We start from the raw sequence: 57,671 nt of genomic DNA on the forward strand, positions 1-57,671 counted from the left end.
TGCCAGATCGAGCGCACCACGTACCAGGACACCAGGCCCAGCGCGGCGATCACCAGCACGGCCACCGCAACGGAAGTGCTCAGCACATGGCGCACGCTGGCGCCGCTGGCGGCCACGCCGCCGTCGAAGCGGCGCTGCGCCAGCCGGCGCGTCTGCGCCAGGTCGGCCTGCAGCACCTGCAACTGCTGCTGCATGGCGACGATGGCCTGGTCCGCGTCACCCGTCTCCACTTCCAGCAGGATACGCGCCACCTGCATGGCGGGCGCGTAGTAGGCGTCGAATTCGCGCCGCAGGCGGGCCGCCAGCGGCTGCTGGCCAGGCAACGTGCCGAGCACCTGCAACTGGCCCTGGATTACCCTGGACTGCTCGGCCAGCGCGCCCAGGCGCCGGCTGTCGCCCTCGGTCACGGCATCCTTGAAGCCGCCGCTCAGGCCATCCATCTGCTGGCCCAGCTCCTTGACCTGCTCCAGCAAGGGATAGTCGGCATGGGCCGTGGCGTCGATCGACGCGATCGCGCCCGTGATGAAGTACACCGTCACCGCCAGCCCGAGGCCAAACAGGACGGCGGCGATCACCGGTACCGCCCAGATTCTATGCTTGATGCTCATCACATGCTCTCCATCCCGGCGCCCACAACAGCGGGCCCGCGCTCAGTGCAGACTAAAAACGACCTTGACGCTGGCGTCGACCGCGGCGCGCTCGACATAGCCGATGGCCGAACCGCTGTCGGCCACCAGCTTGCGCACCGCGGCGCTGTCGCCGGCCTCCTTGGGTGGCCGGCCCTTGCCGGTGAAGATCAGCTTGGACCAATGGGCCTTCACCTGCGCCGCCGACTTGCCCAGGACCTTGCCGTAGAACTCCTCGCGCACCGGGCTGCCGTCGCTCTGGTCGACCGGCACCGCCGTCGCGCCGGCCGGGAAGCTGGCGCTGTTGCCGAGAAAGATGTCGCCCACCTGGGCCGTGCTCAGCGTGCCGCAGGCATTCTTGGCCGAGACGATCACCACCACCTCCGCGCTGGCGGCCTGCGTTGCCAGCGCCAGCGCCACGGCCAGCAGCGCGCGGCCCGATTGATATCTGATACGCATATGCCGCCCCTTAGAACACGAAGTCCATGGCCACGCTCACGACGTGGAAACGGTGGCCGGGCTGCAGGCCCGGCTGTGGATTGACCAGGGTGCCGATCGAGCCGTCATTGGGCTGATTGCGGTCATATTGCAGCTTGAGATCGGTGCCGGGCCGGAAGTCCCAGCGCACGCCGGCGCTGACGCCGCGCTGGCCGATGGCCACGCTCTGCTGCGCCAGGTCCGCCTGACGAATCTGCACCGACATCTGATTGCGCCGGTTGTAATTCAGGTAGGGCGTGAATTCGCCGATGCGGTAGCCGCCGCCCACGTACCAGCTAGGCACCCCGGCGCCATGGCCGGAAATCCTGGCCCACTCAGCCATCAGGAACCAGGCGCCCGGATCGTAGCTGCCGCCCACCGCGTTGACTGTGTAGGGCAGGTCCGCCAGTGCCAACTCGTCGGACGACAAGCGCGCCTCGAAGTGCGACAGCAGCACCGTCGCCGCGCCATAGGTCACCGTGTTGGCCACCCCGCGCATGCGGCGGGCCCGTTCGTGGTAGCCCTCGCCGTTGCCGAACGGGTAGGTCGAATTATTGCGACCGGCATACACCACCACCGTATCGCGGGCGCCGGCGGCCTGGAAGGTATAGCTGACGTCGGCGCCATCGCTGTTGGTCATGGCCAGCGCGCCATAGACCGTATTGGGCACGCGCACCCATGGCATGGTGTAGCCGACCTTGCGCGAATTGGAGGCCAGGAAGGTGGGCAGCGCAATGCGGCCGGCGCGGATGCTCAGATCCGGGCTCACCTCGTACTTGACGTTGGCCCATTCCAGCTGCGGGTGCCAGGAGCCGTCCCAGCGCTGCTCGGTCACAACCTGCACCACGGCCGACCATTGCCGATTGAATTCGGCCGTCACCTGCCCGCCTAGCCGGCTGTCGACGTCCGGCGACCAGTTGCGCGTGTAACCGGCGCCGCTGGGCTGGAAGTTGGTGGCGGTGACGTCGGCCCTGTCCTCGCTGGAGTGGACCACGCCCAGCGTGCCGTAGCCGCTGAAGGAGATCGCCGGCGCGGCACTTTCGGCGGCGCCGGCGGTGGCGGCCTGCAGCGCAAGCGCGGACAACAGAGCGGCACGGGTGGTTGACGACATTTCTTATCCTTTTACGAAAACGCTGGGCGCCAGGCGGACATCGCTGCGCTCCAAATCACATAATGATGATACCGTCATAATGACGCTAGCGTCAATTACTATTTGCGGCACCGCGGCAAAAACCTGCCATGCCGCCTCCCCCACCAGGCGGAAGTACGGGCGCCACGCGCATGCGGATCAAACCCGGCCCATGGCGCGCGGAATTTTTATAATGACATATGCGTCATTATGATATGATGCGGCGGTTTTCAGCCCTGACCACGTCGCAGCCCACATGCATACCCCCGTCCCTCCCAGCCGCCTGAACGCACCTTCCATCATCAGCGCCAGCTGCATCCTCGGCCTGCTGTACGCTGGCCGTCCCATGCTGCAACCGATCGTGCTGGCGGCGGTCCTGAGCCTGCTCGTCGCACCGCTGGTGCGCACCCTGAGCCAGTACGGCATACGGCGCGTGCCGGCCACGCTGACGGCGCTGCTGCTGGCCGGCGCCGCCGCTGCCGGCACCGGCGCCATCCTGGCCGCCCAGCTGGTCAGCGTCACGTCGGAACTGCCGCAGTACCAGGCCGCTCTGCTGCGCAAGGCCGAGCAGCTGCGCACGCGCGCCGAACGGCCGCTGGCCTGGCTGGAGGCGGGCCTGAACCACGGCGCCGAGCTGGCGCCGGACACCGGCTCCGAGCAGCCGCTGCAGCCGGCCGGCGCTCACCAGCCCGTGCCGGTTGAAATCCGCCCGCCCCACCCCTCCACCGGCGATACGCTGGCGCGCCTGTTCTCGCTCGTGTGGGGCCCCATCGGCGAAGCCGGCCTGGTGCTGGTGCTGCTGCTGTTCATCCTGCTCGAACATGAATCGCTGCGGGACCGCCTGATCCGCCTGGCCGGACAAACGCAGACCAGCCGCACCGTGCGCGCGCTGGCCGATGCCGCCCATGGCGTGTCGCGTTTCTTCTTTTCCCAGTTCGTTGTCAACGCCGCCTTCGGGGTGGCCATCGGCCTGGCGCTGTGGGCCTTCGGTGTGCCCCACGCCATACTGTGGGGCGCGCTCAGTGCCCTGCTGCGCTTCGTTCCCTATCTGGGTGCGCTGGGCAGCGGCGCCATCATCACGGCATTCACCGCCGCCATCGACCCCGGCTGGACCCTGACGCTCAGCTGCGCCGGCCTGTTCGCCATCGTCGAGCTGGTGGTCGCCAACCTGGTCGAGCCCAAGGTGTACGGCCACAGCACCGGCATTTCGCCGCTGGCGGTGGTGATATCGGCGCTGTTCTGGGGCACGCTGTGGGGGCCGGTCGGCCTGCTCATCTCCACCCCACTCACGGTCTGCCTGGTGGTCGCCGGCCGTCACGTGCGCGCGCTGGAACCACTTTCCATCCTGCTGGGAGAAGCGCCCAGCGTGACGGGCGCGCAGCGTTTCTTCCAGCGCGCCCTGTCCGGCGAAACGGGCGCCATCCTGCACGACGCGGCCGCCTACCTGCGGCGCGCCAGCTTCGCCCGCTATTGCGACCACATCCTGCTGCCCGGCCTGGCCCTGGCGGTGGCCGACCTGCGCACCGGCCAGATCGACACATTGCAGCAAGAACACATCCGCAGCACCATCGCCGACGTGGCCGAAAGCCTGGCGCCGTCGACCGCCACTGCCGGGCGCGCACGGCGCAGGCGCCACGTCTCGCTGCTCGACGCCAACGTCGGAGCCCACCTGCGCCAGCTGCGCGAAGCGCGTCTGGGGCGTTGGCAAGGCTCGCTGGACGTGCCGCAGCGCTCGATCGTGCTGTGCGCCGGCCTGGCGCTGGAACGCGACGACCTGGTCAGCGAGCTGCTGGCGCGGGCGCTGCGCGAAGCCGGTGTGGATGCCCGCAGCATCGCCCTGCCGCTACCCCACGAGGAACACGGGCCGGACAAGGCCAAGCTGGTCTCCACCGTCTTCATCCCCTACCCGCTCGGCGACGTACTCGAGGCGTGGACCGAGGCCATGGCCAGGCTGCGCATGCTGCTGCCGCACGCGATCCTGGTCACGATCCGCGCGCCGCAAGACGAGATGGCGGCGCCGGACCAGGCGGTGCAACCCCACGTGGACATGGTGTTGCGGTCGTTCGAGGAAGGGCTGGCCTTTGTCGCGCCGCAGCACCCGGCCAGCGCCTGATTGATCAGAACCCGGCCGGCACATACTCCTTGCGCAGCAGCGAGGCCACGCCTCGCCCCAGCTGGCCAAGGCGGCCGGCCAACGTCTGTCCTTCGAAATGGTGGCCCCAGGTGCTGATGCGGGTCCAGACCGCCGGGTCCCAGCTTGCCTCGTCCACTTCCAGCGGATTCCAGCCGAACTCGATGTCGAAACCGGATGGCGTGGCGACGTAGAAGGAAATGGCCTTGTCGTTCGCATGCTGGCCCACGCTCATGGCGATCGTCAGTCCCAGCGCGCGGCAGCGCTCCCAGGCCGCGCCCAGGTCGTCGAGCGTGGCCGCCTGCACCTCCAGGTGCTGGATGCGGGTGCGGATCGGGTCCAGCCTGATCTTCGGCGTGTAGACGAAGGCGATCGAATGGTGGCGCGGATTGAAGCGCATGAACTCGAACAGCATCGGCACGCCGCTGATGGTGTAGTGCACGTCGTCGGTATGGCGGATATCGAAGATCTCGCGCCAGAACTGCTTCATCTGGTCGGGCCGGCGGGTGGACATGGCCACGTGGCCGAAACCCTTGTCGCCGGTGATGAAGCCGCTGGTGGCCATGCGCGGCGGCGCGCCGACCAGGCGTGGCTGGTGATACAGTTCTATCGTCAGCCCCTTGGGACCGGTGAAATGCCAGAAGCGGTGCACGCCGCGCTGCTGCGCCGCCGCCGTGGTCGATTCCTTGACGTCGATGCCGCGCTTGGCCAGGCGTTTCAGCACGACCGCCAGCGCCTGCTCGTCGGCCAGTTCCATCCCCAGCGCCTGCAGATCCTCCGACGGGCCGGGCACCACGATCAGCCGGCGCACATGGTCGTCCATCCGGGCCGACAGCGACTGGTCGGACTGGATCTCGGCCTGCATGCCGAGCGCCTCGCCCAGCAACAGCCGCCAGGCGTCGGTCTTGCGCGATTCGATCACCGCATAGCCCATCCTGACGCGGTTGAACACGCTGTCCCGCGCGGCCGCCATCACCTGCGCCTCCCCCATCTCTTGCAATTTGCACTCCATGCCCGTCTCCCTCTCAGTGGTTGTTGTCTTGCGCCACATTGGCGCCCAGTTCTGTTGCTCCATCATCCGGAGCTTCCCAACGATTGAATCCTCTGTCATACTGACTCATGCGTCAATATGAATACATGACTCAAATCAACTAAGACGGAAACCCGCACACCCTGCGAGCAGATGCAAAGCTGCCGTGTGCCGGGCGCGTTCGATGACAAACAAACATTTTGGAGACAAGATGAAAAAACTCACCCTCAGGGTCATCCTCTATTCCCTGGCCCACGTGCTGCGCCTGACCGCCGCCCGCCATGCGGACATGGCGACGTTCATGCGCCGCCGCAATTGCGTGGCCCAGATCCAGCTGCGCGACGGCAGCATCGTGCGGCACTACATCTTCAAGGGCGGCAGAATCACGTCGCGCGCCGGCCTGCACCCCAAGCCGGATGTGACGATGACGTTCCGCGACCTGGCCACGGCGCTCATGTTCATGGTGCCGCCCGTGCGCCAGGCCGACGTCGTCCATGCGGCCAAGACCTTCAAGGTGGTGGTCGATGGCCGCGACGAACTGGTGGTCTGGTTCATGCAGCTGCTGAACATGATCCAGAGCGCCGGCCTGCAGTCGGGCCGCAAGATGGCCGACGGCACCACGCGCTTTACCACCAACACCAACGGCGGCCCGCTGTTCGTGTTCGTCAAGGACGGCCGCATCGTGCGCACCACGCCGATCGACCTCGACGCCGACGACGCGCCCAGCTGGACGCTGCGGGCGCGCGGGCGCAGCTTCACGCCGCGCCGCCAGGCCACCGTCAGCGCCCACGCGCTGAGCCTGAAGTCGCTGGTGTATTCCGAGCGGCGCCTGCTCTATCCGATGAAACGGGTCGACTTCGACGTCAACGGCGAGCGCAACATCGCCAACCGCGGCATCTCGGACTATGTGCGCATCAGCTGGGACGAGGCGCTCGACATCGTGTCGGCCGAGATCAAGCGCATGAAGCGCCAGTACGGCCCCGGCGCCATGGCCATCTACCAGAGCTCGCACCATTCCTGGGGCAACGTCGGCTACTACCTGAGCGCGATGCTGCGCTTTGGCAACCTGCTCGGCTTCACGCGGGTCCACCCCAATCCCGACTCATGGGAAGGCTGGTACTGGGGCGCCATGCACCACTTCGGCAACAGCCTGCGGGTGGGTAGCCCCGGCCCCTACGGCATAGCGGAAGACTGCCTCAAGCACGCCGAACTGCTGGTCTACTGGTCGAGCGATCCCGAGAAGACCAGCGGCGCCTATGCCGGTTCCGAGGGCACGGAACGGCGCCTGTGGACCCGCGATCTCGGCATCCCGACGGTACACATCGACCCCGTGTTCAATGCCACCGCCCAGCTGTTGGGCGGCAAGTGGATCGCGCCGCGCCCCGCCACCGATCCGGCGCTGGCGCAGGCCATCATGTACGTGTGGGTGCAGGAAGACCTGTACGACAAGGAATACGTGCGCACCCGCACCACCGGCTTCGACGAGTGGCGCGATTACCTGCTGGGCACAGAGGACGGCATTGCCAAGACGCCGGAATGGCAGGAGCCCGAGACGGGCGTGCCGGCCGCCACGGTGCGGGCGCTGGCGCGCCTATGGGGCACGCGCAAGACCCACCTGATGCCGGGCGGCGCGGGCCTGGGCGGCGCCGGCCGCAACGCCACCGGCGGCCAGTGGGCGCGCTGCATGATCATGATGATGGCAATGCAGGGCTGGGGCAAGCCGGGCAGCAATCTCGGCGGCATGCAGATCGGCACGCCGCTCGACTTTTCCTTCTACTTCCCGGGCTATGCGGATGGCGGCATTTCGGGCGAATTGAACTGGACCGCCTCGGCGCTCTACAACTACACGCGCATGCCGCACGTGCTGACGGCCAATCCGGTCAAGCAGATGATCCCGCGCCAGCGCTTCCCGGAAGCCATCGTCAACGGCCATTGCGAAGGCCACCTGTGGGACGGCATGACGCTGGAGGCGCAATTTGCGCCGTACAGCTATCCGATGGCGGGCTACTCTAAGGTGCACATGCTGTACCGCTATGGCGGCTCGTCGTTCGGCACCATCGCCCGCTCCGGGCGCTTCGTGGAAGCCTACCGCCATCCGTCGCTGGAGTTCGTCGTCAACCAGTCGATCTGGTTCGAAGGCGAGGCCAAGTTCGCCGACGTGATCCTGCCGGCCTGCACCTCGCTGGAACGCTGGGACATCGGCGAATGGGCCGGCGCCGGCGGCTACGCCCACGACTCGCAAGCGCAGCTCAACCACCGCATGCTGGTGATGCAGCACAAGTGCATCGAGCCGCTGGGCGAATCGAAGTCCGACTACCAGATCTTCCTCGACATCCTCAGCCGCATGGGGCTGGGCGCCGTGTTCTCGGAAGGATGCAGCGATTTCGACTGGTGCAAGCGGGTGTTCGACTCGTCCGACCTGCCGAAGAAAATCTCATGGAAGAAGTTCCTGGAGAAAGGCTACTACGTGGTGCCGCCGCCCGAATCGGAAGCGCTGCATGCGCCAACCTACTTCCGCTGGTACGCCGAAGGGCGCAAGAAGGACGCGCCCGAGCCGAGTCCCCTGCCGTCGCAGTATGCCGAGGAGTTCGGCATGGGCCTGCAAACCCAGTCCGGCAAGATCGAATTCGTGCCCGAGAGCCTGAAACGCAACTGTCCCGACAGCGAGGAGCGGCCGCCGCTGAACCGCTACATCCCGTCATGGGAAGGCTTGCAGACCAAGGAACTGGTGGCGCGCTTCCCGCTGCAGATGGTGTCGTCGCACTCGCGCTACAGCTTCCACACCCACCACGACGGCAAGGACGGCTTCCTCAATGCCGTGGCCGAACACCGGGTGCGCGTGAACGGCTATCCCTACTGGGTCATCAACCTGAACCCGGAGGACGCCCGCCGGCGCGGCATCAGCCAGCACGACCTGGTGCGCATCTACAACGACCGGGGCGCCGTCATCTGCGTGGCGGACCTGCTGCCGGCCGTGCGGCCCGGCGTGATCAAGGGCTACGAGTCGAGCGCCGAAGTGGAGTTCATCCAGACTTCCAAGGGCATGGTGGACCGCGGCGGCTGCCTGAACCTGCTGACGTCGGACCGCCGCATGATGAAAGGCACGGAAGCCATGGCGACGTCGTGCCTGGTCGAAGTGGAACGCTGGGATGAGGCGGGCTTTGCCGCCGCGTGATAAGGAGAACGATGATGGAAAAATGGAATCTGGTGGTCGACGTGGCCCAATGCAACAACTGCGCCAACTGCACCCTGGCGTCGCTGGACGAGCACGTCGGCAACGACTTCCCCGGCTACGCGGCGGCCCAGAGCAAGGACGCCAAGCCGCTGATCGACATCCGCCGCAACGTGCGGGGAACGGACGAGCATATGGACATCTCCTACATGCCGACCATGTGCAACCACTGCGACCGTCCGCGCTGCGCGGAAGGGGCGGACGGCGCGGTTGTCAAGCGCGCGGATGGCATCGTGCTGATCGATCCGTACAAGGCCAAGGGGCGCCGCGACCTGGTCGGCAAATGCCCGCACGGTGCGATCCAGTGGAATGAAGAACAGCAGCTGCCGCAGATCTGGATCTTCGACGCCCACCTGCTCGACGCGGGCTGGCAGGAGCCGCGCTGCCAGCAAGCTTGCCCGACCGGTGCGTTCCGGGCGCTGAAGGTCAGCGATGAGCATATGCAGGCGCTGGTACGTGAGGAAAAGCTGGAAGTTTCCCGGGCCGACCTCGGCACCGCGCCGCGCGTCTATTACAAGAACCTGCAGCGCATGAACCGGCGCTTCATCGCTGGCAGCGTGGTCACGATGAATGGCGGCACGCAGGACTGCCTGCCAGGATGCACCGTGACGCTGCTGCTGAACGGTGCGCAAGTGGCGCGAACGCTGACCGACTGGTTCGGCGATTTCAAAATCGACGGGCTACCCGACCAATCGCTGTCCTACACGCTCGTACTTGAGCATGCAGAGCATGCGTCGGTACAGATGACGGTGCAGACGGATACTGGCGGCACAAGCATTGATATTGTGGCGCTCATTCCAGCTGCGATTCAGGCGGCAGCCTGAGCGAACCGCGCTGGACATCAGAACGACTTTTGGTTCGAGCCGAACCGAAGTGGCCTGCCCCGGCAAGCAGTCCGTTTCATGGGGTGGTTAACCACACCAATTTGTGTGGTTAACCAGCCGGGTGACGCAGCAAAAAATGCGCTAAGCACTTGATTAGGCCATCTTGTTTGTAGTGGCTTATGATTCTGTTTTCTTGCTCCGATTTGCTGGGTCCCCAGGGCCGCCACCACCAAGCCCCGGGCCGCGCTAGACGCGATGGTCGTAGACGAATTGCCGAACGCGTTCGGTCGTGATCAAGGCCGCGTCGGGATGGGCCGGATTGATCAGCACATTGTCTTCTTCGTTGATGATCACCGACGGCACCACCAGCAGCGCAGAAGCACGTCCCGCCAACCAGGCCGAGCCAATCGAACGCGAGATCATGCCTTCGGGAACCACATTCCAGCCGACCGGCAACGGACGGAGGGTGACCACGCGCGCCGCCCACACCGCGTCCGGCACGTCGATGCGCACCAGGGTACGGTTCCACGGCAGCAGCATCCCTTTGCCGAAGTGGGCGCGGGTTTCCCAGGCCGCCAGCGAAATCGATGTAGCAGCGTAGGTCACATGCTCGCCCGCGTTGTTCCATCGCGACCCGCCGCTGGCGGCTCCCTTGCCGGCCATGTCTTCCGCTGTATAGCTGGTGGTGTCCGAGGCGATGCGCCACAGGCTGACTGTCATGCTGCCAGCCCGCCGCGCATGCGCTCCAGTACCTGCTCAACCGCGCGTTGCCCTTCCGGATTGCGTAACATGGCGGCCGGCGTCTTGTTCCCCAGTTCAGGCAGCTTTTCATGGACCCAGCGCGCAAACCAGCCTTCCAGGTCAAAGGTTTTCATCTGCTCCGGGTCACCGCTCTCGTCGAGCATCCTGCGCAAGGTGGCCAGCAGGCGCAGGTAGGCCATGATGCGATGTCCCGCAACGTCAGGCAGCGGCTTGTTGGCGGCTTCGTTGCGCACAAAGGTAGTCTGCGACACCCCAGCCAGGCCCATGATCACGGAAGCCGGTTCGCCGGTTGCCTTGGCGATCAGCTTGACAATGTCGGTTGGCACCCCGGCTTCCACCGCGTCGTACAGCTGAACGCCTGGCGCCTCGCGCACCCGCTCCACCAGCGCCCTGAGCTGGTGGAGCGGGGTTTTCCCGACACTGCCGGCCTGGCCCATTTGTTTGGCCCACAGAGAATGTATCTTGCGTGCAGCGGGTTGCGTGCGCTCCGCTACGCCCTTGGCTGCCAGTTTCCCCACTGCTCGCCGGCTCCGGTGCGGCACATTCATTTCACTCGCTGCGGCCATACCATCACCCATTTGGTTAGATTGCGACAGTCAAATGGTAATCCACGATACGGCAAGACTCAATAACTAATCGCCGGGGCGCCTCCCGCCGGGCATCAGGCATCCTGGCGGCTCGTGCCCACCGCAAGGAGATTTCCGCTCTATGCAGCTTTTACCCAGCACACGCGCTTGTACTACAGCATGTTCTCAATATTTTCCGTCCGGAAATTGACGTTAATGGAAAATTTCCCATACATCACAAAATCCACCAAGATCTGCCAACGCGCTCACATTGCAAATCAATTCAATTCAATTTACATGACCCAAAAGTCATTAATTTTACAATTCGATACATTTATTACGGGAGGATTACTTGCATTACAGAAATTCACTGCTATCTTCCGTCCCATCGCGATTCAACGGGAATCGCGAAACAGTGAAATAGACATGAAGGAAATGCCATGAAAAAAGTCATTCTTACCCTGATCGCCAGCGCAGCCACCGCCGGTGCAGCCCAGGCCCAGACCGGCGCCGCCGGCCATCCGTACATCGGCGTCGGCGTCGCCTCGGCAGACCATAACTATGCGGCGGGCGGCATGGGTGGTACCAATCTCATCAGTGACGGCTGGAAGGCTTCGGCAAAGATATTCGGCGGCTATGACTTCAACCGCAACCTGGGCGTCGAGGTGGGCTACACCGACCTGCGCAGCTCGGACTTCAGCTATACCCGCGATGGCAAGGGGATCAACGGCTATTCGAATGGTTACGGCGCTTACGTGGCCGGGAAATACACGATGCCCGTCAACGAGCAATTCTCCGCCTACGGCAAGCTGGGCCTGGCCTACAGCAAACGCAAAGTCGAGACGAACGACGGCCAGCGCCTCAACGACCACGATACGGGCGCCTATGCCGCCCTGGGCGCGGAGTTCAAACTGAACCAGAATGTGTCGTTCGTCGCCGAATACGAGCGCTATGGCAAGACCAAGGACTACGGCGCCAAGCCGAATGTGGTTTCTGTCGGGGTGAAATACAGCTTCTGATCGCGCCTCCCTGGCGTTAGAAATATCGCCAGCGCTTCCCTGGCCCGGTTGCGCGGCGATGCGCCCGCGCGCGCTGCCGGCCGGGCCGTCGCATCTGTATCAAAGCCGGACGAGTCGCCCCGTCCGGCCCGTCGCCCTCCCCCTCGCCCGCCCAGGACAGTTCCCCTTCCCGGCCAGGCCCGGCATAGGATTTGTCAGCCGCCTCCCTTGAGCAATCGAATCGGACGCCAGCGTGCGCGCACGGCGCGCCTCAAAACAATTGACACGAGTGTCACTCTGACTGTATTGTCACCCTAAACCGAGCAAACACCACATGACCGCGCCATACCTGGCGGCACCCCCTGCTTTCAGACAGACCCGGCCCCACGGATGCATGGCCGAACCAAGATGCGACGCATGAAAATTTTCCCAAATCTGGTGGTATGCGAACACTGCGACAGCGTGTACCGGCGGCCCACCCTCGCGCCGCGCGAAGCGGCACATTGCACCCGTTGCGATGCTGTCCTGTACCGGGCCAGCCACCTGGATCTCGATCGCTGGCTGGCGCTGACCGTGGCCACGGCCATCGTGTTCGCGATCGCCAATCTCTGTCCGGTCATCCGCATCAGCATGCAAGGGCTGCACAACGAAGCGACCCTCTGGCAATCGGCCGCGGCGCTGGCGCATGGACCGGCCGCGCCCATTGCCCTGCCGGCTGCGCTGGCGATCATCGTGGCGCCCCTGCTTCAGATCAGCCTGCTGGCCTGGATACTGGTGCACGCCCGCGCCGCCCGCCGTGCGCCGGGCTTCGCGCGCGCGATGCGGATGCTGGTGGCCATGCGGCCGTGGAGCATGGTCGAGGTAGGCATGCTGAGCATCCTGGTGGCCGTCATCAAGCTCGCCGGCATTGTTCAGGTGACGCCCGGCGCCGGCATCTGGGCCACGGCCGGGCTGATGGTGTTGCTCCCCCTGATCGCCAACCGCGACATCCATTGGCTGTGGCACCTGACCGAGCCCGCAACGTCGGGCAAGGCGGGCCACCCATGAGCGGGCATCGCCGCGCGTACCAATTGGGCGTCGTGGCTTGCCACGCCTGCACCCTGGTCTGCGAGGACACCGGCGGCAGCGGCGCACATGCGCGCTGCCCGCGCTGCGGCGCGGCACTCCACCGCCGCCGGCCCGACAGCATTGCACGCGCCTGGGCGCTGCTGCTCGCCGCCGTGATCTGCTATATCCCGGCCAATGTGCTGCCCGTCATGCATACGAGCATGCTGGGCAGCGCCAGCGACAGCACCATCATGAGCGGCGTCATCCAGTTCTGGCACCACGGCGCCTACGGCATCGCGCTGGTGATCTTCATCGCCAGCATATTCGTACCCTGCACCAAGTTCCTCGTGCTCTCGCTGTTGCTGGCCACATCGCAACGGCGCAGCGGCTGGGCCAGGCGCGAGCGCGCCCGGCTGTATCGCCTGGTCGAGCTGATCGGCTACTGGTCAATGCTCGACGTGCTGGTGGTGGCGATGGTGGCCGCGCTGGTCAAGTTCCAGGCGCTGAGCGATGTCGAGCCGCGCGTGGGCATCCTCTTTTTCGGCATGGTGGTCATCCTGACCATGCTGTCGGCCATGCATTTTGATCCCCGATTGATATGGGACGGTGACAAAGAATGAAAGATACAAACCTGGAACTCGAACCGGCCCACCCGGCCGTTATCCGCCGCCGCCGGCTCCCGCTGGTCTGGCTGGTGCCGGCCGTGGCGGCGCTGATCGGCCTGTCGATGCTGGTGCATGCCTGGCTCTCGGCCGGAGCGGAGATCACCATCGCCTGCCGCACGGCGACGGGACTGGAGGCAGGCAAGACCCCCGTCAAGTACAAGGGTGTGACGGTGGGCGAGGTGAAATCGGTCGCCCTGAGCGACGACGGTTCGCACGCCATCGTCATCGTGGCCCTGGACAAGAGCGCAACCAGCCTGACGCGCCGGGACACACGCTTCTGGGTGGTGCGCCCGCGCGTTGGCACTGGCGGCATATCGGGCCTCGACACCTTGCTCTCTGGCGCCTACATCGCGGCCGACGTCGGCACGGCGAAGGTGTCCGCCGGCGCGTTCACGGAACTGGAAACGCCCCCCACGGTGGTGGCTGGCACGCCCGGCAAGTCATTCACGCTGCACGGCGAAGACCTCGGTTCGCTCGACATCGGTTCGTCCATCTACTACCGGCGCATCCAGGTGGGCCGGGTAGCCTCCTACAAGCTCGATGCAGATGGCAAGAGCGTCAATCTGCAGATTTTCATCGACGCGCCCTACGACCGTTTCGTCACCACCGACACCCGCTTCTGGAATGCCAGCGGAGTCGACGTTTCCCTCGGCGCGGACGGGCTCAAGCTCAAGACGCAATCGATGGCGACCATCGTCGCCGGCGGCATCGCCTTCGCCGCGCCCGACCGCAGCCAGGGCAGCGCCGCCGCCGAACACGCCGAGTTCGTGCTGGCCAAGGACCAGGAAACGGCGCTGGCGCCGCCCGACGGTCCCGGCCAGTACATGCAACTGCGCTTCGCCCAGTCCCTGCGCGGCCTGACCGTGGGCGCGCCCGTGCTGTTCGCAGGCGTAACCCTCGGCAGCGTGGTGTCGATGAACCTGGACTACGACCAGGACAACCGCCGCTTCCCCACCATGGTCGGCATCGTCGTCTATCCGCAGCGGCTCGGACCGGTGCTCGACATCCTGAAACGGGAACGGGACCGGGGCGGCGACAGCGAGCAGCACGTGGCGCAGTTCCTTCAAAAGATGGTCGAGCATGGCCTGCGGGCGCAGGCTTGCTCGGGCAACTTGCTGACGGGGCAGCTCTATATCTCGCTCGATGTCGTGCCGAACGCGCCCAAGGTGGCGTTCGACGTGAATGCCCGTCCGCTGGCCGTGCCCACCATCGACGGCACCTTTGACCGGGTACAGGAGCAGGTGGCCAGCATCGTCGGCAAGATCGACAAACTGCCGCTCGCGTCCATCGCAAACCATCTCGATACGGCGCTGGCGGGTCTGGGCGACACCCTGCGCCAGGTCAACGGCCAGGTCCTGCCCGAGACCACGCGCACCCTGGTCCAGGCGCAGCAGACGTTCGGCGCGGCGCAAGGCATGCTGGCCGACGATGCGCCGCTCCAGCAAGACCTGGGCCGCACCTTGCAGGAAGTGCAGCACGCGGCCCGTTCGCTGCGCACGCTGACTGAACTGCTCGGGCGTCACCCGCAGTCCCTGCTGCGCGGCGTACCGGACGATGCGCCAGCTGGCGCCGTCCCTGCCCGCCAGCCCACCACCACCACCACCACCACGAAGGAGCCACAGCGATGAAACGCATGCTTCGCCTGTTCCGGCTGGCCGCCGTTGCCGGCCTCGCGGCCTGCTCGTCAACGCCGCTCCATTACCACACCTTGCTCGCGCCTGCCGGACAAGGCGCCGCGGCCGCGCAGCCGGCGCCGTTCCTGATCGAGGTCCTGCCAGTGGGCATCCCGGTCCAGCTGGACCAGCCGCAACTGGTCGTGCGACAAGGCGACAGCAGCATCGCGCTGCTCGAAGGCGAACGCTGGGCCGGGCCGCTGGACGACGAAGTGCGCGCGGCGCTGTCGGCGAACCTGACGCAACGCCTGGCGACGCAGGACATCGCCGGTCTGGCCCGCCCCGGCGACAAACCAGTCATGCGGATCAAGCTCCAGGTGCGCCGCTTCGACATCTGGCCCGGCCAACGCGCCCAACTCGACGCCGACTGGAGCCTGGGCCTGGCAGACGAGGCGGGCCATGCCCGGCTCACATGCCGTGGCCGGTTCGACATGGCCACGCCGGGCGGGTATCCGGCGCAGGTGCAGGGTCAGCAGCGCCTCATCGCCGCACTGGCGGACCGGATCGCCGCCGACGCACGGGCCTGGTCGCGGTCGCGCCAGGCCGGCTGTTCCATCATGCCATCCACCGCCGGGGCGATATCAGGCGGCTGACAGACTGGGCGCGGTGTGGGTCGTTCAGGCTGGCGCAAGCCCGTTCTGCGACCAGGTGCTATTCCACGCCTGGCATTGCGCAGCCGGCATGGGCATGCTGATGAGATAGCCCTGCGCCACATCGCACTTCAGTGCCACCAGCCGGTGCCAGATCGCCGCGCTCTCCACGCCTTCCGCCACCACCGTCAAGCCCAGGTTATGGCCCAGCTCGATGGTGGACGACACGATCGTCGCCGAATTACCGTTGACCACCATCGGCATGACAAACGACTGGTCAATCTTGACCCCGTCGACGGGCAGCTTCTGCAAGTAACTCAGGCTGGAATAGCCGGTGCCGTAATCGTCGATGAACAATTTGACGCCCAGTTGTTTCAAGTGGATCAGCGTTTCCAGGCCGGCGGCAGGATTGGCCATCAGGGCACTTTCCGTCAGCTCGAACTGGATCAACTCGGGCGCGATGCCCCAGGTCGCAAACAGTCCCCGGATGCGTTCGGTCAGCCGGGGGTCGTACAGGTCATGCCCCGACAGATTGATCGCCAGCGGCCAGTCCAGCCCCGCTTCATGCCACGCGTAGATCTGGCTGAACGCGGCCTCCAGCATCCAGTTGGTCAGCGGGGTGATCGTGCCCGCTTCCTCGGCCAGCTGGATGAATTCGGCGGTGCGCACACTGCCATGTTGCGGGTGTTGCCAGCGCACCAGCGCTTCGGCACCACACACGCGGCGCGACGCGATATCGACCTTGGGTTGGCAAAACAGGCGCAACTCGTGCTCCCGGACGGCACGGTGCAGGTCGCCCATGAGCGCCAGGCGCCGCATGTGCTCCTGCTCCTGTCCGCCGGCGTAGATGGCGTAACCGCCACTGGCCAGATTGGCCTGATGCATGGCGACGTTGGCGCGCCGCAGCAAGGACTCCGCATCGTCGGCGTGGCCGGGAAACAGCGCGATGCCGATGGCGACCCGGGGGTCCAGCGTCAATTTGGCGACCTCGACCGGCTCGCGCAGCATGGCCAGCAAGCGCTGCGCGACCTGTTCGGCATAGTCGGCGCCGCCATTGGGCAACAGCAGGGCGAACTCCGCTTCGCCCACCCTGGCCAGGATTTCGTCGGCCTGGATCTCGGCCGACAGGCGCCGGCCCAGCAGTTGCAGCAATTCGTCGCCCGCGCGGTAGCCTAGCACCTTATTAATTTCGCGGAAATGCCCTACTTCCAGCTGCAACAGCGCCAATGAATGGCGCTGCCGCTTCGCCGACGCGATGGCCGCCTCCAGCACCTCGACCAGCTGGGTGCGATTGGGCAAGCCGGTCAGCGCATCGAAATATGCCAGCCGGGCGATGGTTGCTTGCGCCTCAAGCTTCTGGATATGCGTGCGCAGGTTGGCCACACCATAGGCCAGGTCATCGGCCAGCTCGCCAAGCAGCTTCACTTCCGCTTCATCGAAGGCATCCGCTTCCGCCGCCGCGATCCCCAGCACGCCAACGACTTGTCCTTCGATGTGCAAAGGGAATGCGGTAAAGGAGGCAAAGCCTTGCTGCAGCAACATGGCACGCATGTCAGCGAAGGGGAGCGCATACTGGGGGTCGTCAATGTGCTTGCCAACAATGGCCTGGTCCGACCGAACGCAATCGCCGACCAGGTTACGGCCCTCCGGCGTATCGGCCCACGTGTAGAGGTGAGGTTCAAGCAGGGCAATGTCGATGCCCGCACCGGCCATCCAGCGCAGGCGCTGCGTTTCATCGTGCTCCGCGTAGGCGACGCTGGCGGCAGCATAGCCGCCCGTGTCGACGATCACCCGGCACATTTCATGCAGCAATGCCTGCTCATCAGCCATACGCAGCAGCGCCCGGTTGCCGGCACTGAGGGTTCTGAGGGCGCGGTTCAGCCGCACCAGCTCGCGCTCGTGCTGCTCCGGCATCGGCGCTGGCGCGCCCGCGACTGGTTCGTCCGCAGGATCAGTCATCCATGCCACTCCCACATATTGACTACCTAACAATTATACGCCGCACGACGGCCATGATGCGCCACCGTTCGCACAGCGCGCGAGCGCGTCGTCGGCGCCGGCGCCGGCGCAGCCAAGGTCCCCTGCCGAGCAGCTAAGCCAAAGCGGCCTCAGAGCGCCAGGCAAGATGGTTCGCAGATGCCGCTTGGCATTTGTTATACTTACCCACCCCTTGCAGCATTCAATTCCCGGTCCTTGCCTTGGGAAGTATTCATTCTGCGGGGACGGACTATTGTCAGTCAGCGCCAGCCGGGGAGTCGGTCGCCATGAGCTTTCAAAGCGAAGGGGATAAGAACATCGACGGAACAGACGACTTGCATCGGTTCGTTCTCAAGTTCCGGCCGACCATCATCATCATCCAGGCAATTTTCGGACTGGTCTTTGTCGCGTTAAGAATTTGGCCGCTTGCGGCCCTCTTCATGCTCGTCGCCATACTGCATTTCTACATGATGCGCTGGGACGATCGGCATGCGAATCAGTTAGTCAACAGTTCGCCCTGGATGTGGGTGCTCTATCTGTTGCAGTTGCTTTTTTCTGTCGTCCTGATCGGCCCTGCCCCGGGTTTTCAGTATTACATGATCGCGACGATACCGGCCCTGTTCAGCAGTACACAATGGCCTCTTTCAGCAAAGATTTTTCAGACCATCGTGATCGCCCTGTTCTACATAGCCTGCGATGTGATATTGACGACCTGGACGCCGATCTATCCCCTGCCCCTGCACACTGCCGAACTATTGCGTAATGTGAACATCATCGGTACCTGTGCGACTACAGCCGTTGTTTCCTATATGTTGTCCTGCACCGTCAAACAGGCTGAACAAAGGCTGAAGAGCCTGGCCGCCACGGATGCACTCACTGGCCTGCTGAATCGCCGCAGGATGACGGAGTCGATCGAGAAAGAATATGCCCACACCCGTCGGGTATTTCGCCCGCTTGCATTGATTATTTGTGACATAGACCGATTCAAATCGATAAACGATCGCTACGGGCACGATGGCGGCGACCGGGTGCTCAGGGAAGTGGGCAAACTATTCAGGAGCTTGCGGGACTACGACAGCGTGGCGCGCTGGGGCGGGGAAGAGTTCATCGTGCTGCTGCCCGATGCGGATCTTGGTATCGCCATGAACGTGGCGGAACGCTTGCGGACCGGCGTGGCGGAATCGGTCATTGCCATCAACGACACCCCGGTCCCGGTGACGATGACCTTCGGGGTCGCTCAAATTCATCCCGGCGAAACCTGGCAGTCAGCGCTCGCCCGCGCCGACCAGGCGCTGTATCGGGGCAAGGAAGGTGGGCGCAACCGGGTGGTGCTCTCGTCTTGAATTTCCTGGTGTAGGTCGGCGAGCCGCCAACTGCGGCAGAAGTACACAAAAGCGCGCGCTAAGCAATTGATGTTTCGATTGTTTCACGGACCAGCATAGTGCGATACCATCAAAAATACCGTCAATATAAGATAGCGCCAAATCGACTTTTCAAGCATTCATTTTATCCATTTCGAATGCACACCGCACAGCGGCGTCGCCTGGACGCGCACCGCCCCCTTCAGGCACCAACCCTCGCCGCCTGGATGCGCGGGAAATTCTCCTCAATCCAGTCGACCAGCACTTCCAGGCGCTCAGCAATTTCACGCCCCATCGGGGTAAGAGTGTACTCGACATGCGGCGGAATCACGGGAAGGGCATGACGTAGCACGAAGCCGTCGCCGACCAGCGCATCGAGTGTTTGTGCCAGCATTTTTTCGCTGACGCCGCCCACTTCACGCCGTAGTTCACTAAAGCGATGCATGCCGCCCAGCAGCACCACCAGCACAAGCACGCCCCAGCGGCTGGTTACGTGGCTTAACACTGCACGTGAAGGGCAAGCGGCTGCCAGCAATTGTCCGCGCTGCGCCGCGTTGGCTTGTGCCAGCGCGCCACGCAAGGTCTTCGAATTGGTCATGATTTGGCCCAGGTACTTACTAAAATGTACGTACTTACAAATAGTAAGTATAGACGCTAGTATGGCTTACCTCAACCAGTAACGAAAGGACCGCATCATGATCGCCATTACCGGAGCCACCGGCCAACTGGGCCAGCTTGTCATTTCGGGCTTATTAAAAACCGTGCCGCCATCGCACATTGCCGCCATCGTTCGCAATCCTGCCAAAGCGGCCAACCTGGCCGCTTTGGGTGTCAGCGTACGCCAGGCAAGCTACGACGACGAGGCGTCGCTGACCGCCGCTTTCCAGGGCGTGGACAAAGTGCTGCTGATTTCATCGAGCGAAGTCGGGCAACGGCTGCCACAGCACAAAAATGTCATCAAGGCGGCGCAACGCGCCGGCGTCGGCCTGCTGGCCTATACCAGCCTGCTGCACGCGACAGGTTCACCATTGGCACTGGCGAGCGAGCATGTCGCGACGGAAGAATTCCTGCGCGCATCCGGCCTGCCCTACACCATCTTGCGTAACGGCTGGTATGTCGAAAATTACACCGGCAACCTCGCCGCCGCGCTGGCGCATGGCGCCATTCTTGGCAGCGCGCAGGACGGCCGCATTTCCGCCGCCGGGCGCGCCGACTATGCCGCCGCCGCAGTGGCCGTGCTGACCGCCTCCGGCACGCCCGATCCGGTCTACGAACTGGCGGGCGACCAGTCCTTTTCGCTGGCGGAACTGGCGGCCGAAGTGTCGCGCCAGGCTGGCAAGCCCGTGGTCTACAAGGATTTGCCGGAGCGTGAATACGAAGCCGCGCTGCTCGCTATTGGCTTGCCTGACTGGCTGGCATCGATGCTGTCCAACTCTGATGCCGGTGCGGCACGGGGCGCTCTTGAGGACCGCAGCGGCACGCTGTCCCGCCTGATCGGCCGCCCGACCACGACGCTGGCGGAAGCCGTTACGGCAGGAATTGCCGGCTAATTATCGACACTCGCGGCAAAGTCCGGTGCGGGCTACCGAAACCAGGTTCATCGACGTTAAGCACGCTGACCACCGGCCGGTATCCGCCACCGGTAACTTATGTTTCCGGCTTCATGAAGGCGAACCGGCCGCAGGACGTTGTCACACCGGCCTGAATGGCGCCGCACGGCACACCGCCGGCGCGGCCCCGCACTGCTGCCGAACTCGTCGATCAGGTGGCCAGCGCAGCCTATGTCGCCCCCTCTAAGACACTTGACGACCAAGATGGCAACACTCCCCCTACCGAATTGTCGTGGGAGGGACAGTTGAATGACGCAATACATGCTACCCTTGGCCCAAGCTTACGTTAACGTAAACGTTAAGACGTAGTTCTACCCGAACTGCAAGCATGAGACGCCAGACAGCACGCCTGACGGAGGCGGTCGCTGCAGTGTTTTTGCAGTAAGGACGATCTGAGCCTGACCGTCCGCGCCAATTTGGCCGGATGAGAACAGCAAGCAGGTTGCGACGATGGAATAATCACCCCGCAAATATCCCGAGATGCATCCCACGTTTGAATTTGTACGCATCGCCGGCGGCTTTCGCCGCATATTAGAGACGGAGTTGGGTCAGGAACAGCTATGTGCCCGCTGCAACGAGCCCTGGCCGTTGGACCAGGAGTTCTACAACGTGTCAGGCAGTAGCTTGAGCTACGAGTGTCGGGCATGCACCCAGGAGCGTAAGCACAACAAGGCTTATTAATCCAATTGAAGTCATGCAATTGCCCTCATCGGGCCGCCGAATTCGTGCGGGTCGCCTTCTGACGGTTCAGGCGATTCAGGGCAACTCGGCCATAGATTTCGATGCATACGCCTTCGTATCGCATGGGCATCCCCTCATTAATCGTAAAAAAACATTAGGTTACGCCACCACGCCGGCCGTCGCCGTTTGACCCGATATCAGGCCGTGCCTCGGCGCAATGGAATGAACAAGGAACCCACTCCCACCCCAGTTCGGTTCGTATCTGCGCCATTTCCGGCAAAAACTGCGCAACTCTTCGGCGCAGCAACCACGCCCGTATTTGCTCTTTAGACGGTTGACTAACGATGCACATGGTGTCCCTCGCAGATGGGTGGTGCCGCATTGGCCTCCATGAAGGCGTAGAAGCGCACCAAATATTTAATAGAATACATATTCACTTAAGGCTACGGTGGATTATCCTTTTTGTCAAAAATTTCTTTGCGAATTTCCATCGGGAGTTGCAGCCACGTCACGGGAGGCGATCATGAGCCATCGCTCGCTTAAGAACGGATGCGGAGACGGCAATGTGTATAATGTGCCGTAGGATATTTTGATGGGGGCATTGTGGCTGCAGAAATAAACTTGGTGGATATACCAACTTCCGGTCGAAAACCACGTATTCGTCACCGGGGGCCGGACAAGTACCCGTTGATACTGAAGACCGCGCGGCACCTGGTTGCGACACACGGATTCCGTGACGTCCAGATGTCAGCCATCGCCGAAGCCGCTGGCATAGCGATCGGTACCCTGTATCGGTACTTTCCGGCAAAAACCGATTTGATGATCGAGGTGGTGGCCCTGACCGCCCAGCGGGAAGTCGACGTCGTCGCCGGCGTCGCCATGAGCGAGGGCACGGCCGCCGAACGCCTTGGCGCCGCAGCCTGGACCTTCGCTAATCGCGCGCTGCGTGGCCGGCGGATGGCCCATGCACTGGTGGCGGAACCGGTGGAACCCGAAGTGGAAGCGGCCCGCCTCAAATACCATCGCGCCTTGGCCAGGGTATTCATGACGATCATCGAACAGGGTGTACGCTCGGGCGAGTTTCCGGAGCAAAGCGTGCGCGCGTCCGCCGATTGCATCGTGGGATGCTTGTTCGAGGGTCTGGTCAGCCCATTGGCAACGGATGCGGTCTCGGACGATCCGAGCCTGACCGAACATGCCGTCGCGATCATCAGCTTTTGCCTGCGCGGCGTGTCAGGCGGGCCGCTCTCCTTCGTGCCGCAATCCTAGCGCGCCCGGTGGCGCTTCAAGTTGAACGCCCAGCCTCACCGTGCCGGTGGCCTGGACGCACGGTTCGCCCTGCTCATCGTACACACCTCCACGCAACGCCACCGTCTGGACCGCGCCGCGCGTCATCGATACCGCGACCACCTCCCACTCGATTCGAGTCTGCGTGCCCATGAATACCGGCCGGCGGAAGTCAACGGTGAAAGAGCGGCCCACGACTGGGTAATTCCTGGCGAAGTGGCTGGCGGCCAAGCCCAGCAGCAGCGCCGTGGTATGCGTGCCACTGACAATCAGTCGGCCATAGCGGCTGCGCTCCGCGATGGCCTTGTCGTGGTGCAGTGGATTTGTGTCCCCGGCAGCAATTGCGAAAGCCCGCGCCTCCAATTCATTGAACTGGTGACGTTTCGAAAATCGTTCGCCGACGATAACAAGCCCTGTCATCTGCCTAGAACATTTCTACTGCCAACGCAGTCGCTTCACCGCCACCGATGCACAGGCTGGCAACACCGCGCCGCAGGCCATGTTTCCTCAACGCCCCCAGCAGCGTCACCACAATACGGGCGCCCGATGCACCGATGGGATGGCCCAAAGCACAGGCGCCGCCGTGCACGTTGACCTTGGCTGGATCGAGCTTCAGGTCATGGATGACGGCCATAGGGACAACGGCGAAGGCCTCGTTGATTTCATAAAGGTCAACACTCCCGGCCGTCCATCCGGTCCTGCCGAACAGCTTGCGTAGGGCGGCAACCGGGGCCGAAGGGAACTCCGCAGGGACGCCGGCATAGGTGGCGTGGCCAACAATGCGAGCCAGCGGGGCAAGGCCAAGTTGGGCCGCTTGCGAGGCCCGCATCAGCACCATGGCCGCCGCACCGTCCGAAATGGAAGAGGAATTGGCGGCGGTGACCGTGCCATCCGTCTTGAAGGCAGGCTTCAACATCGGAATCTTCTCCAAATTGACTTTAAATGGTCCCTCGTCACGATCGACCAGCACATCGCCTTTGCGGCCTGCCACGGTCAGCGGCGTGAGCTCCCAATTAAAGCTGCCATCGCCGCAGGCCTTGATAGCGCGCGTGGTCGACTCGATGGCATATGCATCCTGTGCTTCGCGGGTAAACCCATAGGTGGCCGCGCACTCCTCGGCAAAAGTTCCCATCAGGCGGCCGCGCGTCGGCTTGGAATAAGCGTCCTCCAGTCCGTCCATGAACATGTGGTCGATGACCTGACCATGGCCGAGGCGCTGGCCTCCCCGTGCCTTCGGCAAGAGGTAGGGTGCGTTCGACATCGACTCCATGCCACCGACCACCACCGCCCCGTGAGAGCCGGCCAGGATACCGTCATGTCCGAGCATGGTCGCCTTCATGGCGGAGCCGCAAACCTTGGAGATCGTGGTACAGCCGGCGGCAAATGGCAGGCCGGCGAGCAAGGCGGCCTGGCGCGCCGGCGCCTGCCCTTGGCCGGCCTGCAGCACGCAGCCCATCAGCACCTCCTCAATCAGGTCGGCGGTGACGCCGGCGCGTTCGACTGCCGACTTGATCGCAGCGGCCCCCAGCTCGGCGGCGGTCAGGTTGGAGAATGCGCCTTGAAAAGAGCCCATCGCGGTACGGGCGCAGGAGACGATAACAATCGGATCGTGTGACATTGCGTTTTCCTATCAGTTATTTAGCGGCCATGCGAATGCCACCATCCATCCGGATGACTTCGCCGTTGAGGTATTGGTTGGCAAAAAAGTGCGCAGCCCCCAAACCCGAGCCGGCGCCGGTCACCATGAATACCTTGTCCTTGATTTGCATCGATCATTTTCCTTTTCATTTTCAAACATTACCGCGCGGCGCTGCGATCGCCTCGCGGCTGCCAGCCTGCTCACGCAACAGGAACTTCTGTATCTTGCCGGTGGCTGTCTTCGGCAATTCACCAAACACCACGCGGCGCGGGCTCTTGAAGTGTGCCAGGCGTTCGCGACAGAACGCGATCACCTCGGCTTCGCTGACCGGCGCCACATCCTGTTTCAGTTCGACAAAGGCGCAGGGCACCTCGCCCCATTTCTGATCCGGCTGCGCCACCACGGCGGCACTCAGTACGCCGGGGAACCGGTACAGCACTTCCTCCACTTCGACCGACGATATGTTTTCCCCGCCCGAGATGATGATGTCCTTGGAGCGGTCGGTGATCTGCAGATAGCCGTCCGGATGCACCACCGCGATATCGCCGGTGTGGAACCAGCCGCCCGCGAAGGCCGCGGCGGTCGCGCCCGGATTCTTCAGGTAGCCCATCATCACGGTGTTACCACGGAACAAAATCTCACCCGACGCCGCGCCGTTCGCCGGCACCGCTTCCAGCGTGTCGGCGTTCGCGACGCGAAGTTGTTCCAGTCCGGCGGCGCGCACGCCTTGACGGGCTTTCACACGGGCCTGCTCGTCCGGCGGCAGGGCCGTCCAGTCTTCCTGCCAGGCGCAACTCACCGGGGTGCCGGAAACCTCGGTGATGCCAAAGACGTGGTCGACATCGAAGCCCATGGCGTCTACCGCCTCCAGCACGGTGGCGGGCGGTGGCGAGCCGGCCGTCAACACGCGCACCCGGCGCGCCAGTTGAGGACGCTCGGTCTGAGGTGTGCTGGCGATGCCCGCCAACACGATGGGTGCGGCGCAAAAGTGATCGACATCATGTTCAGCGATCGCGGCGAACACATTGGCCGCCGTGACCTTGCGCAGGCAGACGTGCGTGCCGGCAGCCGCCGTGATCGCCCAGGTGAAACACCAACCGTTCGCATGGAACATCGGCAGCGTCCACAGATAAACAGGCGCGCGCGGGAGCGGCCAGTTGGTCATCTGCAGCAGGCTCATGAGATAAGTGCCCCGATGGCTCGGCACCACTCCCTTTGGGTCCCCTGTGGTGCCCGAGGTGTAGTTCAGCGCGATCGGCGACCACTCGTCCGTTGGCCAACGCCCCGCGAAGGCTGGATCGCCGGTGGCCAACAAGGATTCGTAGTCGGTCTCGCCGATGGTCGGGCCTTCGGGCGCCAGGTGGTCGTTGATGTCGATCACGCGCGGCGGGCTGGCCATCCCCTGGAGCGCCGCCGTGACCAGCGGCGCGAACTCGCGGTCCACCAGCAGCAACTTGCATTCGCCGTGCCGCAGGATGAAGGCCACGCCTTCCGCGTCGAGGCGGCAGTTGATGGCATTGAGCACCGCGCCGGACAAGGGCACGCCGAAGTGGGCCTCCAACATGGCGGGCGTGTTGGGCGCGATGATGGACACCGTGTCGCCGGCCTGGATCCCCAGTCCCACCAGCGCGGAGGCAAGACGGTAACAGCGCTCGCGCGTCTCCGCCCAAGTCTGACGGAAGGCGCCATGCACAATAGCGGCGCGCTGCGGATAGATATCGGCCGTGCGATCGAGGAACGCGAGCGGCGTCAAGGGAACATGGTTGGCCGGATTCTTGTCGAGGCCGTGTGCGTAAGCGGATGCGCTCATTTCTGTCTCCATTATTATCGTTGATGAAAAGTCGTGAATTCCTCCACCGCCACACGGTTGGTAACGAGTGAATTCTCAACGCGGCTCGTATCGGCGTAACCGAGGCTCATACCGCAGACAAACATTTGCTGGTCCGGAATGTCCAGTTGCTCGGCAATGACTTGGTGAAACGCGTTAAAAGCCGCTTGAGGGCAGGTGTCCAGCCCCCGCCCCCGTGCCGCGATCATGATGTTCTGCAAAAACATGCCATAGTCGATCAGGCTGCCCCGCCCCATATGACGGTCTATTGTGAACATCAACCCGACCGGCGCCCCAAAGAAGCGGTAGTTGCGACCGTGCTGGGCATGCATGCGGGCCTTGTCGCCTTTTTCGATGCCAAGCAAGCTGTAAAGATCCCAGCCGACCTTGCGTCGCCGGTCGATATAGGGTGAAATCCATTCCTGCGGATAGTAGTCATATGGTTCATCAAGCGCGGCCATCCGGGAAGGGTCCTCATAAACCCTCAGAATTGCCTCGCTTAAGCGTTCCTTCGCCGCCCCTACGACAACGTGGACATGCCAAGGCTGAGTATTCACCCCGGATGCGCAATACCGCGCCACGTCCAGAATCGCCGTTACATCATGGCTGGAAACCGGCGTGGGCAGGAAGGCACGAATCGAGCGGCGGGTGCCGAGCGCCCAATCGACCGTCCTTCGCAGTTCGCCGGCCGCCACCTCCGGCGGCGTCGCTAATCGTATATTCATCATTCATCGTCCAAGCAAAAAAATCTTCGTTCGGCGCCGCCGAGTTTTCGTCATCGGGCGGCCCGAGCATCGCCTCCCCACCCGCTACGCGGCGGCGGCATTGTTCACCGAATCGCATAAGCGGTGATTGATCAACACCACCGAAATCATTCCCAGCAGTCCGGCCAATCCGATCGCCATGAAATTTTGCTCCAGGGGTAAATTCAAGGCGACCAATGCGCCGATCATGATGGGCGCCAGTATCCCGCCGGCCCGTCCGATTCCCGAAGCAAAACCCACGCCGGTGGAACGGATGGCCGCCGGATAGAAGGCGGCCGCATAGGCATAAGCGACCAGCTGCGTACCGAGGGTGGTCGCGCCAACGATGAAAACCATCACGAACAGCAGTTCGGAGGACTTGACGAAACCCATGAGTGTCAGGGAAACCGCGCCAACCGCGTAGAGGCTCACCAATACATACTTGATGTTGAAACGATCACCTAGCCAGGCGCCGCCGAGCGCGCCAACGATGGCGCCGATGTTGAACACCAGTATGAAATTCAGTGCCGAGCCCAGGCTGTAGCCGGACAAGGCCAGCAGCTTGGTCAACCATGAGCTGAGCGCGTACACCATGAACAACCCAAAGAAAAAGGCGATCCAGATCATGACGGTGCTGAAGCCACGCCGATCGTGAAAGAGTTCGAGGACCGGCGCGCGATTGGCGCCGAGATTGGCCGATGCAACAAATTGCGCGCCGGACGGCAAGGTGTAACCGGGGACGATCTTGCCAACCAGCTTGCGCAGGTCCGCGCCGCGATCACGCCTGATCAGGTAGGGAACCGATTCCGGCATCGTCTTCAGGATCAAGGGAATCAGCAAGACCGGAAGACCGGCGACATAAAACACGGACTGCCAGCCGAAGTCCTGGATCAGTTGTTTCCCCGTCAAGGCGACCAGGATGCCACCCACCGCGTATCCCGCAAATACAATCGCCACCAGGCGCGTTCGGATCGACACCGGCGCGTATTCGCCCATCTGCGCCGCCGCGATGGGCAACACGCCGCCGATACCCAAGCCGGCGACAAACCGCGTCAAGCTGAACGTCAGCGGATCGTGCGTCAGGCCGGCGGCGGCGGTGAACACGCTGAACAGGCCGATGCAAAACACCAGCATGCGCGGTCGCCCCAGCCTGTCGGCGAGTGTCCCGAAGAACATCGCCCCGAGCATCATCCCAAACAGCGCCGAACTCGCCATAAAGCCGGCCGTGGTGGCGGTCACGCCCATTTCCTTCATGATCAGGGGCAGCGCCGCCCCGACCACCGCGAGATCGTAGCCATCCAGCACCAGGATCAGAAAGCACCAGAACAAGATCAAGCCGTGATAACCGTTGAATTTGGACTCATCAATGATTTTTTGGATATTTATGGTAGACATCTCATTACCTCCGGCAGGTGCGTGCGGCGGGTTCAGCCCAGGCCAGGGCCATCACCCCAGCTGACACACCAAAGGGCAGTGATTCCGAAGGGAACCGTATTTGTCTCGCACAGTAAAACGACATAACTCATCTCCTGGGTTTAGTAAGAAAGAGAAGATTCCTTCTCCTTGAGTGCTCTTTAGGCATCTTTTTAGAAAAACGGACGACCATCGATAATGGCGCCAGATCCTTAAGTGAATTCAAATTCCACTTACAAATATTAGAACCATAATTCACTTAAGTCAAGGGTAAGTTTGGCGTGTCGCCACATGCGCTTGGACTCCTAGAGTCCATGCGGTGGGCATGCTCACCGGAGCCTCCTCCCCTCTGCAACTGGGCGTATGGATAGGTTGAAGAATGAAAACGGTACCGGACACATACTGGCGGCTAGCTTATCGTTGCGCCAATGCAACAATGCTGTGAAGTGGCAGACCTTGACTTCTTGATGGAAGGAATCTACTGTTAAGGAAATTACGGTTCACTTAGAAGCCAGGGCACGCCCCACGTCGGTCTTCTCATGATCCCGAAATTACTCCGTTCTATAACCTCAATAGGTCAATCATGAAAACTCTTCTCAAGTTCCTGGTAGTGCTGTTCCTTGGCCAGATTCTCACCTCGCAAGCGTCTGATATAGGGACTGCCGATGAGGCGCTTTCCATGGTGAAAAGGGCCATCGCCCTGCTCGACAAAAAAGGAAAGGATGAAGCTTTCAAGCAGTTCAACGACACATCTGGCCCCTTCGTCGATCGGGATCTGTATATCGCGGTGCTCGATGCGAAAGGAACCATGGTGGCCCATGGGGCGAACCCTAGAATTATTGGCAAGTCGTTGATTGAAATGAAAGACGCCGATGGAAAGCAATTCATCAAAACATTGATCGACATGGCCCAAAAGAACCGGAGTGGCTGGGTGGAGTACAAATGGCCAAACCCTGTGACGAAGGTGATCGAGCCCAAGTCGACCTATGTCGAGAAATTCGGCGATCTGACTGTCGCCTGCGGTATCTATAAGAAATAACGCCCCCAAGCAGACGTAGCTGACGAATTGCAAATCTGCAGCATCACTGACTCGGCTATTGGCTACCGAAGAAAGCGGCCGTGCTTGAGCCGCTTCGTCAGCGGGAATAATCCATCGCGCCGTCCAACGTGGAAATGTTAGAGCCGGAGAGCATTTCCTCTCCGGCCTCAAACCCTGTCACGAAGGTGTGGTGCAAGTGTAATTAGCTGCCAGCTTCGCTGCGTTTACGTCGTTTGCCGGTCCCGTATAGCGTGGGTATTGCGGGTACTGGCACAATGGCCGCGTAAAGGCGACGCTGCCGTCGGCCTTGATTTTGGAGGCCGTGAGTTGGCCAGGGTCGATTCCTTGCGTAACCCACTTGTCTAACGCGGTCACCAGGTTCACCGAGTCGGCACCTGGGCCGCCAGCGCAATGATTGACACCGGGCGCCTGGTAGTAGCGTACAAATTTATCGAGCGCCGACTGCCCACCCACTGCCGTCTTCACGCTTTCATAATACGCAGTGGTTGCCCGGTGACTCAGCGCCATGTCGTTGGTCCCATGCCAGAGCATCAACTTCCCACCGTTGCTCATGAAAGGACGAAGGTCGGCATTCGTGGCACTATTAAGCGCCGCCAGCGTGAATAATCCTTGCTGGTTCGAGTCCCAATTGTAGACGAGGGAGTTTGCCTTGGAATCCCTCGCCAGATAGTACTTGACGGTGGCGTCCTGGAGCAGGAACTGAAGCGAATCGCTACCATTCCCAGTACTGCCCGTGAGCCAACTGTTCCAGCCTCCACCGAACCCCACTCCCAGGTCATCCTCATTGCCGCTCAGCGCCCATCCTTGGTACTTGTACGCGCCGTTACCGAAACTCACGGGAGTGGTCCAGGTATTCACGACCGCCAGTTGTGCGTCCGACAGGCAGGTGTCGCCAGTATCTGCTCCGGCAGGGCAGCGCAGCACACTCGGGTCGACAACGCAGGCGGACTGATTCGACACGAGCCCATCGACTATGCCATCCTTCGCGTCGCACGCGTCGCGCACCGCCTTCGCGAGCAGCGCGACTTTCGCACTCGTGAACGCGGCGCCTGGGGCGGCGATGGCCTTGGCGTTGCGGTTGAATGCCCCCGTGAATCCCGGCCAGTCGTACGCCGGCGCCCGTGCGATGATCCCGTCGAAAAGGTATGGTTCCCGTTGCGCGGCCATCAATGCTTCCCGGCCACCGTTCGAACAGCCTTCGAAATAGGCGCGTTCTGGGCCCTTGCCAAACGCAGCCTGCAACATTTGCTTCGCTACGGCAGTCACAGTCGGCACCGAACCCGGCCCGAACAAATAGGCGAGGTTCGTATCCAATGCGAACGATGCATCGACGGGAGAGCCGGCGTGACCTCCGTTGCTTTGCACGACAGCGTACCCTTCTGCAAGACCACCAGGGCCGCTAAACAAGAAGCCCTGGATCGACCCGTCATACCCACCTCCTCCGGCATACAAGAGTTTCCCGTTCCAGTTATTGGGAAGGTCCAGTTCAAGAATAAGAGAAGGCGCAATGGTAGCGCTTACCTTGCAGTAAGCCGGACTGGCTGCGACGGCATCGACCATTGTCGCCGCATCGATCGCTGCCCCGCCTATCATTTTCCCTTTGAGCGTCTCGCAGGCTTTCTGGGCTGTCACGGAGGACGTCTGCGAAGCAGACAACTGGTTCCCCGGACTGTCGCTACCGCCGCAGGCTGCAAGCCCGAGGGCGGCGAACACGGCGAGCGTAGCGGCCGCGTGAGGATGTGTAGAGCGATGGTGCACTATTGTCTCCTTATATCATTAATAGAATGTAATTTTTATAAAAATGCAGCAATCAAGCAGAATCCGACAGCACTAACTGAATTCGAATTCTACTTTATACTAGAATTATGTTTCACTTAAGTCAAGGGCAAATTTCCTCGGGTATTCCGCATACAAACGTCGGTTGGGCAGTCCGCCTTCCTTGAGCGGCCCAATCCATCCTGCATTGGCTGTCAAAGGATGGAGTGGCCGAAGTACGGGACACCGATGGGGGCGCTGTGGGATGTTGAGGTAAGTCGTCATCAGTGCGCGGCGGCCCCAATGCGGCCGAAGAAAAATCGCCACTAGAGAATTCAGAATTCACTTACAACGCCCCGCTGCGCGGCAGAGACGCGGCATTCTTCCGTAGTCGGCAGGCCCGGGTTTGATTTTTATATTGAGCTCTGTCCAATGCTCCGAATGCCACGTCTTCTAAGGGATATGCAATGAATCTGAACGTAGCGCGATTACGGCGAGGTGAATTCGTGCTCAAGCCGATGTCGGTGGCGTCCAATTTGCACCAGGCAGTCCCCCTTGGTTGGGCCGCCCTCGACGACAGTGGTTTTGAGCGTTCCCAATCTGATCCGTCCACCTTGTCGGGCCGCCAGGTCGCCACAACTCAGATGTGGATATACATACATCTTGCCGAAGCGTCTTCCTGTCGCAAGATAATCGAGTGCGGGACGCAATTCGTCAAAATCGAATACCCGATCAACGACCGGAATAAAAAAAGGCGCGCTGTAAAGCGCGCCAAGGCCTGCGGAGGCTCCGGACAACGATCGGATAGAGGCGCCCGTTTCCGCGAACGGACTCTGCCCATGCAACTTGCCGGACCAGCCCTCCAATGCTGAAGGTCATATTGACGATCTGTCGGCGACAGGCCATGCCGGCAGATCGTCAACCATTGCCCCAATGCCTAGCGTTAGAACATGTAAGACAAGCTGAACCGTACAGTTCTGCCAAACAAGGGACGCGCTACGCCCCGGTTGCGCGTCCCATCCGGCGACAGCAGATCGCTGAACAAGGGATCACCCTCGGTGAACGACAGCTGGTTGGTCAGGTTAGCCACATGCAGATGCGCGCTCAGGCGTTCGGAAATCTGATATTGCGCGCCCGCGTTGATGATGTGGTAAGCCGGATACAACGTCACGTTGTTGTCGGTCGCCTCCGAAAAGCGCGAGCCATAGTACTGGTACTGCGCGTACAGACTGACCGGCACGCCGGTAAGGCTCAGCAGGTCATATGATGGCATCAGGTTGACCATGACTTTCGGCAGCCGGCGCGGCCGGCGGCCGTCTTCGCTGATCGGCACGTAGTGGTAGCCCGTGATCACACCCTGCGCATCCTTGTCTTCCTGTGTGATGGTGTAGTTGGCGCCCGTGACCTTGGGATTCTGCAGCACCACATTCCCCTTCAATTCCAGGCCTGCCAGCGCCGCCGGACGCCAGCTCAATTCCACTTCGGTGCCCACGTTCTGTACGCCGCGTTTGTAGAGCTGCGCGACATCCGGGCACGAATTGATCTGCGTGACGCCCCCCTGCGTTGCGCAGGACGCGGACTGGATATCCTTGTAGACATTGACCGCGCTGCGTGGCGAGAAATTATTGTAGAACACAGCCACCGAGGCGCCGAAGCCACGTGTCAAATACCGCAGGCCCATCTCATACTGGCGGATATGCTCGACCGCGCTGACCTCCACCTGCTTACCGTTGACCACCGTGGCCCCGGCGACGGCGAGGTCATTCAAGTCCTGCAGACTGGGCAAGCGGAACGAATTCGATGCCAGGGCATACACCGCCAGCGCCTTGCTGAAGCTGTAATTACCCCCCAGCGACCAGCCCAGACCATGGTAGGTCTTGTTCAGCGTGGATGGCGCGCCGGGGAAGCTGATCTCGTTATCGGCAGCCGTGTCCTGGGTCGAGCCGACCACCGTCCCGGCCGGCGTCAGGTCGACCGTCGTGTTGCGGTCGCGCCGCACCACATCCGCCTTCAGGTCTTGCCAGCGCACGCCGGCATCGATCTTCAGCTTGTTGCCCATGGTTTCCCAATGATCGAGCAGATAGGCCGCGTTGCCATCGCCATGGATCTGGCTGACGAAACCAAACCAGCCAGGCAGGATCGCACTGCCGGACGTCAGGCTCGGGCCAACCTGCTGGCCTTGGGCGTCGACAGCCGTCAACTCCACCGGCCGCGACCGCGCCGCCACGTCTGTGACCAGCAAACCGGCCTGGAAGTTGGGCGCATAGCTGTAGCGGCTCTTGTAGATGCCCATGGTCAGGTCGTGGGTACCTTGCAACTGGAACGACTTCTGAGCCTTGAGGTCGAGCGAGGTGCTGGTGGCGTCGACATTGGCGATGAACGGTACCGCGAAGTTCAACGTAGCCGTGCCGGGCACCGGCGAGCCGTCGTTCAGGTAGTGTCCGACCACGCCGGTGGCTTTGGCGTATTTACGGATAAAGTCGTCGCGGCTGATGTTGGCGAAGGCCGCGCACGGATTGCTGGCCGGGACGTTGAAGTAGCCAATCAGCTTGGCATTGTTCAGATTGCAGCCCAGCGCCGCGCCATGGGCCGGCGAGATCACGTCGTTCTGGTAACGGGCATTCAGGAAATTGGACGCCGTGGCAGTGTCATTGCCGGTAAACACGGCATTGAAGCCATTGCTACCAGTCGTATAGCGCAAGCCCGAGGACAGCTTCCAGCCATTGGCCAGTTCGTGCGAACCGCTGAGCGTGAGCATCCTGAAGTCCGGATGGATACCGTCGGCCTGGTCGATGGTGCGGCTACCGTACTCCCCCATCATATTGAAGGTGCGATTGTACGGCGACGCCGTGGTGCCATGCGCAAAGTCGATGCCCAGGGGCTGGATGGTGTCCTGCTTGATGACGGTCGGGTTGGCCGGCGTGCCGCTGGCGTTGAAGCGCGGCACGGAAATCGGCAGGTTCTGGTAGAACGCGGTGCGGTCGTTGATCAGCAGCGCGTCGGCGCGCGCCGTGGTCATGTGGTCGTCGCTGGTGTAGACCAGGTTGCCCCGTACCTGGCCGCCGCGGTCGGCGGTATAGCCGGTGTCGCGGATGCCGTTGCTGCGGCGGTAAAAGCCGCCCACCGCACCCGTCAGGTTCGGGCTGAGCGGGCCGGAAACGAATGCGTCCTGCCGGATAAAGCCGTAGTCCGCGTATTCGATCTTGTAGCCGCCGGCCAGATGGTCGCCACCGGTGCGGGTGACGTGATTGACCGTCGCACCCAGGCCGTTCGAGTACAGGATGCCGCCCGGGCCGCCCTTGACCACCTCCACGCTGTCGGTCATCAGATCGTCGCGGATGAACACGTCGTTGTTCATGAATGGCGCTTCCGGTTCCTCGTAGGCGGGCAAGCCATCGATCAACTGCGGCGCGAAGCGGTAGCCACCGGTGACGGGCAGGCCGCGCACCGTGATGTTATTGCTGGCCTCGCCCGCGCTGCTGCCCTCCGAATAGATGCCGGGGAAGTTGGCCAGCAGGTCGGCGGTGCTCATGGGCGCCAGACGCTGGATCTCTTCGCCGCCCAGGGTGTTGATCGAGAATGTCGCATTCTTCTTGGTCGTGGTCTTGGTCACGCCGGTGACGATGACGACGGCCGACGGATCCGCGCCACTGGCCTCGGCGTTTGGCTGGGCCGGGGCTGCCGCGCCGCTCTGCTGCTGGGCGAACACCAGCGCCGGCGCCAGGCATATGGCCAGTGCCGCCGAACGGGCGAGGTAACGGGTGATCGAGTAAGTCATGTTGCATCTCCTTTTATGATTATCGGCGCTCAACCGCCGCTTGGGTGATAGCTCTTGGCTGTCTAACGTTGTCATTCCTGCTTCAGTTACTTAATCGTCCGCTCGCACCTCCTCCAGCCGAGGTAAGTCCGCGCCGCGCCGGGAACAGGTGATGGCCGCCGCCCGCGCGGCAAAGCGCAGTGCCGCTTGCAGGGCCTGCCGGTCCAGCGCCTCCAGCGCAGCGCGCGTCAGCATGGCGTGCCGCGCCAGGTAGGACAGCAGCGCGGCCTGGAAAGTGTCACCGGCCCCCACGGTATCGACCACATCCACCGTCAGCGCCGGCAGTGCCAGCGGCGCCAGCGCGGCGGTCGCCGCCAGCACGCCCTCCCCGCCACGGGTAACCACCACCAGCGCCACACCGCTGCGCAGCGCCAGTTCCATGAAAGCTTGTGGCGCCAGGTCCGGGTAGAGCTGGGCGATGTCTTCGTCACTGATCTTGAGCAGATCCGTTACCGGCAACATCCAGGCGATGGCGTCGATCCAGCGCTGCCGGTCGGGCTCAATGGTCAGCCGCACATTGGGATCGAAGGCGATCAGGCTGCGACCGCGCTGGCGCGTCACCAGCGCCCGCAGCGTCGACGCCACTGGCTCCACCACCATGCAATAGGAGCCGACATGGACCGCGGCGGCGTCGGATGGCAGGGCCGCCAGATCGTCCGCCGCCACCGCCCGATCGGCCGTCGCCGTGCCGTACAGGGTATAGTCCGGCACGCCATCGGGGTCCAGGTCGACCATGACCAGCGCGGTCGGCGCCGCGGGCCGGGGCGCGCTACGGATGTCCACGCCCTCGCCTGCCAGCGTCGCGGCCAGCTTGCGGCCGAACAGGTCGGCCGACAGACCGCCAAAGAACAACGACGGCGCACCCAGTCGCGCCAACCCGATCGCCAGGTTGAACGGCGAGCCGCCGACCCTGGCCGACAGCGCGTAACCGCGCGCGTGATCGCCATCCGGGAACACGTCAAACAAAGCCTCGCCACAAACGATGATCATGCCGCCTCCGATATGCCGGACACGCCGGCGTTGCTACTGTCAGTTTCTGCTGGCACGCGCGCTTCGATGCGCTGCCCTGCCTGATCGAACACGTGCACCTTGCCGGCGGCCGGGCTGACCCGCCAGCTGCTGCCGGCAAGCGGCGGCTCGTCCTGCACCACCACCATCAACGGCCGTTCCAGTCCGGCCACGCCGAGATGAACATACGATTCCGCGCCCAGCCGCTCGACCAGCAACACTTCCCCCTGGATCGCCCCATCCGCATCAGGCACCAGGTGTTCGGGCCGGATGCCGACCGTGACGGCCACCGGCGTCGCCCCCTCTTCGGCCGCCTGCCAAGGCAGGAATGCCTCGCCGAGACGCAAGCGCCCCGGCGCCAGCGTGCCGGCCAGCAGATTCATCTTCGGGCTGCCGATGAAGCCGGCCACGAATACGTTGGCGGGCCGCTCGTACAGGTGCATCGGCGCGCCGATTTGCTGCACTCCGGCCGGCCCCAGCACGACGATGCGGTCCGCCAAGGTCATGGCTTCGACCTGGTCGTGCGTGACGTAGACCATGGTGGCGGCCAGCTGCTTGTGCAGGCGGGCGATCTCCACCCGCATGTCGGCGCGCAGCGCCGCGTCCAGGTTCGACAGCGGCTCGTCAAACAGGAAGGCGCGCGGTTTGCGCACGATGGCCCGGCCGATCGCAACGCGCTGGCGCTGTCCGCCCGACAGTTGCGGCGGCCGCCGCTCCAGCAGGTGCTCCATCTGCAGCATCTTGGCCACGGCGTGCACCGCCGACTTGATCTCGGCCTTGGGTGTGCGCGCCAGGCGCAGGCCGAAGGCGATATTCTCGAATACGCTCATGTGGGCGTATAGCGCGTAGCTCTGGAACACCATCGACAGCCCCCGCTTGGCGGGCGGCGTATCGTTGACGCGCTCGCCGTCGATGCGGATTTCGCCGGCGCTGATTTCCTCCAGCCCCGCGATCATGCGCAGCAAGGTGGACTTGCCGCAGCCGGACGGGCCGACCAGCACCACGAATTCGCCGTCCGCGATGGTGAAATCGACGCCTTGCAGAATGTAGCGTGCGTCCTTGCCTGGGTAAGTCTTGCCCACGCCCTGCAATGTGATGGTTGCCATGTCAATTCCTCTTCGTTGTCGTGTCCATTGCCCATACCTTGAGCGAGACGATCCGGTCGCCGGGGGCGGCCAGCAGCGCCAGGCCATCGGCATCGGGTCGCGCCGGATACGCGCGGCTGGTGAGACTCTTGCGCTCGTTGACATAGGCCTCCACCATCGAGCGGTCCAGGAACAGCCGCAGACGCAGGTGCTCGGCGCCGAGGTCGAAGGCGCCGCCTTGCACCCCGTAGGGTTGTTTGGTGCTGGTGCGGCTGCGGTCGATTTCCAGGCGTTGACGCGCGGTGTCGACATACAGGTCGGTGTGCTCGGCCTGGCCAGGCGCCACGCGCACGCTCACGCCGCGCCGGCCGGCAGCCGTCCCTGGCGCCAATTCGAGTTCGATTTCCAGCGTGTCGCCGTGCAGCTTTTCCAGGGCGGCGGCCGCTTCGGCCACACTGGTGTCGCGCAGGTCCAGCAAGGGCTGGCGTCGCAGGCTGGCAAGTTCGCTGATCGGGGCCAGCCGCAGATCGCCGTCGCTGCCCAGCGCCAGCGTGACCGGCAAACCGCCGTTGTGCGCCCATCCGGCATCCCATTCGGCCTGCAACGAGCGCTCGCCTTGGGCGATGGAAAACACGATGGTACGTCCGGTCGCCGGATCGACGAAGCCGCTCGGTCCTGAGAAGTGCCCCTGGCCGACATCGAACACGCGCGGGGCCGCCACGTCCGGCGTGAAGCGGGCGGTGGCTGGGTCGAACACCCCGATCCAGTAATAGGCCTGGCCGTGCACGTCGGTCAGGAAGACGTGCCGCTCGCGGCCGTCCGCGCCGCGGCCGACGGGCAGCAGTACCGGCAACTCCCAGGTGCGGTCGAAACCTGCATGCTGTTTGACGTCGATGGAAAAGAGCGGGCCGCGCGGCGCCCAGTGGCGCAGGTCGGACGATTCATACACCAGCGCGGTGCCACTGCCCCCGGGCAGCGCCGAGCCAACCAGCTGGAACCAGCGCTGTTTGGCGCCGTCGCGGAACACGAAGGCATCGCGGAATTCGCCGTAGCGCCCCATGCCTTCCTGCTGTAGCGTGACCGGCGTCGGATACTTGTCCCAACGGACCAGGTCGGTATCGTCCAAGTCATGCGGGGTCGCCATGCCGGTACGCTGGTTGGGCCTTGCAGCGTCATTGCCGGCGGTGAAAAACAGCACCGGCGTGCCGTCCGCGGCATAGCTCGCGCTGCCGGACCAGATCGCATCGGGCGCCAGCCCGTCGTCTTCCGGCGTCAGGGCGATGGGCAGCTCGCGCCAGTGCACCAGGTCGCGACTGACCCAATGGCCCCAGTGGATCTGATGCCAGAATGGTCCAAACGGATTTTTCTGGAAGAACAGGTGATATTGGCCGCGATAGTAGAACGGTGCGTGCGGCTCGTTCATCCAGCCGGCGTCGGGGATCAGGTGATACTGCGGGCGGTCGCGGTCGCCGTCGAAGGTGGACGCGGCGATGGTCAATGCGGCGGGCGCCGGACGCGGCGCGCTGCCCCCATGCGGCGCCAGATCGGCCGCCACCTGCTGCGCCAGCATGGCCGGCTCGGACGGCTGGGCGCTGATGCGCACCTCGTCCATCAGGCCGAGGAAGGTATTGAGCTGGAACACGCCACCGACCGTTTCCGGTTGCGTATGACGGCCTATGGTCAGCGGCCGGTCCGGCATGCTGAATGCGCCGTCAGTGGGCGCCGCCACATTGACCACCCGTTCGCCATTGAGGAACAGGGCGACCAGGTGCCTGGCCGGGTCGTAGCTGGCCGCCACGTGCGACCATGTGTCGCGCGGCAGCTTTTGCTGCATGACGCGCACGTCGACGATGGCGTTGCCGAAACCGAGCTGTATGCCCCAGGTGCCGAAGCGATAGACGCCAAACGAAAAGCCCTGCTTGGCCTCGCCGTCGAACTGGCTGAGGAAGGCCGAGTAATGCCCGCCGTCGCCCCATTCGAAGGCATGCGGCGCGACCCACGCGCTGAGCGTAAAGCCTTGTTCCAGCTGGGCCGTGGTCAACGCCGGCGCGGTCACGTCGGTCGAATAGCCGTCGAACAACAGGCAACCCTGATGGATGCAGTTGGTGGACGAACGCCACTGCGGCGCCGAGTCGGGCTTATAGCGCGCGTGGTTGAACACGTAATGGACCGGGTCGCGACGGCCCGACCGGGCCTCGGCGGTCGCGCTGCCGGTCTGCTCGTCCAGCGACCAGTGCGCCAGCGGCGGCGTCACTGCCTGCGCCGCCAGCCCGGCCACCAGCAGCGTGGCCAAGCACACCCTGCGCCATGCATTGTCTATCGTTGTCATTTTTCACCCAAAAAATCATCGATGCCGTAGCGGCCCTGCTCAAGGCGCAGCGGAATCGGATCGACAATATAGCCGCCGAACTGGCCGTCGGCGCCGGTGTCGGCAAAGGCCATCAGGCAGTCTTTGCCCGTCAGCGGATCACGCAGGATTTTCCCCGCGTAACGGCGGCATGGCAAGGCCCCGTCGAGGAAGCCCGGCGCGGGCTGCCAGGGACCGAGTGGATGGTCGGCGACCAGATAATGGGTGCCCGATACCCCTCCCCCATGCTGCGCGCGCATCGCCTCCGACCAGTGATCGGCGATATTGCAGAACACGCAGTACCATCGTCCGTCGCGCTCGAAGATCTGGGGCACCTCCAGTTGTCCGTAGTGGCCGCCGTCGTAGACCGGCGCCGTCGCCTTCCAATGGACCAGGTCGGGCGACACGGCATGCCCGACCACGCCACGCTCGTACAGCGGGCCATCGTTGCGGCGCGCCGTGTAGAACATGTGGTAGACGCCATCTATCTTCTGTGGCAGCACCCAGGGGTCGCGCAACGCGCGGTCGTGCCAGCGTCCCGCCGCGTATTCCTCATAGTATTGTTCGTCCAGGTCCAATGCCAGGCCACTACCGACGCGCACCCAGGGACCGTTGACGCTGTCCGACGTGGCGTGGCCGATGCGCTGGCGCATGCCGTTCTCGGCACGACAGGTACCGGTATAGAACAGGTGGTAGCGACCCTCGGCCTGGATCACCGAGCCGGTCCAGGTGGTGTAGTCGTCCCATGCCGGACTGGCCGCCGGGCCGAACACCGTTCCCAGCGCGGTCCAGTTGCGCAGGTCGGACGACACCGCGTGTCCGATGGAGACGTTCCAGTGGCGCAGGTCCGGATTGCCGATGGCACGGTCGGCCTGCAGGAAGAACAGATGCTGCTCGCCGTTTTCGGCGAAATGCCAGAAGTCCCAGATGTATTTATCGTCGAGTTTCAATGTCATGATGCGTCCAAAGTTAGCCCTTGATGCCGGTTCCCGCCACCGAGGCGACAAATTGCCGCTGGAAAGCCAGGAATACCGCCAGCACGGGAAGAGTGATGACCGATGCGTAGGCCATGATCTGGCCCCACGAATTGGCGCGTCCAAAAAACTGCTGTATGCCAGGTTGCACGGGCCGGAAGGCTTCGCCTTGCACCACCATGATCGGCCACAGGTACTGGTTCCAGGCCGAGATGAACAGCACGATGGCGGCCGTTGCGATCACCGGGCCACTGTTGGGCATGATGATCCTGGCGTACACGGTCCATGGGCCGGCGCCGTCCATCTTCGCCGCCTCGTCCAGTTCCGGCGGGATGTCGCGGAAGAACTGATAGAACAGGAATACGCAGAACGCATTGGCGAGAAAGGGAATGACCTGGACGTGCAGACTGTTGAACCAGCCGCTGTGCAGCACAAGCCGGCCCTGCTCGATGGCTGGCCAGGGCAACTGCGCCACCAGCGACAGCAGTGGAATGGCGATGACCTCGAACGGCACCACCAGCAGCGCCACCACCAGCGCCAGCACCGTCTGCCTGCCGCGCCAGCGCAGGCGTGCCAGAGCGAAGGCCAGCATGCTGTTGACCAGCACGCCGCCGACCACGATCAGCGCCGAAATCACCGTGGAGTTGAACATGAACGAGAGCAAGTCGCTCTTCTCGAACACGGCCCGGTAATTGCGCGCGGACCAGGCGGCGGACGGCAGATAGGCGGACCAGCTGCTCAGGTTGGCAAAAATGGCGTCGTCGCTCTTGAACGAGCTGATGAACATGAACAGCAAGGGGGCGACGAACAGCACGCCCAGCGCGCTCATCGCCGCAAACAGCAGGCCGCCGCGCAGCCTCTTGTGCCAGATCGGCATCATTTGGATTCTCCTTTCGAAACCAGCATCCGCTGCACTACCGACAAGGCCAGCACGATGGCAAAGAACACCAGGGTGATGGTCGAGCCGTAGCCCACGTCCTGCTCCTTGAAACCGCTGCGCACCGCGTGGTATACAACCGTCGCGGTCGAATCCAGCGGTCCGCCGGAGGTCATCACATCGACCTGGGTGAACAGGCCAAATGCCAGCAAGGTGGTCGACAACAGCACGAAGATGATGGTATTGCGCAAGCCCGGCAGGGTGACATGCACAAAGCGCTGCCAGGCGTTGGCCCCCATCAGGGTGGCCGCCTCGTACAACTCCGGCGAGATCGACTGCAAACCGGCCAGGAAGACCAGCATCTGGAAGCCGGCGCCCTGCCAGGCCGACATCAGCGCGATGGCCGGCAAGGCATAGTGGCTGTCGCCCAGCCAGTCGGGGCCGGCGTTGGGGTCATGCAGCAGGCCGCGCAGCAGTTCATTGAGCAGGCCGCGGTCGGTATTGAGCAGAAAGGTCCAGACGATGGAGGCCACCACCATCGAGGTCACCACCGGCGCGAAGTACAGGGTGCGGAAAAGAATGCGACCGCGTACCTTCTGGTTCACCAGCAGCGCCAGGCCGAGCGCCGCGCCGCACTGCAGCGGCAGCACCATCGCCGCGAACAGGAATGTGTTGATCAACGCGCGATAAAACAGCGGATCGCTGGCAGCCAGCACGATACGCGACTGGCCCAGGTCCAGATGGAACGCTTCACGATAACCGTCCAGCGCAGGCTGCGCCTTGCGCACCTGGCGCCAGGTCGGATAGCGCACGCCATCCTCGTCGCGCAGGACCGCGCCTTGCGTGTCGCGCAGCGGCTCGATCACGGCCAGTTCCAGCGCCAGCAACCGACGGTAGTTTTCCAATCCTACGTACCGCGTCGGTTCGGGCGACACCAGGCGGTGATTGGTGAACGTGGCGCCGGCCGCCAGCAGCATCGGCAGCGCCACGAACAACAGGAAGAGCAGCAGCGCGGGCGACGCGAACAGCGCTACCGCAATAGGGCTGTCCTGGCCGAGTTTGATTTTCATAAGCCCTCCTTCGTCTTGCCGGCGACAAAGCCGTAGCCATTGTTGCGCGCCAGGTTGTGCTCCGTTGCTTCGACCGCCTGATCCAGTGCCTCGGCGGCGTCTTTGCCGCTGCGGATATCGTTCATGGCCTGTTCAAAGGCGGATGACATCGCCGGATAGGCCGGCGTGGCAGGCCGCGGCACCGCGTAGCGCCGGGCGAATTCAAAATAGATGCGCCAGTCGCCACCCGGCCGGTAATGCCGCGTCAGCGCGGCGCTCTCGGCGCTCACGGGCACCAGCCCGGTCATGTCCGAGGCCGCCGCCAGTTCCGGCGTCGAAATCAGGTGCGCCAAAAACGCCGCCGCCCCCTCGGGCTGCCGGCAACTGCGCGTGATGCCCCACTGCCAGGATGCCGCACCGATTTTCGGGCCGTGGCCGAAGTCCGGTGGCGGCATCACCACCAGATCCGCGCCGAACCGTTCGCCGTATTCGCGCGCCTTCCAGGAGCCGGTGTAGTGAAACAGCGCGCGCCCCTGCTCGAACGCCTTTTCGTCGGCGGGATGACGCTCGGCCAGACGGTCCTTGAACAACCGGCCGTAGTAGCGGCCGACACCGATCGCGGCGTCGCTATTGAGTACGCCGTCCACGCGCAAGTAATTGCCGCGATCGATCAGGTCCGTGCCCGCGCTTTGCAGCCAGGGGGCAAATGCGTAACTGACCCATTCGCCCTTGAAGCGTCCGTTAAGATCGAGCGGAAAGCGGTAGTGGCCGCTCAGCTTTGCCTTGGCCAGGACGTCATGGAACTCGGCCGCGCTGTATGGTTGGTCGATCGTGGCCACCCGCACGCCGAGCGCGGCCAGTTGCGAGCGGCGCGAGTACAACGCCAGCGCCACGTCGAACTGGCCGACGCTGTACAGCTTGCCACGGTAAGTGCCGCGCCCGCCTTCCAGCAGCTTGTCCAAGGCATCGGCCGGCAGCAGGCCATCGAGCGGCCGCACGTGGCCGGCCCAGGCGAAATTGGGTACCGTGGGCTGATCCATGGCTATCACGCACGGCAACTGTCCAACCATGGCGGCGGCAGTGATCGACTCCGTGTAGGAACCTTGCGGAATGGCCTCGACCACCACTTTCCAGTGGTCCTGTGCACGGTTGAAGCGTTCGACCGCCGCCTTGCCGGCCGCCATATCGGCGTCGCCGGTGTCGTGGCGCCACACCCGGATCTCCACCGGCGCGGCCTGCAATTGCGCCACCGTCAGGGCCAGCACGATGCTGAACAGGCTTTTCATGACTTGGCACCCTTGCCGGATGCGGCCGGCGGAGCGCCCACCGTGCCGCGCATGACTGGCAGGCATGGAACTTGGATGGTGCCAGCAGGTTCCGGCGCTTGCCCCAATGCGCGGCGTGCCGACAATTCGCCGATCTGACGGTAAGGCAAGGCGACCGTCGTCAATCCGGGATCGAGCGCCTCGGAAATCAGACGGAAGTCGTCGAAGCCGACGATGGAGACGTCAGCCGGCACGCGCAAGCCGCGCCGCTGCAGAATGAAGATGACGCGCATCGCCATCTTATCGTTACCGCACAGGATGGCCGTAGGTCGGTCGCCGCTGGCGAACAGACGGTCGACGGCATCGTTCAGATGCGCGAATTCGTCCGCGTCCCCCGCTTCCGCGCCATGAATCAGCCATGCAGCGTTGGGAGGTACCCCATGTTCCTGCATGGCGCGCTGGAAACCGCGCAAACGCAGGCCAGTCGCTACCATGCCGGGGATCAGCTGCAGAAAGGCGATCTTGCGGTGGCCGGCCTGCAGCACGATTTGCGCTGCAGCATAGCCGCCGCCCTCATCGTCCGGGACGACCTGGGTATAGCGGCCGGGCACTTCAAAGCAGTTGGCTAGCGCAGTGGGCGTGCTACCCAGCAACGGTTCCACAGTGACTTGCCGGTGAAATGGCGTTGCAAACAGGATCGCTTCGACGCGCCGTTCGCGCATGTCCGCCACCAGGCGGTCAGCGATAGCCGCGTTGCCGCCCGTTTCACCGATCAGCAGCATCTTGCCCTGCTCTTCGCAGACCAGTTGGATACCCTTGATGATCTCGGACGAATCCGGGGTCGTGGTCAACTTCTCTGCGATGACCGCCACTAAGCCGGTGGGCCGGCCACGCAGCATGCGAGCCGCCGCCGACGGCGCAAACTCCAGCGAGCGCATGGCTTGCTCAATGCGGGTGCGGGTCTTTTGAGAAACTTCGGTACCGCCGTTGAGTACCCGCGATACCGTCTTAATGGACACGCCGGCCTTTTCGGCCACATCGTGAATCGTTGCCACACTGTCTCCTTGCTAAGTTACACGCCGGTGCAAATGGGGGTCAACCCAAAATGTCCAACGTTGTCATTTTTTGGTATGATAGTGTCTCAAGGATCTGTCGTCAACGAAATATTTGCAGCAGTTGAGGAATTGCGGAGATCCCCTTTCAGCCGTGACTCTTGCAACGCTACGTCGTTATCTTGCGACTGACGGATAATCGGATTGAAGTTGCGGTCGCCATCATCCTGATCAAATCAACGTACGCCATGTTGATCGCAATGGCTCGCGCATACGGGACATGCGGCTGGAGCAGTAGCGTTTTCCGAGAAACTGGGATGTGGCCGCTCAAGCGCCAGTTCCACTGCCGCTCCGCCCACTTTGCCTGATTCAGCGATGTCGGCAATCAACGCAAGCAGTGGCGCCGATAATTAGCGCGGCGGCGGCTGCAAAATGGCCAGCACCCGCGCACAGATCAGTTCGACCGGTCCCACCCCGGCGATCTTTTGATATGCCGGAGCGGCCACATCACCGGAGGCCGCCCAGTCGTTATAATAGGCAATTAGCCGTGCCGTCTGTGCATGGTAGATTTCCGGCCGTTTTTTTACCGTCACGGCCGTATCGTCTTCACGCTGCACCAGCGCATCGCCCGTCACGTCATCAACGCCCTGCACTTTCGGCGGATTAAACCGGATGGGGTAGCGACGCCCGATGCCGGATGGACGCGTGCCAGATGCCGGATGGACGCGTCTAATCAGCCTGCGGGATCGTACGTGGAAAACCATCAAACAGATACCCCTGCTGACAGTCGCTTTACGCAAGCCGTTCTTTGACAAGCCCGATGATTACCTCGTCCGGCACCAGGGCGCCGGCATCCATCCATTTTTTTGTCGCCAGTCCCAACTCCGTTCCTAGCGCGACCGCGGCACGCAGCACGTCCCCGGTTGATATCTGGGGAATGCCGAAGCGCTCTTTCAAGAATGCGGCCTGGGCGCCTTTGCCGGCGCCAGGGGCGCCCAACAAAATAATTCTCATCAATGTTCCCGGATAGGTTACGCGCTCAATTCTGCGACCAGTTGCGGTACCGCTTCGAACAGGTCGCCCACGATGCCGTAGTCGGCCACGGAGAAGATCGGGGCTTCCGGATCCTTGTTGATGGCGACGATGGTCTTCGAGTCCTTCATACCGGCCAGGTGCTGGATGGCGCCCGAGATGCCGACGGCGATGTACAGGGTAGGCGCGACGATCTTGCCGGTCTGGCCCACTTGCCAGTCGTTCGGCACGTAGCCGGCATCGACGGCGGCGCGCGAGGCGCCCATGGCCGCGCCCAGCTTGTCGGCCAGCGGTTCCAGTATCTTGAACGCTTCGCCCGAACCCATGCCGCGTCCACCGGAAACGATGACTTTGGCGGCGGTCAGCTCAGGACGGTCCGACTTGGCCAGTTCGCGACCCACGAAGGCCGACTTGCCCGAATCGGCCACAACGGCCACGATTTCGGTGGCGGCCGAACCGCCGGTGGCGGCAGCGGCGTCGAAGCCCGTGGTACGCACGGTGATGACCTTGACCTTGTCCGACGATTGCACGGTGGCGATCGCGTTGCCGGCGTAGATAGGACGCTCGAAGGTGTCTGGCGAGTCGACCCTGGTGATTTCCGAGATCTGGGCCACGTCCAGCCTGGCGGCCACGCGTGGGGCGATGTTCTTGCCGTAGGCGGTGGCAGGGGCCAGGATGTGGCGGTAGGCGCCGGCCAGGGCCAGTACTTGCCCGGCCACGTTTTCGGCCAGGCCGTCGGCGAAGTGTGGCGCGTCGGCCAAGATCACTTTCGACACGCCGGCGATCTGCGCGGCGGCGGCGGCTGCCGCGCCGGCGTTGGCGCCGACGACCAGGACGTGGACGTCGCCGCCGCACTGGGCGGCTGCGGTGACGGTGTGGTGGGTGCTGCCCTTCAGGCTAGCGTTGTCGTGTTCGGCGATGACTAATGCGACCATGATTCTTCCTCTTTGTTTAACCAGCGGCGCTGGAACCGGAGTCATACCCTCTTGAGGCGGCCCAGGCTGCGGCCCGCATCAACAATACAGGGTCTTCCCCTTGCGATGGACGGCCAGGCCGCGCTTAGATGACTTTGGCTTCGGTACGCAATTTTGCGACCAGGGTGGCGACGTCCGGCACCTTGATGCCGGCCGAACGCTTGGCTGGCTCGGCCACTTTCAGGGTCTTCAGACGGGGTGCCACGTCCACGCCCAGGTCTTCCGGCATGACGGTGTCCAGTGGCTTCTTCTTGGCCTTCATGATGTTCGGCAGCGTGACATAGCGCGGCTCGTTCAGGCGCAGGTCGGTGGTGACGATGGCCGGCAGGGTCAGCGACAGGGTTTCCAGGCCGCCGTCCACTTCACGGGTAACGGTCGCCTTGCCGTCTTCCAGCACCACTTTCGAGGCGAAGGTCGCTTGCGGCCAGCCCAGCAGGGCAGCCAGCATCTGGCCGGTCTGGTTGGAATCGTCGTCGATGGCTTGCTTGCCCAGGATGATCAGCTGTGGCTGTTCCTTGTCGGCCAGCGCCTTGAGCAGCTTGGCCACGCCCAGCGGCTCCAGTTCAACCGCCGTTTCCACCAGGATGCCGCGGTCGGCGCCGATGGCCATACCGGTGCGCAGGGTTTCCTGGCACTGGGTCACGCCGCACGACACGGCCACCACTTCGGTGACTTTGCCCGCTTCCTTCAGGCGCACGGCCTCTTCGATCGCGATCTCATCGAATGGGTTCATCGACATTTTGACGTTGGCGATATCGACGCCGCTGCCGTCGGATTTGACGCGTACTTTGACGTTGTAGTCGACCACGCGCTTGACAGGGACGAGAATCTTCATCATTTCTCCTTTTTACTTTGCAACAACTGCACAATGCTGGAGAAATCCAGTTCACCCGCGCCGCTACCGCTGTGCAGCGCATACAAGTTGCGCGCAAGCTCACCCAACGGTACCGGCGACTTCGCGGCCATCGCCGATTCCGCCGCCAGCCCCAAGTCTTTCAACATCAGGTTGACGCCGAAACCGCCCGTATAACCGCGCGATGCCGGCACGTTCTCCATCACGCCTGGTATCGGGTTATACACGTCCAGCACCCAGTTGCGGCCCGAGCTCTTGCTCATAATGTCGGACAACACGCGTGGGTCCAGCCCATTGGCCATGCCCAGCGCCAGTGCCTCGGCGGTGCCAGCCATCAAAATACCCAGCAACATGTTGTTGCAGATCTTGGCGATTTGCCCTGCGCCGTGCGCACCGGCGTGGAAGATATTTTTCCCCATCGCCAGCAACACCGGCCTGGCGCGCTCCAGCACCTCGGCCGGGCCGCCGACCATAAAGGTCAGCGTGCCCGCGATGGCACCGCCGGTGCCGCCGGACACGGGCGCGTCGATCATCGCCAGCCCGGCTGCGGTCGCGGCGCCAGCCACCGCAATGGCCGATTGCGAAGCGATGGTGCTGCACTCGATGATCAGCGCGCCAGGACGCATGCGTCCGATGATGCCCTCGGTACCCAGGAAAAGTCCTTCGACATGGCGGCTGGCCGGCAGCATCGACACGACGATATCGGCCTGGTCGACAGCAGCGTGCGCGGACGGGGCGACCAGGGCGCCGGCGTCGGCAAGTACTTTAGTTGCAATGGCCGAAAGGTCGAATACGCTCAGCGTATGGCCGGCTTTCAGCAGATTCTGGGCCATTGGCCCGCCCATGTTGCCCAGTCCGATAAATGCGATATGGCTCATATTTTCTCCGTAATTATTTGTCCAGGCCTGCCAGCGGATGCGCGTGCGGCGGCCACGGGGTATCGAGGAAGTGCCCGGTGCTGTCGGCAGACCGCCAGCGCGGACTGTGGTCCTTGTCTATCAGCAGCGCGCGGATGCCCTCCGCGAAATCGCCGTGGGCGCAGCAATGCAGCGCAGCGCCATACTCCATGCGGAATACCTCCGCCAGCGACAGGCGCGGTGCCCGCTCCTGCAAGCGCCACGTCAGCGCCAGCGATCCGGGGGCGGCCCGCGTGACGGCGGCCAGGGCCTTCACCAACCAGGGCTCGTCGCTGTGCACGCCCGCGAAAGCGGCCAATACCGCCTCCAGGCTCTCGCGCCCGCACAGCTGATCGATCAGATCCCGGTGCTGTCGCAATGGACCCTGTGCGCACGCGGAGCTGCCGGCCTCTTCGGTGGCGCGCAGCACAGCACCCAGCAACGCATGGTTATGAGCGCGGTCCCCGTTCCAGGGTTGCCGCCGCAGCGCGGCCAGCACTTGCGGCTGGTCGGCATGGGCCAGCACGCGGTCGGCAAGCCCAACATAGCGCGCGTCGGCGGCATTGATACTCGCGCCGGTCAGCGCGAGGAACCGCCCTAGCCCCCCCGGCATGCGGCTCAGGAACCATGAACCCCCAACATCGGGAAACAGGCCGATGCCCGTCTCCGGCATCGCCAGCCGGGTCTTTTCGGTGGCGACGCGATAGCTGGCCCCGGCCATGAGTCCGATACCGCCGCCCATGACGATGCCATGGCCCCAGCACAGTATCGGCTTCGGATAGGTGTGGATACGGTAGTCCAGCGTGTATTCTCGGGCGAAAAATGTGTTGGCGTAGTCATTGGCGAGTACATCGCCAGCCTGGCCGGACGCGCGCTGGTCCACCATCGTGCTGTAGAGTTGATGCAGATCGCCACCAGCACAGAACGCCTTCTCGCCCGCCCCCTGCAACAGCACCATGGCAATGCGTTCATCGTCGGCCCAGGCCGCCAGCTGCGCCGACAGCAGGTCCACCATGGACAGCGACAGGGCGTTCAGCGTCTTTTCTGCGTTCAGCGTCAGCACGCCGATCAGGCTGCCGTTGTCGGCTGCCAGCGTCTCGGCCAGTACCGGCAGGTTCAGTCGCTCCCCCATCAGCGGTTCCTCCATTGCGCCGCGCGCTTACCGAGGAATGCGTTGACGCCCTCCTTCTGGTCTTCGGTATCGAACAGGTCGACGAAAAGTTCGCGTTCGACCGGCAACCAGTCCGCCGGCGCCCCAGTACGCGCGCCCTGGATCAGCCGCTTGCAGGCTGCCACGCTGGATGGGCTTTGCTTAGCGGCCTGCCTCGCCAACGCCAAGGCGACCTGCTTGGCCTCTCCCGTGCCGACCACCTGCTCGACCAGGCCGATGCGCAGGGCAGTTTCCGCGTCGACCCGTTCGCCGCACAGTATCATGCGCTTCGCCCAGCCCTCGCCGACCAGCCATGCCAGGTTCTGGCTGCCGCCTCCGCACGGCAACAGCCCAACCGCGGCTTCCGGCAGCGCAAGTTGCGCCTGCGTTTCGACGATGCGGATATCGCAGGCCAACGCGCACTCCAGACCGCCGCCCATGGCATAGCCGTTCACTGCGGCGATCGATACGCCACGAAACTGCGACAGCGCCTCGAATGCCTCGCCAAAGCGGCGTGCCATTGTACGCGCCACCGCCTTGTCGCCATCGGCAAACAGTTTCAGGTCCGCCCCAGCGGAAAAGAACTTCTCTCCCTGGCCGGTGACCACCAGGCTGTAGATCTCCGGATTGGCGTTCAGGTCGCCAATCAGCCGTGTCAGCGCGGCCAGACTGTCGCTGGTCCACGTGTTGGCGGGTGGGTTGGCCAGCGTGACAATCGCGGTATGGCCAGCAATTTCCAGCTCAAGGTTGGTATAGTCGCTCATCGGATTTCCTCGGTTTCTTGTTCCAGTAAATGGCGCGAGACAATAACGCGCATGATTTCGTTGGTTCCTTCCAGGATTTGATGCACGCGCACGTCGCGCAGATAGCGCTCCAGCGGGTATTCCCGGATATACCCATTGCCGCCATGGATTTGCAAGGCCTGGTCGCATACCTTAAAGCCGATGTCGGTGGCGATGCGTTTGGCCATGGCGCAATAGACAGACGCGTTGGCGGCGCCCGCGTCGAGCTTGGCGGCGGCCAGACGCACCATCTGCCGCGCCGCCACCAGTTCGGTCTGCATGTCGGCCAGTTCGAACTGCAAGTGCTGAAAGGAAGCAAGGCGGTTGCCGAACTGGCGCCGCTCCCCCATGTACAGGCGTGCCGCGTCCAGCGCCGCCTGTGCCGCGCCCACGGAACAAGTGGCGATATTGATACGGCCGCCATCGAGCCCGCGCATGGCGATGCGAAAACCTTCCCCTTCCGCGGCCAGCAGATGATCGGCCGGAATGCGCACGTCGTCGAAGCTGACGACACGGGTCGGCTGGCTGTTCCAGCCCATTTTCACTTCCTTGCGCCCGTAGCCCACGCCCGCCGCGTCGGCCGGGACGGCAAAAGCACTGATGCCTTTCGGTCCCGCGCCGCCGGTGCGCGCCATCACAATCAGCAGATCGGTGGCGCCCGCGCCGGAAATGAAGGCCTTGCTGCCGTTCAAGTGGTAAAAGCCGCCTTTGCGCTCCGCACGCATGGTGAGCGCCCCCGCGTCGGAGCCGGCACCCGGTTCGGTCAGGCAATAGGAACCGAGCTTGCGCCCGCTTGCCAGCAGGGGCGCCCAACGTTCACGCACTGCGGGACTGGCCCAGGTCGCGAGCATCCAGTTGACCATGTTGTGGATCGTCATATAGGCAGTGGTCGACGGGCAAGCGGCGGCCAGTTCCTCAAAGACAATGGCCGCATCGAGCCGCGACAGCCCCATGCCGCCATCCTTTTGCGATGAGTACATGCCGCAAAAGCCCAATTCACCGGCCTTGCGGATGGTGTCCACGGGAAAGACACATTCGGCATCCCAGTGCGCCGCCAGCGGCGCCATTTCCCCGGCCGCAAAATCGCGTGCCGCCTGGCGAAAAGCGATCTGCTCTTCCGATAATTCGAAATCCATAGGGCCTCCCCAGGTCGCTTATTTCAGCGAAATAGTGGTATTGACCGCACCGGCCACGCTGTCGTCGTCGAACCAGCGTGTGGTGATGGTCTTGGTCTGCGTGTAAAACAGAATCACCTGCTTGCCGTAAGGGCCCAGATCACCCAGCTTGGACGCGCCGGAGCCGGTGAACGAGAACAGCGGCACCGGCACCGGAATGGGGACATTGATACCGATCTGGCCAGCATCGACTTCTTCCTGGAACTTGCGCGCTGCAGCGCCCGACTGCGTGAAAATCGCCGTGCCGTTACCATTCGGGTTACTGTTGATGAAAGCGATCGCCTCATCCAGCGTGGCCGCCTGAACCAGGCAAAGCACCGGGCCAAAGATTTCCTGGTCATAGATCGCCATGCCAGGCTTGACGCCCGAGAAAATGGTGGGGCCGACGAAATTTCCACCCGCATAGCCCGGCACATTCGGCTGGCGACCGTCCAGCTCCAGGGTCGCGCCGCTTTCGATGCCGCTGGCGATGAAGCTTTCGACCCGGCTCTTGGCCGCACACGAGATCAGCGGGCCGACGTCGGTGCCCGGCTCTGCCCCGCCATTGATTTTCAGCGTGCGCGCCTTTTCCACCAGTTCCGGTATCCAATTGTTCGCCTCGCCCACCAGCACTGTCACCGGCAAGGCCATGCAGCGCTGGCCAGCCGCGCCGAAGGCGGCGCCGAGCAGGTTGTTCAGGGTCTGCTGCTTGTTGGCATCCGGCAGCACGATGGCGTGGTTCTTCGCCCCCATCATGCATTGCACGCGCTTACCCGCTTGCGAGGCGCGGTGATAGACATGGGTGCCGACCTTAGTGGAACCAACGAAGGACACCGCCTTGATGTCAGGATGGTCGCAGATGGCGTTGACGACGTCGGCGCCGCCGTGCACCACGTTCAGCACGCCCGGCGGGATGCCCGCCTGCAGCGCCAGTTCCACCAGGCGCATCGTCACCATGGGATCCTGCTCGGACGGTTTCAGCACGAAGGTATTGCCGCAGGCGATAGCCATCGGGAACATCCACAGCGGGATCATGGCGGGGAAGTTAAACGGCGTGATGCCGGTGCACACACCGATAGGCTGCAGCAGGGTAAAGGTATCGACGCCATTGGCCACATTGTTGGCGATCTCGCCCATCTGCAGGCTACCGATATTGGCGGCATGCTCCACCACCTCCAGCCCGCGGAAGATGTCGCCCTCAGCATCGGCCAGCGTCTTTCCCTGCTCGGCCGTCAGCAGCGCAGCCAGTTCCTGTATATTTTCACGGATCAATTGCTGGTACTTGAGGAAGATGCGGGCGCGGGCGCCGATCGGGGTCTTGCGCCACGCTTTGAACGCGCTCTTGGCCGCGCCGACGGCGGCTGCGATTTCAGTCGCCGTTGCCATCGGCACGCGGGCCAGCACCTGCTGCGTGGCCGGGTTGACCACGTCTTGCCATTGGGTGCTGGCCGATTCGACAAACTCCCCGTTGATCAGCAGTTTGACGGTCGGGATCGATTGCTTGGTATTCATAGGGTTCCTCATAACAGTTGGTGGGCAGTGCTGAAAGAATACGGTTGCACCGCAGGTCCGGCAATGCCCGGGAATTTCAATATTGCTGCACAAATTTGCCAGTACCCGCACACGCAGAAATACTGTTTATACGGTTTTTTCAGGTGCCTTATCGCCAGAGCATGGCGTCGCCGACGTATGCAAGAAAGCAACTTGTCGGTCTACTGTATCGGCGCCGCAGAGACCGCTTTATTTGTAGATTCCGCATGCGACGGTCAGGTCATCCACCTTCTCGACGTAGGTGGACTTGGATTCGATATCGCCGCTGACAGGGTTGGGCCACTTGTATTCCACCCAGCCGCTGCCATTCCTTTGCGCCGCGTCAACAAGCTCCTTAATGAATGCCTTTCCCCCAGCATCGCGCATATCGATCAACGACTTGCCGATTAGCCGGGGATTATTCCCGTGCGCCGCCATCACTCCCTTACTGTCAAGTACAGCGATATACAAGTCGCGGTCGACAAATTGGCCGCCGGGTGCGTTAAATTGGGCGAAGGCGCTTTCCCTGCCCTTGGTCCGGATCAAATTGACGGCTCTCTTGACCATCGCGACCGCCTCATTGGCGCTCCCTTTTTGCGCCGCGAGGACGGACGGCGCCACTCCGGCAAGCAGGCCCGCCACTACCACGGCTGCCAAGCCCGTCTTGATGGCCTTATCAAAGTTCCTGATCATGGTGCCTTCCCGTTTCAATGTGAAATGTCGAAGTCAAAATACGAAGGCTACGCTGTCAAGCATGCGCAAGTTCTTCGCGCCGCCGATTGCGCAGCGCGAACCGCTGCACTTTGCCGCTCGGCGTCTTGGGCAGACCGTCGACGAAATGCACGGTCCGGGGATAGGCGTGCGCGGCGAACTTGGTCTTGACCCATTGCTGGAGCTCGGAGGCCAGCGCCGGCGTGGGACTCACGCCGTCGCGCAGCACGACGAAGGCCTCGATGACTTCGCCGCGCACGGCATCGGGCACGGCGATGACCGCGCACTCCGACACGCCTTCGTGCGTCACGATGATCGATTCCACATCGAAGGGGCCGATGCGGTATCCCGCCATGATGATGACGTCATCGTCGCGGGCCGAGAAATAGCAATAGCCGTCGCTGTCGATGCGCCCGGCGTCCCCCGTCAAGTACCAGCGTCCATCGGCGGAGAATTTTTCCGCGCTTTTCTCCGCGTCATTCAGGTAGCCGCCGAACCAGGCCAATGGGCTAGCAGACAAGTCGATCGCCATCCGTCCGACCACGCCATTCGGGGCCGGCCTATCTGCATCCTGGTCCAGCACCGCCGCTTTCCAGCCCGGCATGGCAACACCCATGGAGCCCGGCACGATATCCTGCTTGAGGATGGGGTGATGGTGGTTGTTGATCAACATGCCGGTCTCCGTCTGGCCGAAATGATCGCCGACCGGCATGCCGAGCGCGCCGATCGCCCATTCGTTGACTTCCGGCGTGAGCGGTTCGCCAGCGCTGGACAGGCAGCGCAGCCGCAATCCGGCCGGCACCGGCATACCTGATACGCGCAGCGAACGGTACACCGTCGGCGCGGCCGCGAAATTGGTGACGCCGCACAAGAGCAACGTGCCGTAGGTGGTTTCGGCGGAAAACGCGGCGCCCAGCAGGACGCTGCGCACACCGGTGGTCAGCGATCCCAGCACGCCGAAATACAGGCCATACGCCCATCCCGGATCGGCCGCGCACCAGTACACGTCATCCGCCCGAAGGCCAATGCCGAACTCGACATACGCGTGGAAGCTGGCCAGCGCTTTCAAGGGGACGATTACTCCCTTGGGCTTGCCAGTGGTACCGGACGTATAGATGTGGATCAGCGGTGCGTCGGCGCCGAGCGCAGCCGCCTCGACCGCAGGATGGTCCCGGGCCATCAAGTCTTCAAAGCGCAGTCCGCCCGCCACCACGGCCCCCGGTTCGGCGCCGGCCACCACCGTGATCCATGGCGCGTTGGCCGGCATGTCTTCATTGCCGTGCAGCTTGGAATGCTGGGCGTGATCGCAGATGACCGCCCGGGCGCCGCTGGCGTCGAGGCGCATCGCAATGGCCGCCGGCGCGAACGCCGTGAACAAGGGCACGTGCACGGCGCCAAGGCGCCAGATCCCGACCAGGGCGACCAGCAGCGCGCGGCTTTTGCCCATTAGCGTGGCCACGCGGTCGCCCTGCCGGATGCCCTGCGCGTGGAGCGCGGCCGCGAATCGCTCCGATTCCGTGCGCAGTTCGGCATAGGTGATCGTTGCAAGCGACAAATCGGCATCGACTATCTGGTACGCCACGGTCGTCGGGTCATGCCGGTCGCACAGCAGGTGGGCAGCGCTGGCGTGGTTTCCACCATACATCGCGATCAGCTGATTGACGCGCGCTTTCGGGTGGGTGTCTTGAGAAATGTACATGGTAGTCTCCAGTGATGAATTCGATGACGTCAACCTGCCACGCGCACCCGCGCGGTGGCTGGTGCCAGCGGTGTCGTGACGTTGCGTGCCTGCATCGCGGCACTGCGCGAATGATTGATCAACATAACGGCGACCGTACCGACGGCACCGGCGATGCCGATGGCGAAGAAATTCTGTTCCAGCGGCAGCTTCAGCGACACTAGCCAGCCAATCAGCACGGGAGCGACAACGCCGCCGATCCGGCCGATACCCGATGCGAATCCCACGCCGGTCGAACGGATCGCTAGCGGATAGAATTCACCGGCGAAGGCATAGGCGAGCAACTGCGTGCCGAGCGTGGAAGCGCCCACAACGAACACGACGATGAACAGCAGCTCCGTCGATTTCGTGTACCCCATCAAGGTCAAGGCCACCGCCCCCAGCGCGTAGAACGACACCAGCACGTACTTGATATTGAACTTGTCGCCGAGATAGCCGCCGCCGATGGCGCCGACCATTGCACCGATATTGAACACCAGCACAAAATTGAGTGCCGATCCCAGGCTGTATCCGGCCATGGCCATCAGTTTCGTCAGCCATGAACTGAGCGCATACACCATAAACAAACCCATGAAGAACGCGGTCCAGATCATGACCGTGCTCAGCCCTCTACCGTGTTGAAACAGGGCGGCTACCGGGCGGTTCCCACTTGTCGCTTCCTCCGGAGGAAGAAAGCGCGCATTGTCGGGAATGGTGAAATCGGGAGCGAACATGCCGACGGTCTTGCGCAGTTCAGCGAACCGCTGGCGCTTGATCAGGAACGGCAGCGATTCGGGCACCGTCAGCAGAATGAACGGGATCAGAAACATCGGCACCAGGGCCGTGTAGAAAATCGATTGCCAGCCATAGGCGGCAATGACTTGCTTGGCCATCAGCGCGACCAGTATGCCGCCGATGGAATAGCCCGCGAACACCAGCGTCACTAGGCGCGTGCGTAACCTGGCAGGCGCGAACTCCGCCATGTGCGCCGTCATGATAGGCAACACGCCACCTATCCCCAGGCCGGCCAGAAACCGCATGGCGCTGAACGAGTACGGATCGCTCGTCAGGCCGGCGGCCGCAGTGCATGCGCTGAATAGACCAACGCAAACCGAGATCAGCAGACGGCGTCCGACCCGGTCGGCCAGGGTGCCGAAGGTGATCGCTCCCAGCATCATGCCGACCAGGGCCGAACTTGCCATGAGTCCGGCACTGTTGGCGTCCACGCCCATGTCCTTCATGATCGATGGCAGGGCGGCACCGACTATCGCCAGGTCGTAACCGTCCAGGACCAGGATCAAGGCCCCCCAAAAGAGCACCGCCGCGTGAAACCGGTTGAACCTTGATGTATCGGCCAGCCGGCGTAGTTCGGAATATTGCATTGTCGTCTCCATTGTTGTGATGTGTTTCTGTGATAAACGCGATGGGTACATTGCCCGTATCGTCGTTTTCAAAACGGATATCAGCGGAGGCGAACGCGGTATGCGGGGTAAGGTCACCTTACGCCGCCGACGGCATAGATATGCCAGGGCCGGGTGTTCTTGGTGGACTATGATCAAGTCCCCTCCCATGGGGCAGTCCCGCCTGGTCAAGGCATGGCTTGCTTGCTGCTGTTTGCGAAGTATAGGGAGGCGGGGTCTTGCCGGCGATGCCCGAAATCGTCATTCATCGTGAGCGATTTGGCCATACGATTGCCAACCGTATGCGCTATGATCGGGGCACTTAAGCGGCACCATGCCGCGTCGTGTGTCCCGTCTTATGTTGTACATGGATGGCCCAAATGCAAAAAGGCAGTGTTTCGATTTACTTCGTCAATTCCGCGCTGGCGCCGGTATTGGCGCGCGGCATAGACGTGGCGCCCTTGCTGGCGGAGGCCGGCATTTCGCCAGCCGTCCTGCTAGCACCGCTGGGTCGTGTGACCCCCAACAGCTTCAGCGCGTTGTGGCTGAGCGTGGCGAGGGTGCTGGACGATGAACTGTTTGGCCAGGATGCGCGGCGCATGAAGGTCGGCAGCTTCGCTATGCTTAGCCATATCCTGACCGACTGCGCGACATTGCACGATGCGTTGTCCCGCATGGCGAAGTTCTTCAATCTGATACTCGACGACTTTCAGTGCGCTCTGGAGATCAAGGGCCCACAGGCGCTATTGACCATCCGGGAAGTGCCCGGCGCGCCGGTGCCACGCGTGTTTGGTCATGAGACCCTGTTGATGCTGCAGCATGGGCTGGCCTGTTGGTTGATCGGACGGCGCATCCCGATCCTGGCGGCCGCCTTTGCCTATCCTGAGCCGTCGC

The 57,671-nt window shown here is 63.1% G+C and carries 48 protein-coding genes and 1 pseudogene (2 of these 49 running past the window's edge); 14 read left to right on the forward strand and 35 right to left on the reverse strand.

Annotated elements, in window-relative coordinates; translation table 11 throughout:
- The 3 genes in view from H3H39_RS28420 to H3H39_RS22950 are tightly spaced (at most 42 nt apart) and all read right to left on the reverse strand, a layout consistent with a single transcriptional unit that may run on beyond the window.
- A protein-coding gene (locus H3H39_RS28420; RefSeq protein ID WP_182156712.1) for a methyl-accepting chemotaxis protein crosses the window boundary here: on the reverse strand, positions 1 to 608 show its 5' portion. It extends 967 nt beyond the left edge of the window; only the first 608 of its 1,575 coding nucleotides appear in the window; its start codon is at positions 606 to 608; its stop codon lies off the left edge, out of view.
- Between the two features lie 42 nt (positions 609 to 650).
- A complete protein-coding gene (locus H3H39_RS22945; protein ID WP_182156713.1) occupies positions 651 to 1,085 on the reverse strand; it encodes a type 2 periplasmic-binding domain-containing protein in 435 nt (144 codons plus the stop codon).
- Positions 1,086 to 1,095: 10 nt separating this feature from the next.
- Positions 1,096 to 2,214 (reverse strand): porin, encoded by a 1,119-nt coding sequence (locus H3H39_RS22950; protein ID WP_182156714.1) that lies wholly within the window; start codon positions 2,212 to 2,214, stop codon positions 1,096 to 1,098.
- 274 nt (positions 2,215 to 2,488) lie between these two features.
- Here H3H39_RS22950 and H3H39_RS22955 point away from each other — a divergent pair, with 274 nt between their 5' ends.
- On the forward strand, positions 2,489 to 4,345 hold the full coding sequence (locus H3H39_RS22955) for an AI-2E family transporter (RefSeq protein WP_182156715.1): 1,857 nt from the start codon (positions 2,489 to 2,491) through the stop codon (positions 4,343 to 4,345).
- A gap of 4 nt (positions 4,346 to 4,349) precedes the next feature.
- On the opposite strand, the gene H3H39_RS22960 is transcribed toward H3H39_RS22955, so the two are convergent.
- Positions 4,350 to 5,375 (reverse strand): VOC family protein, encoded by a 1,026-nt coding sequence (locus tag H3H39_RS22960; RefSeq protein ID WP_182156716.1) that lies wholly within the window; start codon positions 5,373 to 5,375, stop codon positions 4,350 to 4,352.
- A gap of 229 nt (positions 5,376 to 5,604) precedes the next feature.
- On the opposite strand from H3H39_RS22960, the gene H3H39_RS22965 reads away from it, so the two are divergent.
- Both H3H39_RS22965 and H3H39_RS22970 read left to right on the forward strand, forming a co-directional pair.
- A complete protein-coding gene (locus H3H39_RS22965) occupies positions 5,605 to 8,568 on the forward strand; it encodes a molybdopterin-dependent oxidoreductase (RefSeq protein WP_182156717.1) in 2,964 nt (987 codons plus the stop codon).
- 11 nt (positions 8,569 to 8,579) lie between these two features.
- Positions 8,580 to 9,449 (forward strand): 4Fe-4S dicluster domain-containing protein, encoded by an 870-nt coding sequence (locus tag H3H39_RS22970; RefSeq protein WP_229218198.1) that lies wholly within the window; start codon positions 8,580 to 8,582, stop codon positions 9,447 to 9,449.
- Positions 9,450 to 9,695: 246 nt separating this feature from the next.
- Here the strand turns inward: H3H39_RS22970 and H3H39_RS22975 are convergent, their stop codons facing one another.
- Both H3H39_RS22975 and H3H39_RS22980 read right to left on the reverse strand, forming a co-directional pair.
- Entirely contained in the window at positions 9,696 to 10,169 is a 474-nt protein-coding gene (locus H3H39_RS22975) for an RES family NAD+ phosphorylase (protein WP_182156718.1), read from the reverse strand.
- Positions 10,166 to 10,777 (reverse strand): antitoxin Xre/MbcA/ParS toxin-binding domain-containing protein, encoded by a 612-nt coding sequence (locus H3H39_RS22980; RefSeq protein ID WP_229218199.1) that lies wholly within the window; start codon positions 10,775 to 10,777, stop codon positions 10,166 to 10,168. The genes H3H39_RS22975 and H3H39_RS22980 overlap by 4 nt, the downstream gene beginning before the upstream one ends.
- A 440-nt stretch (positions 10,778 to 11,217) precedes the next feature.
- Between H3H39_RS22980 and H3H39_RS22985 the strand changes: the two genes are divergently transcribed.
- The 5 genes from H3H39_RS22985 (at position 11,218) to H3H39_RS23005 (ending at position 15,753) form a co-directional block, all read left to right on the forward strand.
- The gene (locus tag H3H39_RS22985; RefSeq protein WP_182156719.1) at positions 11,218 to 11,796 is read left to right on the forward strand and encodes a porin family protein; all 579 of its coding nucleotides are present in this window, start codon (positions 11,218 to 11,220) and stop codon (positions 11,794 to 11,796) included.
- A gap of 396 nt (positions 11,797 to 12,192) precedes the next feature.
- Positions 12,193 to 12,822: a paraquat-inducible protein A gene (locus H3H39_RS22990; RefSeq protein WP_182156720.1), complete on the forward strand. Its 630-nt coding sequence runs from the start codon at positions 12,193 to 12,195 to the stop codon at positions 12,820 to 12,822.
- A complete protein-coding gene (locus tag H3H39_RS22995) occupies positions 12,819 to 13,442 on the forward strand; it encodes a paraquat-inducible protein A (protein ID WP_182156721.1) in 624 nt (207 codons plus the stop codon). The genes H3H39_RS22990 and H3H39_RS22995 overlap by 4 nt, the downstream gene beginning before the upstream one ends.
- A complete protein-coding gene (locus tag H3H39_RS23000) occupies positions 13,439 to 15,115 on the forward strand; it encodes a PqiB family protein (RefSeq protein ID WP_182156722.1) in 1,677 nt (558 codons plus the stop codon). Before H3H39_RS22995 ends, H3H39_RS23000 begins: the two co-directional genes overlap by 4 nt.
- Positions 15,112 to 15,753 (forward strand): PqiC family protein, encoded by a 642-nt coding sequence (locus H3H39_RS23005; RefSeq protein WP_182156723.1) that lies wholly within the window; start codon positions 15,112 to 15,114, stop codon positions 15,751 to 15,753. Before H3H39_RS23000 ends, H3H39_RS23005 begins: the two co-directional genes overlap by 4 nt.
- Positions 15,754 to 15,777: 24 nt before the next feature.
- On the opposite strand, the gene H3H39_RS23010 is transcribed toward H3H39_RS23005, so the two are convergent.
- A complete protein-coding gene (locus tag H3H39_RS23010; RefSeq protein WP_229218200.1) occupies positions 15,778 to 17,709 on the reverse strand; it encodes a putative bifunctional diguanylate cyclase/phosphodiesterase in 1,932 nt (643 codons plus the stop codon).
- Positions 17,710 to 18,014: 305 nt separating this feature from the next.
- On the opposite strand from H3H39_RS23010, the gene H3H39_RS23015 reads away from it, so the two are divergent.
- Positions 18,015 to 19,070 carry a GGDEF domain-containing protein gene (locus H3H39_RS23015; RefSeq protein WP_182156724.1) on the forward strand — a complete coding sequence of 352 codons (1,056 nt, stop codon included), beginning with the start codon at positions 18,015 to 18,017 and terminating at the stop codon, positions 19,068 to 19,070.
- A gap of 220 nt (positions 19,071 to 19,290) precedes the next feature.
- Here H3H39_RS23015 and H3H39_RS23020 read toward each other — a convergent pair whose 3' ends face one another.
- Positions 19,291 to 19,686 (reverse strand): winged helix-turn-helix transcriptional regulator, encoded by a 396-nt coding sequence (locus H3H39_RS23020; protein ID WP_182156725.1) that lies wholly within the window; start codon positions 19,684 to 19,686, stop codon positions 19,291 to 19,293.
- A 97-nt stretch (positions 19,687 to 19,783) separates the two neighbouring features.
- Here H3H39_RS23020 and H3H39_RS23025 point away from each other — a divergent pair, with 97 nt between their 5' ends.
- A complete protein-coding gene (locus H3H39_RS23025) occupies positions 19,784 to 20,638 on the forward strand; it encodes an SDR family oxidoreductase (RefSeq protein WP_182156726.1) in 855 nt (284 codons plus the stop codon).
- Positions 20,639 to 22,003: 1,365 nt separating this feature from the next.
- Complete coding sequence (locus H3H39_RS23030; protein WP_311196971.1) at positions 22,004 to 22,648, forward strand: TetR/AcrR family transcriptional regulator; 645 nt, start codon at positions 22,004 to 22,006, stop codon at positions 22,646 to 22,648.
- Here the strand turns inward: H3H39_RS23030 and H3H39_RS23035 are convergent.
- From H3H39_RS23035 to H3H39_RS23055, 6 genes are all read right to left on the reverse strand, one after another.
- On the reverse strand, positions 22,613 to 23,086 hold the full coding sequence (locus H3H39_RS23035; RefSeq protein WP_182156728.1) for a MaoC family dehydratase: 474 nt from the start codon (positions 23,084 to 23,086) through the stop codon (positions 22,613 to 22,615). The two genes, H3H39_RS23030 and H3H39_RS23035, sit on opposite strands and share 36 nt — an antisense overlap.
- Before the next feature lie 4 nt (positions 23,087 to 23,090).
- Positions 23,091 to 24,284, reverse strand: coding sequence for an acetyl-CoA C-acyltransferase (locus tag H3H39_RS23040; RefSeq protein ID WP_182156729.1), 1,194 nt, complete (start codon positions 24,282 to 24,284; stop codon positions 23,091 to 23,093).
- Between the two features lie 16 nt (positions 24,285 to 24,300).
- Positions 24,301 to 24,435, reverse strand: a complete 135-nt coding sequence (locus H3H39_RS28225; protein ID WP_255462711.1) for a hypothetical protein — start codon at positions 24,433 to 24,435, stop codon at positions 24,301 to 24,303.
- 21 nt (positions 24,436 to 24,456) lie between these two features.
- On the reverse strand, positions 24,457 to 26,115 hold the full coding sequence (locus H3H39_RS23045) for an AMP-binding protein (RefSeq protein ID WP_182156730.1): 1,659 nt from the start codon (positions 26,113 to 26,115) through the stop codon (positions 24,457 to 24,459).
- Positions 26,116 to 26,129: 14 nt separating this feature from the next.
- Positions 26,130 to 26,858 (reverse strand): nitroreductase, encoded by a 729-nt coding sequence (locus H3H39_RS23050; RefSeq protein WP_182156795.1) that lies wholly within the window; start codon positions 26,856 to 26,858, stop codon positions 26,130 to 26,132.
- 84 nt (positions 26,859 to 26,942) lie between these two features.
- Positions 26,943 to 28,271, reverse strand: a complete 1,329-nt coding sequence (locus H3H39_RS23055; protein WP_182156731.1) for an MFS transporter — start codon at positions 28,269 to 28,271, stop codon at positions 26,943 to 26,945.
- Positions 28,272 to 28,872: 601 nt separating this feature from the next.
- On the opposite strand from H3H39_RS23055, the gene H3H39_RS23060 reads away from it, so the two are divergent.
- A complete protein-coding gene (locus tag H3H39_RS23060) occupies positions 28,873 to 29,328 on the forward strand; it encodes a cache domain-containing protein (RefSeq protein WP_182156732.1) in 456 nt (151 codons plus the stop codon).
- A gap of 177 nt (positions 29,329 to 29,505) precedes the next feature.
- On the opposite strand, the gene H3H39_RS23065 is transcribed toward H3H39_RS23060, so the two are convergent.
- Positions 29,506 to 31,107 carry a tannase/feruloyl esterase family alpha/beta hydrolase gene (locus tag H3H39_RS23065; RefSeq protein WP_311196966.1) on the reverse strand — a complete coding sequence of 534 codons (1,602 nt, stop codon included), beginning with the start codon at positions 31,105 to 31,107 and terminating at the stop codon, positions 29,506 to 29,508.
- Between the two features lie 464 nt (positions 31,108 to 31,571).
- Here H3H39_RS23065 and H3H39_RS23070 point away from each other — a divergent pair, with 464 nt between their 5' ends.
- Positions 31,572 to 31,976 (forward strand): hypothetical protein, encoded by a 405-nt coding sequence (locus H3H39_RS23070; RefSeq protein WP_182156733.1) that lies wholly within the window; start codon positions 31,572 to 31,574, stop codon positions 31,974 to 31,976.
- 71 nt (positions 31,977 to 32,047) lie between these two features.
- On the opposite strand, the gene H3H39_RS23075 is transcribed toward H3H39_RS23070, so the two are convergent.
- The 20 genes and pseudogenes from H3H39_RS23075 to H3H39_RS23170 form a co-directional block, all read right to left on the reverse strand.
- Positions 32,048 to 34,882 (reverse strand): TonB-dependent receptor, encoded by a 2,835-nt coding sequence (locus H3H39_RS23075; RefSeq protein WP_182156734.1) that lies wholly within the window; start codon positions 34,880 to 34,882, stop codon positions 32,048 to 32,050.
- A gap of 90 nt (positions 34,883 to 34,972) precedes the next feature.
- Positions 34,973 to 35,911, reverse strand: a complete 939-nt coding sequence (locus tag H3H39_RS23080) for a carbohydrate kinase family protein (RefSeq protein WP_182156735.1) — start codon at positions 35,909 to 35,911, stop codon at positions 34,973 to 34,975.
- Positions 35,908 to 37,035, reverse strand: a complete 1,128-nt coding sequence (locus tag H3H39_RS23085; RefSeq protein ID WP_182156736.1) for an ABC transporter ATP-binding protein — start codon at positions 37,033 to 37,035, stop codon at positions 35,908 to 35,910. The genes H3H39_RS23080 and H3H39_RS23085 overlap by 4 nt, the downstream gene beginning before the upstream one ends.
- 1 nt (position 37,036) lies before the next feature.
- Positions 37,037 to 39,307: a GH32 C-terminal domain-containing protein gene (locus H3H39_RS23090; protein WP_182156737.1), complete on the reverse strand. Its 2,271-nt coding sequence runs from the start codon at positions 39,305 to 39,307 to the stop codon at positions 37,037 to 37,039.
- 32 nt (positions 39,308 to 39,339) lie between these two features.
- Positions 39,340 to 40,317, reverse strand: a complete 978-nt coding sequence (locus H3H39_RS23095) for a family 43 glycosylhydrolase (protein ID WP_182156738.1) — start codon at positions 40,315 to 40,317, stop codon at positions 39,340 to 39,342.
- Positions 40,318 to 40,330: 13 nt separating this feature from the next.
- A complete protein-coding gene (locus tag H3H39_RS23100) occupies positions 40,331 to 41,215 on the reverse strand; it encodes a carbohydrate ABC transporter permease (protein WP_220461642.1) in 885 nt (294 codons plus the stop codon).
- Positions 41,212 to 42,282, reverse strand: a complete 1,071-nt coding sequence (locus tag H3H39_RS23105; protein WP_182156739.1) for a carbohydrate ABC transporter permease — start codon at positions 42,280 to 42,282, stop codon at positions 41,212 to 41,214. Before H3H39_RS23105 ends, H3H39_RS23100 begins: the two co-directional genes overlap by 4 nt.
- Positions 42,279 to 43,547 (reverse strand): extracellular solute-binding protein, encoded by a 1,269-nt coding sequence (locus tag H3H39_RS23110; protein WP_182156740.1) that lies wholly within the window; start codon positions 43,545 to 43,547, stop codon positions 42,279 to 42,281. The genes H3H39_RS23105 and H3H39_RS23110 overlap by 4 nt, the downstream gene beginning before the upstream one ends.
- The gene (locus tag H3H39_RS23115) at positions 43,544 to 44,581 is read right to left on the reverse strand and encodes a LacI family DNA-binding transcriptional regulator (protein WP_182156741.1); all 1,038 of its coding nucleotides are present in this window, start codon (positions 44,579 to 44,581) and stop codon (positions 43,544 to 43,546) included. Before H3H39_RS23115 ends, H3H39_RS23110 begins: the two co-directional genes overlap by 4 nt.
- A gap of 407 nt (positions 44,582 to 44,988) precedes the next feature.
- Positions 44,989 to 45,592, reverse strand: a pseudogene (locus tag H3H39_RS23120) (nucleoside monophosphate kinase).
- Positions 45,593 to 45,609: 17 nt separating this feature from the next.
- Positions 45,610 to 46,545: an electron transfer flavoprotein subunit alpha/FixB family protein gene (locus H3H39_RS23125; RefSeq protein ID WP_182156742.1), complete on the reverse strand. Its 936-nt coding sequence runs from the start codon at positions 46,543 to 46,545 to the stop codon at positions 45,610 to 45,612.
- 124 nt (positions 46,546 to 46,669) lie between these two features.
- Entirely contained in the window at positions 46,670 to 47,419 is a 750-nt protein-coding gene (locus H3H39_RS23130; protein ID WP_182156743.1) for an electron transfer flavoprotein subunit beta/FixA family protein, read from the reverse strand.
- On the reverse strand, positions 47,419 to 48,315 hold the full coding sequence (gene mmsB / locus H3H39_RS23135; protein WP_182156744.1) for a 3-hydroxyisobutyrate dehydrogenase: 897 nt from the start codon (positions 48,313 to 48,315) through the stop codon (positions 47,419 to 47,421). The genes H3H39_RS23130 and mmsB overlap by 1 nt, the downstream gene beginning before the upstream one ends.
- Positions 48,316 to 48,328: 13 nt before the next feature.
- Positions 48,329 to 49,453: an enoyl-CoA hydratase/isomerase family protein gene (locus H3H39_RS23140; RefSeq protein ID WP_220461654.1), complete on the reverse strand. Its 1,125-nt coding sequence runs from the start codon at positions 49,451 to 49,453 to the stop codon at positions 48,329 to 48,331.
- An 11-nt stretch (positions 49,454 to 49,464) separates the two neighbouring features.
- The gene (locus H3H39_RS23145) at positions 49,465 to 50,247 is read right to left on the reverse strand and encodes an enoyl-CoA hydratase (RefSeq protein ID WP_182156745.1); all 783 of its coding nucleotides are present in this window, start codon (positions 50,245 to 50,247) and stop codon (positions 49,465 to 49,467) included.
- Positions 50,244 to 51,401 carry an acyl-CoA dehydrogenase family protein gene (locus H3H39_RS23150; protein WP_182156746.1) on the reverse strand — a complete coding sequence of 386 codons (1,158 nt, stop codon included), beginning with the start codon at positions 51,399 to 51,401 and terminating at the stop codon, positions 50,244 to 50,246. Before H3H39_RS23150 ends, H3H39_RS23145 begins: the two co-directional genes overlap by 4 nt.
- Positions 51,402 to 51,419: 18 nt before the next feature.
- A complete protein-coding gene (locus H3H39_RS23155) occupies positions 51,420 to 52,931 on the reverse strand; it encodes a CoA-acylating methylmalonate-semialdehyde dehydrogenase (RefSeq protein WP_182156747.1) in 1,512 nt (503 codons plus the stop codon).
- A 228-nt stretch (positions 52,932 to 53,159) separates the two neighbouring features.
- Entirely contained in the window at positions 53,160 to 53,642 is a 483-nt protein-coding gene (locus H3H39_RS23160) for a cache domain-containing protein (protein WP_182156748.1), read from the reverse strand.
- 55 nt (positions 53,643 to 53,697) lie between these two features.
- On the reverse strand, positions 53,698 to 55,359 hold the full coding sequence (locus tag H3H39_RS23165; RefSeq protein ID WP_182156749.1) for an AMP-binding protein: 1,662 nt from the start codon (positions 55,357 to 55,359) through the stop codon (positions 53,698 to 53,700).
- Positions 55,360 to 55,388: 29 nt separating this feature from the next.
- A complete protein-coding gene (locus H3H39_RS23170; RefSeq protein WP_182156750.1) occupies positions 55,389 to 56,759 on the reverse strand; it encodes an MFS transporter in 1,371 nt (456 codons plus the stop codon).
- Positions 56,760 to 57,157: 398 nt separating this feature from the next.
- On the opposite strand from H3H39_RS23170, the gene H3H39_RS23175 reads away from it, so the two are divergent.
- Positions 57,158 to 57,671, forward strand: the 5' portion of a protein-coding gene (locus tag H3H39_RS23175) for an AraC family transcriptional regulator (RefSeq protein ID WP_182156751.1). Its footprint extends 497 nt past the window's final position; 514 of the gene's 1,011 nt are visible here — the first part of the coding sequence; its start codon is at positions 57,158 to 57,160; the stop codon falls past the right edge of the window.

Source organism: Rugamonas apoptosis (genome assembly GCF_014042355.1).
Lineage (GTDB): Bacteria > Pseudomonadota > Gammaproteobacteria > Burkholderiales > Burkholderiaceae_D > Rugamonas > Rugamonas apoptosis.

Excerpts from the sequence above, each read along its gene's own strand:
- H3H39_RS23130 (WP_182156743.1), bottom strand. The coding sequence starts at position 47,419 with ATGAAGATTCTCGTCCCTGTCAAGCGCGTGGTCGACTACAACGTCAAA.
- H3H39_RS23155 (WP_182156747.1), bottom strand. The coding sequence starts at position 52,931 with ATGAATACCAAGCAATCGATCCCGACCGTCAAACTGCTGATCAACGGG.
- H3H39_RS22970 (WP_229218198.1), top strand. The coding sequence starts at position 8,580 with ATGATGGAAAAATGGAATCTGGTGGTCGACGTGGCCCAATGCAACAAC.
- H3H39_RS23110 (WP_182156740.1), bottom strand. The coding sequence starts at position 43,547 with ATGAAAAGCCTGTTCAGCATCGTGCTGGCCCTGACGGTGGCGCAATTG.
- H3H39_RS22950 (WP_182156714.1), bottom strand. The coding sequence starts at position 2,214 with ATGTCGTCAACCACCCGTGCCGCTCTGTTGTCCGCGCTTGCGCTGCAG.
- H3H39_RS23015 (WP_182156724.1), top strand. The coding sequence starts at position 18,015 with ATGAGCTTTCAAAGCGAAGGGGATAAGAACATCGACGGAACAGACGAC.
- H3H39_RS23075 (WP_182156734.1), bottom strand. The coding sequence starts at position 34,882 with ATGACTTACTCGATCACCCGTTACCTCGCCCGTTCGGCGGCACTGGCC.
- H3H39_RS22985 (WP_182156719.1), top strand. The coding sequence starts at position 11,218 with ATGAAAAAAGTCATTCTTACCCTGATCGCCAGCGCAGCCACCGCCGGT.
- H3H39_RS23000 (WP_182156722.1), top strand. The coding sequence starts at position 13,439 with ATGAAAGATACAAACCTGGAACTCGAACCGGCCCACCCGGCCGTTATC.
- H3H39_RS23050 (WP_182156795.1), bottom strand. The coding sequence starts at position 26,858 with ATGAATATACGATTAGCGACGCCGCCGGAGGTGGCGGCCGGCGAACTG.
- H3H39_RS22990 (WP_182156720.1), top strand. The coding sequence starts at position 12,193 with ATGAAAATTTTCCCAAATCTGGTGGTATGCGAACACTGCGACAGCGTG.
- H3H39_RS23070 (WP_182156733.1), top strand. The coding sequence starts at position 31,572 with ATGAATCTGAACGTAGCGCGATTACGGCGAGGTGAATTCGTGCTCAAG.
- H3H39_RS22995 (WP_182156721.1), top strand. The coding sequence starts at position 12,819 with ATGAGCGGGCATCGCCGCGCGTACCAATTGGGCGTCGTGGCTTGCCAC.
- H3H39_RS23150 (WP_182156746.1), bottom strand. The coding sequence starts at position 51,401 with ATGGATTTCGAATTATCGGAAGAGCAGATCGCTTTTCGCCAGGCGGCA.
- H3H39_RS22965 (WP_182156717.1), top strand. The coding sequence starts at position 5,605 with ATGAAAAAACTCACCCTCAGGGTCATCCTCTATTCCCTGGCCCACGTG.
- H3H39_RS23145 (WP_182156745.1), bottom strand. The coding sequence starts at position 50,247 with ATGAGCGACTATACCAACCTTGAGCTGGAAATTGCTGGCCATACCGCG.
- H3H39_RS23105 (WP_182156739.1), bottom strand. The coding sequence starts at position 42,282 with ATGAAAATCAAACTCGGCCAGGACAGCCCTATTGCGGTAGCGCTGTTC.
- H3H39_RS23080 (WP_182156735.1), bottom strand. The coding sequence starts at position 35,911 with ATGATCATCGTTTGTGGCGAGGCTTTGTTTGACGTGTTCCCGGATGGC.
- H3H39_RS23055 (WP_182156731.1), bottom strand. The coding sequence starts at position 28,271 with ATGTCTACCATAAATATCCAAAAAATCATTGATGAGTCCAAATTCAAC.
- H3H39_RS22955 (WP_182156715.1), top strand. The coding sequence starts at position 2,489 with ATGCATACCCCCGTCCCTCCCAGCCGCCTGAACGCACCTTCCATCATC.
- H3H39_RS22975 (WP_182156718.1), bottom strand. The coding sequence starts at position 10,169 with ATGACAGTCAGCCTGTGGCGCATCGCCTCGGACACCACCAGCTATACA.
- mmsB (WP_182156744.1), bottom strand. The coding sequence starts at position 48,315 with ATGAGCCATATCGCATTTATCGGACTGGGCAACATGGGCGGGCCAATG.
- H3H39_RS23040 (WP_182156729.1), bottom strand. The coding sequence starts at position 24,284 with ATGTCACACGATCCGATTGTTATCGTCTCCTGCGCCCGTACCGCGATG.
- H3H39_RS23045 (WP_182156730.1), bottom strand. The coding sequence starts at position 26,115 with ATGAGCGCATCCGCTTACGCACACGGCCTCGACAAGAATCCGGCCAAC.
- H3H39_RS22945 (WP_182156713.1), bottom strand. The coding sequence starts at position 1,085 with ATGCGTATCAGATATCAATCGGGCCGCGCGCTGCTGGCCGTGGCGCTG.
- H3H39_RS23100 (WP_220461642.1), bottom strand. The coding sequence starts at position 41,215 with ATGATGCCGATCTGGCACAAGAGGCTGCGCGGCGGCCTGCTGTTTGCG.
- H3H39_RS23085 (WP_182156736.1), bottom strand. The coding sequence starts at position 37,035 with ATGGCAACCATCACATTGCAGGGCGTGGGCAAGACTTACCCAGGCAAG.
- H3H39_RS23060 (WP_182156732.1), top strand. The coding sequence starts at position 28,873 with ATGAAAACTCTTCTCAAGTTCCTGGTAGTGCTGTTCCTTGGCCAGATT.
- H3H39_RS23035 (WP_182156728.1), bottom strand. The coding sequence starts at position 23,086 with ATGACAGGGCTTGTTATCGTCGGCGAACGATTTTCGAAACGTCACCAG.
- H3H39_RS23005 (WP_182156723.1), top strand. The coding sequence starts at position 15,112 with ATGAAACGCATGCTTCGCCTGTTCCGGCTGGCCGCCGTTGCCGGCCTC.
- H3H39_RS22980 (WP_229218199.1), bottom strand. The coding sequence starts at position 10,777 with ATGGCCGCAGCGAGTGAAATGAATGTGCCGCACCGGAGCCGGCGAGCA.
- H3H39_RS23020 (WP_182156725.1), bottom strand. The coding sequence starts at position 19,686 with ATGACCAATTCGAAGACCTTGCGTGGCGCGCTGGCACAAGCCAACGCG.
- H3H39_RS28225 (WP_255462711.1), bottom strand. The coding sequence starts at position 24,435 with ATGCAAATCAAGGACAAGGTATTCATGGTGACCGGCGCCGGCTCGGGT.
- H3H39_RS23160 (WP_182156748.1), bottom strand. The coding sequence starts at position 53,642 with ATGATCAGGAACTTTGATAAGGCCATCAAGACGGGCTTGGCAGCCGTG.
- H3H39_RS23010 (WP_229218200.1), bottom strand. The coding sequence starts at position 17,709 with ATGACTGATCCTGCGGACGAACCAGTCGCGGGCGCGCCAGCGCCGATG.
- H3H39_RS23025 (WP_182156726.1), top strand. The coding sequence starts at position 19,784 with ATGATCGCCATTACCGGAGCCACCGGCCAACTGGGCCAGCTTGTCATT.
- H3H39_RS23165 (WP_182156749.1), bottom strand. The coding sequence starts at position 55,359 with ATGTACATTTCTCAAGACACCCACCCGAAAGCGCGCGTCAATCAGCTG.
- H3H39_RS23095 (WP_182156738.1), bottom strand. The coding sequence starts at position 40,317 with ATGACATTGAAACTCGACGATAAATACATCTGGGACTTCTGGCATTTC.
- H3H39_RS23170 (WP_182156750.1), bottom strand. The coding sequence starts at position 56,759 with ATGCAATATTCCGAACTACGCCGGCTGGCCGATACATCAAGGTTCAAC.
- H3H39_RS22960 (WP_182156716.1), bottom strand. The coding sequence starts at position 5,375 with ATGGAGTGCAAATTGCAAGAGATGGGGGAGGCGCAGGTGATGGCGGCC.
- H3H39_RS23125 (WP_182156742.1), bottom strand. The coding sequence starts at position 46,545 with ATGGTCGCATTAGTCATCGCCGAACACGACAACGCTAGCCTGAAGGGC.